Annotated in this window: 55 protein-coding genes and 1 pseudogene (2 of these 56 running past the window's edge); 27 read left to right on the top strand and 29 right to left on the bottom strand. The window is 62.4% G+C overall.

The features are described from left to right. Nucleotides 1–516 carry the 3' portion of an IS630 family transposase gene (locus BB934_RS21740; RefSeq protein WP_237050355.1) on the top strand. Its footprint begins 135 nt before the window's first position, so only the last 516 of its 651 coding nucleotides appear in the window; the start codon falls outside the window, past its left edge; the stop codon is at nucleotides 514–516. Here the strand turns inward: BB934_RS21740 and BB934_RS21735 are convergent. From BB934_RS21735 to BB934_RS21720, 4 genes are all read right to left on the bottom strand, one after another. Next, a complete protein-coding gene (locus BB934_RS21735; protein WP_099511488.1) occupies nucleotides 501–719 on the bottom strand; it encodes a hypothetical protein in 219 nt (72 codons plus the stop codon). The genes BB934_RS21740 and BB934_RS21735 overlap by 16 nt on opposite strands. Next, complete coding sequence (locus BB934_RS21730; protein WP_099511487.1) at nucleotides 719–2,425, bottom strand: tyrosine-type recombinase/integrase; 1,707 nt, start codon at nucleotides 2,423–2,425, stop codon at nucleotides 719–721. Before BB934_RS21730 ends, BB934_RS21735 begins: the two co-directional genes overlap by 1 nt. Before the next feature lie 173 nt (nucleotides 2,426–2,598). Further along, a complete protein-coding gene (locus BB934_RS47215; RefSeq protein ID WP_157934259.1) occupies nucleotides 2,599–2,778 on the bottom strand; it encodes a helix-turn-helix domain-containing protein in 180 nt (59 codons plus the stop codon). A 259-nt stretch (nucleotides 2,779–3,037) separates the two neighbouring features. Then, nucleotides 3,038–3,688 (bottom strand): hypothetical protein, encoded by a 651-nt coding sequence (locus BB934_RS21720; RefSeq protein ID WP_099511485.1) that lies wholly within the window; start codon nucleotides 3,686–3,688, stop codon nucleotides 3,038–3,040. 222 nt (nucleotides 3,689–3,910) lie between these two features. Between BB934_RS21720 and BB934_RS21710 the strand changes: the two are divergent. Both BB934_RS21710 and BB934_RS50965 read left to right on the top strand, forming a co-directional pair. Next, nucleotides 3,911–4,779: pseudogene (locus tag BB934_RS21710) on the top strand (AraC family transcriptional regulator). A gap of 23 nt (nucleotides 4,780–4,802) precedes the next feature. Then, nucleotides 4,803–4,952: a helix-turn-helix domain-containing protein gene (locus BB934_RS50965; protein ID WP_099513114.1), complete on the top strand. Its 150-nt coding sequence runs from the start codon at nucleotides 4,803–4,805 to the stop codon at nucleotides 4,950–4,952. Between the two features lie 33 nt (nucleotides 4,953–4,985). On the opposite strand, the gene BB934_RS48415 is transcribed toward BB934_RS50965, so the two are convergent. Then, nucleotides 4,986–5,249 carry a hypothetical protein gene (locus BB934_RS48415; RefSeq protein WP_162299181.1) on the bottom strand — a complete coding sequence of 88 codons (264 nt, stop codon included), beginning with the start codon at nucleotides 5,247–5,249 and terminating at the stop codon, nucleotides 4,986–4,988. A gap of 372 nt (nucleotides 5,250–5,621) precedes the next feature. Next, nucleotides 5,622–6,977: an IS701 family transposase gene (locus BB934_RS21700; protein ID WP_099512825.1), complete on the bottom strand. Its 1,356-nt coding sequence runs from the start codon at nucleotides 6,975–6,977 to the stop codon at nucleotides 5,622–5,624. A gap of 45 nt (nucleotides 6,978–7,022) precedes the next feature. Here BB934_RS21700 and BB934_RS21695 point away from each other — a divergent pair, with 45 nt between their 5' ends. Both BB934_RS21695 and BB934_RS21690 read left to right on the top strand, forming a co-directional pair. Further along, on the top strand, nucleotides 7,023–7,682 hold the full coding sequence (locus BB934_RS21695; RefSeq protein ID WP_099510067.1) for a DUF7986 domain-containing protein: 660 nt from the start codon (nucleotides 7,023–7,025) through the stop codon (nucleotides 7,680–7,682). A gap of 86 nt (nucleotides 7,683–7,768) precedes the next feature. Further along, nucleotides 7,769–9,565 carry a Calx-beta domain-containing protein gene (locus tag BB934_RS21690; RefSeq protein ID WP_099511482.1) on the top strand — a complete coding sequence of 599 codons (1,797 nt, stop codon included), beginning with the start codon at nucleotides 7,769–7,771 and terminating at the stop codon, nucleotides 9,563–9,565. 53 nt (nucleotides 9,566–9,618) lie between these two features. Here the strand turns inward: BB934_RS21690 and istB are convergent, their stop codons facing one another. After that, nucleotides 9,619–10,380, bottom strand: coding sequence for an IS21-like element helper ATPase IstB (gene istB / locus BB934_RS21685; protein WP_099509450.1), 762 nt, complete (start codon nucleotides 10,378–10,380; stop codon nucleotides 9,619–9,621). An 18-nt stretch (nucleotides 10,381–10,398) separates the two neighbouring features. After that, nucleotides 10,399–11,937, bottom strand: a complete 1,539-nt coding sequence (gene istA / locus BB934_RS21680) for an IS21 family transposase (protein ID WP_099509451.1) — start codon at nucleotides 11,935–11,937, stop codon at nucleotides 10,399–10,401. A 149-nt stretch (nucleotides 11,938–12,086) separates the two neighbouring features. Between istA and BB934_RS21675 the strand changes: the two genes are divergently transcribed. From BB934_RS21675 to BB934_RS21660, 4 genes are all read left to right on the top strand, one after another. After that, nucleotides 12,087–14,447 (top strand): Ig-like domain-containing protein, encoded by a 2,361-nt coding sequence (locus BB934_RS21675; RefSeq protein ID WP_099511481.1) that lies wholly within the window; start codon nucleotides 12,087–12,089, stop codon nucleotides 14,445–14,447. Between the two features lie 714 nt (nucleotides 14,448–15,161). Then, on the top strand, nucleotides 15,162–16,154 hold the full coding sequence (locus tag BB934_RS21670; protein ID WP_099513112.1) for a sialic acid TRAP transporter substrate-binding protein SiaP: 993 nt from the start codon (nucleotides 15,162–15,164) through the stop codon (nucleotides 16,152–16,154). Between the two features lie 118 nt (nucleotides 16,155–16,272). Then, a complete protein-coding gene (locus BB934_RS21665) occupies nucleotides 16,273–16,770 on the top strand; it encodes a TRAP transporter small permease (RefSeq protein WP_099511480.1) in 498 nt (165 codons plus the stop codon). Next, complete coding sequence (locus tag BB934_RS21660; RefSeq protein ID WP_099511479.1) at nucleotides 16,767–18,053, top strand: TRAP transporter large permease; 1,287 nt, start codon at nucleotides 16,767–16,769, stop codon at nucleotides 18,051–18,053. The genes BB934_RS21665 and BB934_RS21660 overlap by 4 nt, the downstream gene beginning before the upstream one ends. Before the next feature lie 81 nt (nucleotides 18,054–18,134). Here the strand turns inward: BB934_RS21660 and BB934_RS21655 are convergent, their stop codons facing one another. The 9 genes from BB934_RS21655 to BB934_RS21615 all read right to left on the bottom strand — a co-directional run bounded on the left by BB934_RS21655 (nucleotide 18,135) and on the right by BB934_RS21615 (nucleotide 26,480). Beyond that, a complete protein-coding gene (locus BB934_RS21655; RefSeq protein ID WP_099511478.1) occupies nucleotides 18,135–19,145 on the bottom strand; it encodes a Gfo/Idh/MocA family protein in 1,011 nt (336 codons plus the stop codon). Continuing rightward, on the bottom strand, nucleotides 19,142–20,032 hold the full coding sequence (locus BB934_RS21650; protein WP_099511477.1) for a sugar phosphate isomerase/epimerase family protein: 891 nt from the start codon (nucleotides 20,030–20,032) through the stop codon (nucleotides 19,142–19,144). The genes BB934_RS21655 and BB934_RS21650 overlap by 4 nt, the downstream gene beginning before the upstream one ends. After that, complete coding sequence (locus BB934_RS21645; RefSeq protein WP_099511476.1) at nucleotides 20,029–20,865, bottom strand: carbohydrate ABC transporter permease; 837 nt, start codon at nucleotides 20,863–20,865, stop codon at nucleotides 20,029–20,031. Before BB934_RS21645 ends, BB934_RS21650 begins: the two co-directional genes overlap by 4 nt. Then, nucleotides 20,862–21,755, bottom strand: coding sequence for a carbohydrate ABC transporter permease (locus tag BB934_RS21640; protein ID WP_099511475.1), 894 nt, complete (start codon nucleotides 21,753–21,755; stop codon nucleotides 20,862–20,864). The genes BB934_RS21645 and BB934_RS21640 overlap by 4 nt, the downstream gene beginning before the upstream one ends. Before the next feature lie 72 nt (nucleotides 21,756–21,827). Further along, nucleotides 21,828–23,048 carry an ABC transporter substrate-binding protein gene (locus BB934_RS21635; RefSeq protein ID WP_099511474.1) on the bottom strand — a complete coding sequence of 407 codons (1,221 nt, stop codon included), beginning with the start codon at nucleotides 23,046–23,048 and terminating at the stop codon, nucleotides 21,828–21,830. After that, the gene (locus BB934_RS21630; RefSeq protein WP_157934257.1) at nucleotides 23,027–23,971 is read right to left on the bottom strand and encodes an alpha/beta hydrolase; all 945 of its coding nucleotides are present in this window, start codon (nucleotides 23,969–23,971) and stop codon (nucleotides 23,027–23,029) included. Before BB934_RS21630 ends, BB934_RS21635 begins: the two co-directional genes overlap by 22 nt. Nucleotides 23,972–24,003: 32 nt before the next feature. Next, on the bottom strand, nucleotides 24,004–24,639 hold the full coding sequence (locus tag BB934_RS21625) for a GntR family transcriptional regulator (RefSeq protein WP_099511472.1): 636 nt from the start codon (nucleotides 24,637–24,639) through the stop codon (nucleotides 24,004–24,006). A gap of 163 nt (nucleotides 24,640–24,802) precedes the next feature. Further along, on the bottom strand, nucleotides 24,803–25,510 hold the full coding sequence (locus tag BB934_RS21620; RefSeq protein WP_099511471.1) for a class I SAM-dependent methyltransferase: 708 nt from the start codon (nucleotides 25,508–25,510) through the stop codon (nucleotides 24,803–24,805). A gap of 112 nt (nucleotides 25,511–25,622) precedes the next feature. Continuing rightward, on the bottom strand, nucleotides 25,623–26,480 hold the full coding sequence (locus BB934_RS21615; RefSeq protein WP_099511470.1) for a LysR family transcriptional regulator: 858 nt from the start codon (nucleotides 26,478–26,480) through the stop codon (nucleotides 25,623–25,625). A gap of 311 nt (nucleotides 26,481–26,791) precedes the next feature. On the opposite strand from BB934_RS21615, the gene BB934_RS21610 reads away from it, so the two are divergent. Beyond that, complete coding sequence (locus BB934_RS21610; protein WP_237050043.1) at nucleotides 26,792–28,114, top strand: amidohydrolase family protein; 1,323 nt, start codon at nucleotides 26,792–26,794, stop codon at nucleotides 28,112–28,114. Between the two features lie 46 nt (nucleotides 28,115–28,160). After that, nucleotides 28,161–28,835, top strand: a complete 675-nt coding sequence (locus BB934_RS21605) for an ankyrin repeat domain-containing protein (RefSeq protein WP_099511468.1) — start codon at nucleotides 28,161–28,163, stop codon at nucleotides 28,833–28,835. Between the two features lie 129 nt (nucleotides 28,836–28,964). On the opposite strand, the gene BB934_RS21600 is transcribed toward BB934_RS21605, so the two are convergent. Continuing rightward, nucleotides 28,965–30,302, bottom strand: coding sequence for a peptidoglycan-binding protein (locus BB934_RS21600; protein ID WP_099511467.1), 1,338 nt, complete (start codon nucleotides 30,300–30,302; stop codon nucleotides 28,965–28,967). 81 nt (nucleotides 30,303–30,383) lie between these two features. On the opposite strand from BB934_RS21600, the gene BB934_RS21595 reads away from it, so the two are divergent. From BB934_RS21595 to BB934_RS21585, 3 genes are all read left to right on the top strand, one after another. After that, on the top strand, nucleotides 30,384–31,256 hold the full coding sequence (locus BB934_RS21595; RefSeq protein ID WP_099511466.1) for a c-type heme family protein: 873 nt from the start codon (nucleotides 30,384–30,386) through the stop codon (nucleotides 31,254–31,256). Nucleotides 31,257–31,318: 62 nt separating this feature from the next. Then, complete coding sequence (locus tag BB934_RS21590) at nucleotides 31,319–32,743, top strand: serine/threonine-protein kinase (RefSeq protein WP_099511465.1); 1,425 nt, start codon at nucleotides 31,319–31,321, stop codon at nucleotides 32,741–32,743. 25 nt (nucleotides 32,744–32,768) lie between these two features. Beyond that, nucleotides 32,769–33,788, top strand: coding sequence for an adenylate/guanylate cyclase domain-containing protein (locus BB934_RS21585; RefSeq protein WP_099511464.1), 1,020 nt, complete (start codon nucleotides 32,769–32,771; stop codon nucleotides 33,786–33,788). Between the two features lie 2 nt (nucleotides 33,789–33,790). On the opposite strand, the gene BB934_RS21580 is transcribed toward BB934_RS21585, so the two are convergent. Continuing rightward, complete coding sequence (locus BB934_RS21580; RefSeq protein ID WP_099511463.1) at nucleotides 33,791–34,504, bottom strand: Crp/Fnr family transcriptional regulator; 714 nt, start codon at nucleotides 34,502–34,504, stop codon at nucleotides 33,791–33,793. A 219-nt stretch (nucleotides 34,505–34,723) separates the two neighbouring features. On the opposite strand from BB934_RS21580, the gene BB934_RS21575 reads away from it, so the two are divergent. From BB934_RS21575 to BB934_RS21550, 6 genes are all read left to right on the top strand, one after another. Next, complete coding sequence (locus BB934_RS21575) at nucleotides 34,724–35,218, top strand: hypothetical protein (protein ID WP_157934256.1); 495 nt, start codon at nucleotides 34,724–34,726, stop codon at nucleotides 35,216–35,218. A 370-nt stretch (nucleotides 35,219–35,588) separates the two neighbouring features. Further along, nucleotides 35,589–35,915 (top strand): hypothetical protein, encoded by a 327-nt coding sequence (locus tag BB934_RS21570; RefSeq protein WP_099508874.1) that lies wholly within the window; start codon nucleotides 35,589–35,591, stop codon nucleotides 35,913–35,915. Nucleotides 35,916–36,211: 296 nt separating this feature from the next. Further along, the gene (locus BB934_RS21565) at nucleotides 36,212–38,050 is read left to right on the top strand and encodes a type I secretion system permease/ATPase (protein WP_237050041.1); all 1,839 of its coding nucleotides are present in this window, start codon (nucleotides 36,212–36,214) and stop codon (nucleotides 38,048–38,050) included. A gap of 209 nt (nucleotides 38,051–38,259) precedes the next feature. Further along, nucleotides 38,260–39,576, top strand: coding sequence for an HlyD family type I secretion periplasmic adaptor subunit (locus BB934_RS21560; protein ID WP_099511460.1), 1,317 nt, complete (start codon nucleotides 38,260–38,262; stop codon nucleotides 39,574–39,576). A gap of 204 nt (nucleotides 39,577–39,780) precedes the next feature. Further along, nucleotides 39,781–40,845: a patatin-like phospholipase family protein gene (locus BB934_RS21555; RefSeq protein WP_099511459.1), complete on the top strand. Its 1,065-nt coding sequence runs from the start codon at nucleotides 39,781–39,783 to the stop codon at nucleotides 40,843–40,845. 267 nt (nucleotides 40,846–41,112) lie between these two features. Further along, nucleotides 41,113–41,709 carry a transglutaminase-like cysteine peptidase gene (locus BB934_RS21550; RefSeq protein ID WP_099511458.1) on the top strand — a complete coding sequence of 199 codons (597 nt, stop codon included), beginning with the start codon at nucleotides 41,113–41,115 and terminating at the stop codon, nucleotides 41,707–41,709. A gap of 70 nt (nucleotides 41,710–41,779) precedes the next feature. On the opposite strand, the gene BB934_RS21545 is transcribed toward BB934_RS21550, so the two are convergent. The 3 genes from BB934_RS21545 to BB934_RS47210 form a co-directional block, all read right to left on the bottom strand. Then, nucleotides 41,780–42,361 carry a Crp/Fnr family transcriptional regulator gene (locus BB934_RS21545; RefSeq protein WP_418294715.1) on the bottom strand — a complete coding sequence of 194 codons (582 nt, stop codon included), beginning with the start codon at nucleotides 42,359–42,361 and terminating at the stop codon, nucleotides 41,780–41,782. A gap of 500 nt (nucleotides 42,362–42,861) precedes the next feature. Beyond that, nucleotides 42,862–42,990: a hypothetical protein gene (locus BB934_RS50250; protein ID WP_257792362.1), complete on the bottom strand. Its 129-nt coding sequence runs from the start codon at nucleotides 42,988–42,990 to the stop codon at nucleotides 42,862–42,864. Between the two features lie 80 nt (nucleotides 42,991–43,070). Then, nucleotides 43,071–43,223 (bottom strand): hypothetical protein, encoded by a 153-nt coding sequence (locus BB934_RS47210; protein ID WP_157934255.1) that lies wholly within the window; start codon nucleotides 43,221–43,223, stop codon nucleotides 43,071–43,073. Between the two features lie 115 nt (nucleotides 43,224–43,338). Here BB934_RS47210 and BB934_RS21540 point away from each other — a divergent pair, with 115 nt between their 5' ends. Beyond that, a complete protein-coding gene (locus tag BB934_RS21540; RefSeq protein ID WP_099511456.1) occupies nucleotides 43,339–43,575 on the top strand; it encodes a DUF6894 family protein in 237 nt (78 codons plus the stop codon). 963 nt (nucleotides 43,576–44,538) lie between these two features. After that, a complete protein-coding gene (locus BB934_RS47205; RefSeq protein WP_157934254.1) occupies nucleotides 44,539–44,805 on the top strand; it encodes a hypothetical protein in 267 nt (88 codons plus the stop codon). 253 nt (nucleotides 44,806–45,058) lie between these two features. Here BB934_RS47205 and BB934_RS21530 read toward each other — a convergent pair whose 3' ends face one another. Continuing rightward, complete coding sequence (locus BB934_RS21530; RefSeq protein ID WP_157934253.1) at nucleotides 45,059–45,238, bottom strand: hypothetical protein; 180 nt, start codon at nucleotides 45,236–45,238, stop codon at nucleotides 45,059–45,061. A 220-nt stretch (nucleotides 45,239–45,458) separates the two neighbouring features. On the opposite strand from BB934_RS21530, the gene BB934_RS47200 reads away from it, so the two are divergent. Beyond that, nucleotides 45,459–45,608: a hypothetical protein gene (locus tag BB934_RS47200; RefSeq protein ID WP_157934252.1), complete on the top strand. Its 150-nt coding sequence runs from the start codon at nucleotides 45,459–45,461 to the stop codon at nucleotides 45,606–45,608. Nucleotides 45,609–46,023: 415 nt separating this feature from the next. Here BB934_RS47200 and BB934_RS47195 read toward each other — a convergent pair whose 3' ends face one another. After that, a complete protein-coding gene (locus BB934_RS47195) occupies nucleotides 46,024–46,179 on the bottom strand; it encodes a hypothetical protein (protein WP_157934251.1) in 156 nt (51 codons plus the stop codon). Nucleotides 46,180–46,758: 579 nt separating this feature from the next. Then, entirely contained in the window at nucleotides 46,759–47,175 is a 417-nt protein-coding gene (locus tag BB934_RS21525; RefSeq protein ID WP_099511453.1) for a hypothetical protein, read from the bottom strand. A 538-nt stretch (nucleotides 47,176–47,713) separates the two neighbouring features. Between BB934_RS21525 and BB934_RS21520 the strand changes: the two genes are divergently transcribed. The 3 genes from BB934_RS21520 to BB934_RS21510 all read left to right on the top strand — a co-directional run bounded on the left by BB934_RS21520 (nucleotide 47,714) and on the right by BB934_RS21510 (nucleotide 51,403). Further along, nucleotides 47,714–49,108 (top strand): hypothetical protein, encoded by a 1,395-nt coding sequence (locus BB934_RS21520; RefSeq protein WP_099511452.1) that lies wholly within the window; start codon nucleotides 47,714–47,716, stop codon nucleotides 49,106–49,108. 141 nt (nucleotides 49,109–49,249) lie between these two features. Continuing rightward, nucleotides 49,250–50,203: an aldo/keto reductase gene (locus BB934_RS21515; protein ID WP_099513110.1), complete on the top strand. Its 954-nt coding sequence runs from the start codon at nucleotides 49,250–49,252 to the stop codon at nucleotides 50,201–50,203. A 108-nt stretch (nucleotides 50,204–50,311) separates the two neighbouring features. Next, on the top strand, nucleotides 50,312–51,403 hold the full coding sequence (locus tag BB934_RS21510) for an alkene reductase (RefSeq protein WP_099513107.1): 1,092 nt from the start codon (nucleotides 50,312–50,314) through the stop codon (nucleotides 51,401–51,403). 499 nt (nucleotides 51,404–51,902) lie between these two features. Here BB934_RS21510 and BB934_RS21505 read toward each other — a convergent pair whose 3' ends face one another. Further along, entirely contained in the window at nucleotides 51,903–52,466 is a 564-nt protein-coding gene (locus BB934_RS21505; protein ID WP_099511451.1) for a hypothetical protein, read from the bottom strand. Beyond that, nucleotides 52,453–52,659, bottom strand: coding sequence for a hypothetical protein (locus tag BB934_RS21500; RefSeq protein ID WP_099511450.1), 207 nt, complete (start codon nucleotides 52,657–52,659; stop codon nucleotides 52,453–52,455). The genes BB934_RS21505 and BB934_RS21500 overlap by 14 nt, the downstream gene beginning before the upstream one ends. A gap of 95 nt (nucleotides 52,660–52,754) precedes the next feature. On the opposite strand from BB934_RS21500, the gene xth reads away from it, so the two are divergent. Continuing rightward, entirely contained in the window at nucleotides 52,755–53,540 is a 786-nt protein-coding gene (xth, locus tag BB934_RS21495; protein ID WP_099513105.1) for an exodeoxyribonuclease III, read from the top strand. A 212-nt stretch (nucleotides 53,541–53,752) separates the two neighbouring features. Here xth and BB934_RS21490 read toward each other — a convergent pair whose 3' ends face one another. Both BB934_RS21490 and ilvD read right to left on the bottom strand, forming a co-directional pair. Next, nucleotides 53,753–54,595, bottom strand: a complete 843-nt coding sequence (locus BB934_RS21490; protein ID WP_099511449.1) for a tetratricopeptide repeat protein — start codon at nucleotides 54,593–54,595, stop codon at nucleotides 53,753–53,755. Next, nucleotides 54,582–55,766, bottom strand: partial view of a dihydroxy-acid dehydratase gene (gene ilvD, locus BB934_RS21485; RefSeq protein WP_099511448.1) — the 3' portion only. Its footprint extends 546 nt past the window's final position; the window shows 1,185 of its 1,731 coding nt (coding positions 547–1,731); its start codon lies beyond the right edge, outside the window — the gene reads right to left on this strand; the stop codon is at nucleotides 54,582–54,584. The genes BB934_RS21490 and ilvD overlap by 14 nt, the downstream gene beginning before the upstream one ends.

Here is a 55,766-nt window from a genome sequence, read left to right as displayed (position 1 = left end):
GTGTTCCTCGATGAGAGCGGAGTGACCACCAAGATGGCCCGCACTCATGCGCGAGCGCCACGTGGGCAACGCGCCTATGGGTCAATCCCGCTCGGCTCGTGGCAGCGGCTGACGGTCTTGGGCGCACTCGCCTGTGAGGGCCTGGTCGCTACGATGAGCATCGAGGCCTCGACCTCGACCTCCGTGCTTTTGGCCTATCTCGAGCAAATCCTGGTACCGGCCCTCAAACGCACCAAGCCGGATGCCATTCTGGTGTTGGACAACCTGCGCCCGCATCGGGCCACAGAAGTGCGAGACCTGCTCGCGCAGGCCGGGATCGGGCTTTTGTACCTGCCGCGCTATTCCCCGGAGTTCAACCCGATCGAGCCCGCCTGGGCCAAGATGAAAGAGCGGCTCAAGGCGAAAGCGCCTCGCACTCTTGAAGCTTTGGAAGCGGAACTCAAACCCGCCCTCGACACCATCACCGCAAAGGATGCCCGAGGCTGGATCAGGCATGCCGGCTATGCCCTACACTGATCCCAAAAGCGCTTTAGGTAACCAAGCCAGCGGCCGTAATGCTGCTCGTTGGTCTGGCGCGTGCGCGACGCCCAATGCGCCGCACCGCCGCCCTCGTCAAAAATGTCGCCGGCGGCTTGTGCTGCCGCCCAAGCCTCCTGGTCGGCCTGCGGCCATTCGGACGCCGGCAGAGCGCGGCGCATCGGATCGATGGGTCGGGCCATTAACGCTTCCCCTTCGGAGCTTTGGCCTTGGCCTCGTCGAGCAGGCGATCGACGTGACGTCCGGCGGCTTTCGACTCGGTGCCGAGATAATGGCCCATGGTGGTGTCGAGCGTGGTGTGGCCGAGAACGCGCGACACGGGAAGGTAGGCGCCGGGATCGGCCTCGACTGCGATCTTGGCAATCGCATGACGGAACAGATGCGGGTTCATCTCCAGTCCTGCCCGCCGCATGCCCCGGCGGATGGCGTCGGACATTGCGGTTTTGGACCGCGGTCCACCCTGGGGCCCGGGAAAGAGATAGGTCCCGTCCGCCTCCAGCAAGCGCGAGCGGAACGTCGCGATGTGATGCTTCAGGCGCGCCGTGATCTCGGCATTGAGTGCGAACTCCAGCGGACGGCCGGTCTTGGTGCGCTCCGCCGGCACGACGAGCACGGCCAGTCCCGAGCTGAGCCAGGTGAAGTCGGCGAGTTGCAGCGTCCGCAGCGAGGAAATGCGCAGGCCGCAGCGGATGAGCAGGTCTACCGCTACGGCGCGTTCCATGGCTTTGGCAGCGCGCAAAGGATTCTTCTCGCCGGCAGCCCGTTTGCTCTCCTGCTCCGGGAACGTCAGCAGGCGGGCCACATTGCGTGGATCATCGAACTGGCCGAGACGCTTGCGATTGCGTTCCGTCATCTGACGCCGGTTGCCGGGATCGAGCTTGCGGCAGATCTTCTCCAGAGTGGCTAGGGTTGCCTCGTCCATCCGGCAGTAGTGCTTCGCGATCAGGCGCATGGAGCGGGCGAGGTTGTGCACACGCTGAGTCTTCTTCCCCGAGCGCTCGAGGAAGAAGCGAAGGGCGGCCTTGAACGCTTCCGGCTGGAACAGAGTCGACAAGGACGCGATCGCTTCGGCCGGCAGATGGCCGGTATGGACGAGCGCCGAGGCAAACTGGCGGAAGTTGTAAACCCGGCTCTCGATGGTCGCCGGGCGCAGCGCGCGAGCTGGGGCCTCCTCGTCGAGCGGATCGGGATTCGCCATCCGCTCTCGCCAGCGTCCCACGTCTTCCTGGAAGGAAGTGGGAAAGGCACTCAGGGGCAGCGTATACGGCTCCTGCTTGAACGGCGAAGACAAGGGCACCTGGGGCCAGCCGGGCACGGTTCGGGCTGAGCGATTCCAATTGGAGATGGTGTTCTTGATGATGCTCTTCGGGCCCTTGATCGCCTCTTCCGCTTCGAGCGCCTCGAAAAGACCGATCAGCGCTTGCGTCGTGACCTCTTTCGGCGCGATGCCCATGACCGAGCTGTAGGTAGCGAGGCGGTAGAGTGCCTGGCGCTGATATGGGGGCTCGATCCGATCGAGCAGCGCCTGCCAGGACGGCGCAATGGGAATGCGCTGGGACAGCGGCAAGGGGGGAGCGGCATAGCGCTCCAGGGCCTGAACGACCAGGGAGCGGATGTTGGCGAAGGTCTTCTCGGACAGATTCGCCTGCGCCGGGCTCTTGGACACAAACAGCTCGCGCACGCGGCGCGGGCTCGCTTCGAGCTTCTCCAACGGCATCACGAACACCTGCTCTACGCGGTTCAGTGCCGAGATGAGGTCGCGGCGCTGGGTGTTGGTCAGGCCGGTATCGGCTTCGGCGAGGCGCTTCACATCCGCCAGAGTGGCCTGGTTCTCGGAGCGAAAAGCTGCCCGGCTGCGGACAAGGAATCGGGGGTCGACATATTGCATCGGGATCGTCTCGCGTGGTCAGCCCTGGCCTCGGGAGGACAGGAGCGGACAGGAGGGGCAATTCGGGAAATAGCAGCTTTCTGGTCCTACGGCGTTCAGACGGGAACGATCTCCCGACAGCCTGTAAGCCATTGGCACTGCTGGACTATGGTGGTCAGACATGCTCAGCGCGATTAGCCGCGGTGGAGCTTCTCGTAGGTGATCGCATCCTCCGGTGAAATGCGGATCTGGTGACCGATGCGGTGCACCTTGAGTTCGCCACGGGCGATGATGCGGCGCACGGACTTCAGGCTGACCTGCCAGCGGGCAGCGAGATCCTGCAAAGTGAGAAGGGGCTCAGACGTCGGCTTCACGGGTATCCTCCGGTTCGGGGTGATCGGGCTCGGAGGCAGGCGCAGTTTGGGCGATTGCGAACGCTTCAAGGGCTGCGTGCCGGGCCAGCAACCGAGCGAACGCGACCAGCGAAGCCGGCGAATCTGCCGGCTCCTCATGCCTGGGAGTTGCTGGTTCACGCTTCGCCGTCTTGCCCACTGGTGACCTCCAATGGGCAGCATGATGATGACGGAAGTGCTTTTGTTCGAACTCCCTAACTCACCGGTATTTGCGCGCCCCTCACGGAAGTAGCGGCGGGTCGAAGTACTTGAGGTCGCGGATCGGGAGCTTCTCCTCGACCACCTTGTCGATCAGCCGCCCCTCGAACACGACCCCCTCGGGGGCATAAAGGCGAAGGGCCTCCTTGACGAAGCCGGTAAAACCACGCTCGGCGAGAAAGGAGATTTTGTCCACCGTGTGGATGGGCCTGATACCAAGCACCTCCTGATAGGTCAGCATCAGCGCCGATACCAGCTCGCGCAGCTCCTGCGTCGGGGTCGGACCTCCCTTATGGTCTCGAGCGGACCGGCTGTGCTGCTGGGAAACTTCTGCGGCTTTGCGGCTCAAATACGCCATGCGCTGCAGATACAGAATGTGCGGTCGCATATCGAGGTCGCCGGAATCCTGATTGACCTCTGACATGGCGACGATCATCAGGAGGCCCTGGTTCCCGAGCTTCTCGGCAGCCTTTGTCGCTTTCTCAAAACCTCTTGCGAGTGCATTCAGCTCACGAGTGACCGCCGAGGGACGAAGTCTCGTGGGGCGCTCCAGGTACAGCTTGATCAGGCGTTTGGCGTCGTTGACCAGTTCGGTCAGAGACTCATCGGAGGGACCATGCTCACTCTTGTGCAGGTCTTTCTTGAGCCACTCCACAAGCCTTTCGTCCGACATCCTGTTCATCCTCCTCTCGGCTCATGTGTGGGCATGCCCGGGCTGAAGAGTATACAGGTCGGTCCAAAATGCGACGAGGTCGTCCCGAAAGGGATTGCGCAGCTACAGCGAACGCGAGGACAAGTTTTCCGGCGGTTCTGACGAAAGTCCTTTTAGCCAGCACCCCAAGTTGTGTTGGGAACAAGTTCTTGTTAGTCTAAGCTAAATTCCACGAGCGGCTGGATGAAGCGAACCTCAATTAAACGGCTCGCCGGTCTACCAACCGTTCAGGCCGGATTAACCCGCCTAGCCTTTGCACGACTTCAACGGGCTGGCGTCAAGCTCGAGCCGCTTATGTCCCGGACAGGGGTTACGAGGACGCAGATCGCGGATGTGGAGCAGCGTATCAGCGCTCAGGCGCAGGTTGCCTTCCTCGAGGCTGCGTCTGAGGCGCTCGCGGATGATTTTCTCGGACTTACGCTCGCGAGGGAGGTCGACTTTAAGGATCTAGGATTGCTGTACTACGTCTTGGCATCCTCGGAGACTCTGGGGACGCTCTGAGGCGTGTCGAGCGCTACAGCCTCATTGCAAACAAGGCCGTCGTCTTCGAATATCGGGAGGCGCGCACGCTCATTCAGCGTCTGCGCTATTCAGGTGTTGCCCGGCACACCGATCGGCGTCAGATCGAGTTCTGCATTCTCGGGGTAGTGCGCATGTGTCGCCTGCTCACGGGAAGAAACTTCGCCCCGACGCGCGTCTCGATGGTCCATGTGCGATCAAAGGGTATGGCTGACTACGACCGCTTTCTTGGTACCGAAGTCGAGTTTGGCAGCGACGTCGACGAGATCGTTTTCCCGGAGGGCTCGGCGGAGATGCCCTTGGTAGAGGCCGATCATCGGCTCAACAAGATACTGAGCAGGGTTTGCGAGGACACATTAAACGCGCGAGGGAGCAATGTCAGCGCGCTGCGGGTGAGGGTTGAGAATGCGGTAACGCCGCTTCTTCCGCATGGCACCGCCCGCGCCGAGGTGGTCGCGAGACAACTTGGAATAAGCGAACGCACACTAGCCCGGCGGCTCGGGAGTAGGGCACGACATTCAACGAGGTTCTAAAACAGCTCCGGTCGAGCCTTGCCATCCGCTATCTCGAGGAGGAGACCATACCAATCTCAAAGATCGCGTGGCTTCTCGGCTTCGAGGAGCCAAGTTCGTTTAGTCACGCCTGCCGTCGCTGGACGGGGAAGTCGCCTCGCGAACTGAGATCCGCCGATCTGGTCGTCACGTGATATAGGCTGCTTCGGTAACGGCGCCTACGCCAATCATGACACGAACGAGATATTGTCCCGGCGCAAAACGACCAATGCAGCCTGAGGGGCTACTTGGCCTTGCCACAATTGCTTCCACCGGCCGGGGCATCCATTGGAGCCGTCGCCGTTGTTGGAGTTGCCCGGGTTGGATGAGTCGTTGCCCTTGCCGCCGTCAGCCTTGCCGCTGCCCTTTTCCACGGGGGTTGCCATCTGCATTGCCGCCGACACTACCGCTGGAGTTGGAGCTGGCACCCGCGCCAAAGTCGCCAGTTCCACCTTCCTAGTCCCGAACCTGCGTGCGATGGACACAGACACAACGCATTAGCCCATGGTACATCCATCGCAGTTTATCAGTGGTTGTGCTTTGGTGAGGACAACATGACCTCTCGTCATCGACCAATCGTCTTCCGACTTAATCCGACCATGAACTGCCCCGGCATCGCGTTGGAGGTCACCATCGAGATGCGCGCATTATGGGGCTGTCAATGTCTGTTGGGGTGAATGAGTTTGTGTCTAGGACATGTTACATAGAAACAACAATCGCCGGAAAAAAGATCATTGTCGAGAATTGCCTGCATTGACCAACAAATTGGCTGCTTAAAGCAATTCACACCTTTCACTACGTGATCTAAGCTCGACTTTGGCCATTTATGCTGGATAGCAGAGTGTCGCCGTCAATCGCTTCAGAACATCGATTTGGCCTTTTGTCATGTTGGCGGGCCGGCGTGACGCATCAGAAACTGCGGCGGCCCAGAGCGAGCGTCGGACGGCCGCCAGAGCATCGCTGAAGGTGATGGTGCGCTTATTGTACCAAGCGGCACACTGCGGGCGAGCCAAGCGCCGAATGGCGGGGTCAGCGGTCCAGAGACTGACCAGCGAGAACAGCCCCAGCAGGGCTGGTGTCGTGCGGGCGATCGCCTTGTCCGACCATTGGCGTTGCGTCTCCATCCCCAGGTGTCTGCGAGCCTCGGCAAAGGTCACCTCGGTGCTCCAGCGCCGCACGAACCAGCGCACGATCTCAAGAGGATCGGCTTGCAGGTCCGTACACAGAAACGCCTGTGGCTTGAGGAGGCCGGCCACGTCCCGCACCAGAACATAGCGGATCGGCACGTGCTTGCCGGGATGGTGCCAGATCGCCGTGCCCGAGATGAACTCAATCAGGCGTTCGCCACCGCCGTACCAGCCGTCGACCCAAACCTGCCGCCACGCCGTCTTGGGATTGGCCAGGCGTTCGGCCAGGCTCGGAAGACGTTGACCAACAACGCGAGGGCGTCCTCGGGTTCCGGGCCGACGGCGCGGAGCCGGCGTGAACAGGCGCGCATCCAGGCGCAGGCGCGTGATCATGCACAGGCGATGCCGAACCGCGTTCAGCAGCTCAATCGCCGCGTAGCTCTGATCAGCCACTGCCACGAGGCGCCGGTCCGGCAGCCAGCGGGCGACCTGGAGAAGGGCTTGTCGGGCCCAGTCCGTGAGCGCCTTGTGACGCTGGCGATGCTCACGCGAGAAGCGCTCGGAGGGCGCCAGCACCGTCAGGAAGGGCAAGGCCCACACGCGACCGGCCCACGGGATGGGAGCGAGCATCATGATGGACAGCCAGCGCAATCCCGAGGCTTTGACGAAGTGGCCATGGGAGGAGCGGACCGGATCCCGGTAGATGCCACGGGCCCTGATCCGGGCACCCCAGCGACGCTCAAGGGTGTCATCCAGGCCAATCACCACTGGCCCGGTCGGCACAAAAGCTGCCACCAGCAGGCCGAGCAGACGGCGCGCCACCTCGCGGCTGGACCACTGGTTGCGGTTGAGCACACGGTGATAGTTCGTGAAGCTGCGGGTGCGGGCGAGGCCAACAACGGTGAGCATGGCCGTGACGGTGCGACGGCCCGGGGTGAGAAGAGCCCCCAGGACGAGCACAAGGGCATGGCGGAAGGTTGGTCCGGTCAGGCCGGACCGGAACGGAGCCAGCCAGGTGGACAGGAGGTCAGGAACATGGGGCTGGACGGGCATGGCCACGATCTCCCACAATCAGGCTCAAGAGCCTGGGAGGTCGCCATGGCCGAAATGGGTCGGACCGAGATCCTGACGCGCTATCGTCATCTCCGCGCGATCAGCACCCACCATCACAACGAGGCTCTTCGCTGCGTACCGGATTCGGCCCTGATGGAGCAGGCGCGCCGGCTGGGGCTCACGGCTGGCAAGATGCTGGTGGCCGAGAGCCTGGACGAGGTGACGTTGGCCTACGACCTGGCTCTCTACACCGCCCCGCCGGGCCGCTCGCGCGGGATGGACCGCTATACCCGCAACGCTGTCGTGGTGCCCGGCTCGGATGAGGACGTGATGCTGCAGGCTCTGCTGCGGGCCCGCTTCTCGGTCTGGCGGGTTGAGCGTCGCCACGAGACGGCCGGCTTGGTGGTGCTGGATCTCATGCGCCAGGAAGAGGTTTGGCTGGTCGATGAGCATCTGGAGCAGACGGCTCATCCTGGCACATCGCTGGCGATGCGGCTGAGTACTCCGGAGGCCTTTGCGATGACGTGTGGGGTTGTCGTGCCGGTGGATGTGGAGATGATGGAGGAGGTGTTCGACACCATGCTGGAGCGCGTGCATGGCGATGCCGACGCAATTGCCAATGATCGCCGGTTTGCTACCGCAATCTATCGGATTGCCGTAATGGACGCGCTCATGAGCCTTGTGAGATTTGCCGATCCGGACTGACCCGCAGGTGGCCTACTGGCCCGCGAAATTGGCCAAAGTCGAGCTAAGAACTCGAGCAACTAAGAAGCAGTGAATTGGGGGCTAAAATGACATTGGTCACAGGCACATCAGGTAACGATGTTCTCAAGGGTGGTGCGGGCAACGATACCATCAACGGCGGTGACGGCTCTGACGACATCTATGACGGAGCGGGTGACGACGTTGTCGACGGCGGCGCCGGCAATGACTTCATTATGTCCTCCAGCTATAGCGCGAGCAATCCTGGTTCAGGAGCGGATATCTTCCGCGGCGGCGCAGGCAGCGACAACATCGATGTAGCGCGCAACAGCGCGGTCGAGACACTGGTTCAGATCGAGACCGGCTCGGCCGAGGCGATCGAGGGGGTCCCTGGCGAGAACTATGTCCAATACTCCGGCGGTGCAAAGGACAGCGTGCGAGTGACAGGTGGCGACGACCGGGACGTGGTAGAGCTGAACGGCTCGCTCAAGTCGGCCGTGCTCAACCTGGGTGCCGGGAATGACACCGTCCGGATCTCCACCGAAGCCAACTATAACTACGACCCGGTCACAGGCACTGAGACCGAAACAGTTCCGCAGATCTCCATCACGACCGGTGCCGGCCGTGACACGATCGAGTTCGCGTCCTACGCGTCTGCAACCCTTGAGGTGACCGACTTCACGGCTGGTGCGGGCGGCGATACGCTGCAGTTCGGCAGCTTCCTCAACAGCCGGCTGCAGAACTGGGATGGCAGCACGAACCCGTTTGCGACCGGACACCTGCGGCTGGTGCAGGTGGGTGCCAACACGGTGCTCGAATACGTCAGCGATGGCATTGGCGCGACCCCTGTCTGGGCGACATTGGCCACCTTCCGCAACACCTCGACGACCAGCTTCACCGCTGACAACTTCGAACCAAGCTACGCACCGGACGGCTCCCATCCGGGGGCAGAGCCCATATCCATCGTGACGATCATGGGGCCCTCCGGACTGGTAGAAGAAGGCACTTTCCTTGAGTTTACGCTAACCCGCAGCGGCGATCTCGCCGACGCGCTGACAGTAGCTCTTTCAATCAATGCGCAGATGTCTGGTGCGACATCTGGAATTGACTTCTCTGCACCTCAAACTGTGACGTTTGCAGCGGGTTCAGCAACTGCCGTTATCAAAATTGCGGCAAATCTCGATGATCAGTTTGAGAGAAATGAGAGTTTTACTCTCTCCGTTGCAAGCGGACCTGGATATACAATCGGATTTCCGTCTGCCGCAGTCGGGACGATCACTGAGCCGACTAACTCGGTGACTGGAGGTGTGCTCACCACCGGCATTGATGTTCTCTCTCCGTCGGATGAAGACACCATTGTTAACGCAACGGCTGGGACCCTGAATGCCAGGCCTCAGATGGCCCCAGATGTACCTGCTGACTCTCTTGATGGCGGCGCGGGGTATGATGTTCTCAAGCTGAGTGGGGCCGGACAGTTCGACCTGAACGGGCTGGGACAGTTCGCAGGCTTTGAAGAGGTCCAGCTGACGAATGCCTCGCAGAGCCCGGCCCAGCTTTACCTGCGCGATGGACAGAACCTGAAGGTCGTGCTGAACGACGGCACCACTGTCCCCCCGGAGTTCCCGACCACGGTGGGCTTCACCGTCTATCTGTCGACCGGAGCCGAGACCGTCTCCGGCAGCAACGGCAGCGACATCTTTTCTGTACAGCAGAACCCGGCCAAGCTGGGTACCGGTGACGTGCTCGACGGTGGAGCCGGTTCTGATGCTCTCCAGCTTTTCTCCAGCACAATCTGGGATCCGGTCAAGCAGACCTATTCCGATAGTGTCTACGACTTGAGAGTGCGCATCTCGCGGATCGTGAGCGCTCATTTCGTGGGATCGTGAGCAGGCATTTCACGCGATCATGAGCGGTCGCGTCGACCGATGGGGTGATGGAGTCAGGAGATTTGGTCGCCGTCAAGAGGGCGGGCTCTGGCGTTCTGCTTTCTCATGCTTTCTCCGGCGAGTTGAAGGCGGTGGGCATTGTGAACAAGACGATCCAAGATTGCGTCTCCAAGAGTGGGATCCCCAATCAGGTCATGCCATGCGTCCACGGGAACCTGGCTCGTGACGATGGTCGATGAGCGGCCGTGACGATCGTCGAGGATTTCCAGGAGATCGCGCCGCTCGGACCCGGTGAGCACTGACAAGCCCCAATCATCGAGGATCAGCACCTGTACGCGACCGAGGGCCTTGAGCAGGCGGCCATAGCGCCCGTCGCCGCGCGCGAGCGCCAATGCCTCGAACAGGCGCGGCACGCGGTGGTAGAGCACCGAGCGGTTATCCCGGCAGGCCTTGTGGCCGAGCGCGCAGGCGATCCAGCTCTTGCCGAGGCCGGCCGCCCCTGTAATCAGCACATTCTCATGCCGGTCGATCCAGTCGCCAACAACCAGCCGGGCAAAGACCGCGCGATCGATGCCGCGCGGGGTTCGCCAATCGACGTCCTCGACGCAGGCGTTCTGGCGCAGCGCCGCGAACTTGAGCCGCGCGGTGAGACGCTTGGTGTCGCGCTCGGCCGCTTCGCGGTCGACCAACAGCCCGATGCGCTCCTCAAAGGACAGAGCGTCGAGATCGGGCAATCGTCGCTGCTCCTCGAAGGCTTTGGCCATGCCGGTCAGGCCAAGCGCGATCAGGCGCTCATGGGTGGGATGGGTCAGCATCGGTTGGGTCTCCTGGGTTCAGTGGAAGTAACCCTGGCCGCGGATGTTGCCGTGGCGCAGGGGTTCGTGGTCGGGCGTCTCGTCAACGACGGCGCGGTCGAGGCCATTCTTGAGAATCGACCGGATCGAGGCGACGGAGCGTGCCTTGATGAGGAGGCCGCGCCGGCAGGCGGCCTCGACGCGGGTGTCGCCATAGCTCCTGGCCAGCGACAGGATGCCGAGGCAGGTGCGGAAGCCCTGCTCGGGATGTGGACGGTCGGCGATCACCGCCTCGAAGAAAGCCGCGACGGAGGGCCCAATCCGTTCACCGGCGGCGATCAGGCCTCGTGGGGTCCACTGGCCGTGGCGGCGATGGGCGCTCGGCATATGCTCGGCAACGGTGGTGTGGCCGCGCCGGTTCGGCGCCCGGGCATGGCTGGCGACCCGCTGGCCCTTGTGGAAGATCTCGACCGTCGCACCGGCAAGGCGCACATCGACGAGTTCCCGGATCAGGCGGTAGGGCACGGAGTACCAGTGGCCGTCGACCTCGACATGGTAGTCCGGCGCGACGCGGCAGCGCTTCCAGCGGGCGAAGACGTAGGGCTCGTCTGGCAGCGCTCCCAGCCGGGGCCGGTCGATCTCGGCAAAGAGTTCGGCCCGGCTGGAGCCGAAGCCGCGCATCTGGCGGGCGTTGAGTTCGACGACCAGGCTGCGAATGGCGCGATTGAGCTCGGCGAGCGCGAAGAAGCGATGGTTGCGCAGCCGGGCCAGGATCCAGCGCTGGGCGATTTGGACCGCGACCTCAACTTTGGCCTTATCCTTCGGGCGTCTCGGCCGCGCCGCGAGAATGGCGGTGCCGTAATGGCCGGCCATCTCGGCATAGGTGCGGTTGAGGCCGGGATCGTAGCGGTCGGGATTGGTCACCGCCGCCTTGAGGTTGTCGCAGATCACGAACTTCGGAACCCCGCCCAGGAAGGCAAACAGGTTGGCGTGCACGGCAATCCAGTCCGGCAGGCTCTCGCTCGCGCAGGCCTCGGCATAGGTGTAGTTGGAGGCGCCCATGGCGGCGACGAACAGCTTCATGGGATGGGCTTGGCCGGTCAGCGGATCGAAGACGTCGATGGTGTCGCCGGCAAAATCGACAAACACCTTCTCGCCGCCCCTGTGGGTCTGGCGCATTGTTGGGCGAACGCGCCCCTTCCAGGCCTCGTAGGTGGTGCAGAACCAGGTGTAGCCGAAGCCATCGGGATGGGCGGCGCGATATTCCTCCCAGAGCAGCACGCGCGTCACGCCACGCCGGCGCAGCTCCTTCTCGACATAAACCCAGTCGGGGACCGGGCGCCGATCGGTCTGAGCCGAGGATGGTGCCGGAAACAGCAGGAGTTCGAGCGCGTCGTCATCGAGCCCGTCCGGCAGCGGCCAGCTCAGCCCTGCCAGACGGGCGCGGCGCAGGTAGCCATGAACGACGCCATTGCTGATCCCCAGCGTGCGCGCGATGACGCGCTCGGTCAGGCCTTGGACATGTCTTAAACGAAGTACTTCTCGGATCCGGCGCATCGACAATCTCTGGGTTGGCATCGGGCCTCCTCGTGGGTTGAACGAGGCACCCGTAGCCGGTTGAGTTGTCGGCCGAAGCTCCCGGCACCTCCGAAAAGGTGCTCACGATCCTCTGAAATCGTTGCTCACGGTGCCGCGAAATCGCTGCTCACGATCACGCGAAACACGCATTGAGAGCGGCAAGCTATAGCAGCATTGAGACACTTCGGCTGTATGGGCCTGCAGGTCAACAGCAAGGGGCGTTTATCGTTCTTGCCGACACCGCCAGCCTGGCAAGCTTCACCAGCATCTACAGCTATGGCGGCTCCACTAAGATCCGCACGGCGGAGAGCACGCTCGACCTGTCGGGTAAGTCCATCACGGGTGTGGCCATCGAGAGCAGCAACACGGCAGGCACCACCTTCACGGTGAGCGATGTCCAAACAGCTCTCCAGATCGTCGGCGGCAGCGGTCAGGATACCGTGGTTCTGCAGGGGTTGAGCCTGACCGAGGCGCAGCGCACGCAACTCTTCCAAGGCTCGATCGAGACCATCACCGACAACTCCGGCACCTACTCCAAGCCGGTTGCAGCCTCTGTAGGCAACAGCGCTGTGGGGGATGAGGACACTATGATCACCGGCCGGATTCCGGCCGGGTTCGACGCGGATGGGGATACGCTCACCTACGAACTGGTGGCGTCGATTGCCGGATTGACGTTCAATGCTGACGGAAGCTTCAGCTATGTCCCGGCTGCGAATGTCAATGGCACGACATCCTTCCAGTATCGGGTCGTTGACGCATCGGGCCTCAAGAGTGCGCCTCAGGCCTTCACCCTCACTATCAATCCGATCAACGATGCGCCGACTGTCTCGGCTGCGGTGGTTGCAACCACAAGCGAGGATACTGCCACCTTCGCAGTGAATCTGCTTAAGAGCGCCTCGGATGTGGACACGGGCGATACGCTTACCGCGTTCGATCTGGTTCTCGTGTCGGGTAATGCCTCCGGCGTCATCGCTTCCGGCAATAGCCTCGTAGTTAACCCGAATGCCTACAGCCATCTCGCACTAGGTCAGAGCGAGGTCGTCACCTACAACTACACTAGTGGTGACGGTCACGGTGGAGTAGTCCCACAGACAGTAACGATCACGGTCAGCGGCACGAACGATGCGCCGGTTGTGTCTGGTGTCGTGGCAGCTTCCGCCACCGAGGACGGTGTTTCTGTCAGCCTCGAAGCTCTGGCCAATACCACAGACGTGGATGCAGGCACCACCCTGTCGGTGGTCAACGTTCCAGTGAGCCTGCCAGCTGGTGTGAGCTATGATGCTGTAACCAAGACCTTCGTGCTGGATCCGACGCACGCTTCGTACCAGTCCCTGGCCGCGGGTCAGAGAACTACGGTGAGCGTCAGCTATGGCGTGTCGGACGGACACGTCATCACTCCGGCCTCGGTCTCCTGGAGCGTCACCGGCACCAATGATGCACCGGTTGCCACCCCTACCAGCAACAGTACCTCTGGGGCTGAGGACACGCTGATCACGGGCCGCATTCCAGCCGGCTCGGATGTCGACAGGGACAGCCTCAGCTATGAGTTGGTCGTTCCTGTGGCAGGTCTGACGCTCGATGCGGATGGCACCTTCAGCTATGTCCCAGCCGCCAACTTCAACGGGATTAGCAGCTTTGAGTACCGCGTGGTGGATCCATCGGGGGCCAAGAGCGTGCCTCAGACCTTCACGCTGACGATCAATCCCGTCAATGATGCACCGGCCGGCCTTGCGCTGGCCGGCAGCACCGTGGCTGAGAATGCTGCAACTGGCACAGTTGTTGGCTCGCTCTCCGCCTGGGATGTGGACGGGGATGGCTTCAGCTTCAGCCTAGTAGATGACGCAGGTGGCCGGTTCGATCTGTCTGCGGACGGCAGGAGCCTGGTTGTGGTCAACGGCTCTCGGCTCGACTACGAGCAGGCCTCGAGCCACCAGGTGAGCGTACGCATGACTGACAGCCATGGCGCAACCTCCGACCAAATTCTAACGATCACGCTCCAGGATGTTTGGAATGAGAGCACTGCCGGCACATCCGATAATGACGCCGTTTCTGGCGGTTCGGGTGCGGACAAGCTTTCGGGCGGTGGTGGCAATGATATCCTCAGCGCCGGAGCCGGCAAGGACGCGCTCGACGGCGGGACGGGCAACGACCGTCTGATCGGCGGGTTGGGCCTGGACACCTTAACGGGCGGCAAGGGCAAGGACGTATTCGTCTTCGCCAATAAGGACACTGGCGCGACAAAGGGAACAGCCGACACGATCACTGACTTCAAGGGCAAAGATGGCGACAGGATTGATCTGAAGGCGATTGATGCCGACGTAAAGAAGAAGGGCGACCAAGCCTTCATCTTCATCGGCAAGGAAGCCTTCACCAAGGCCGGTCAGGTGCGCTACGAGAAGACGAGCAAGGAAACTTACGTCTATCTCAATACTGACAGCGACAAGTCGGCCGAGGGGGTGATCAAGCTCAAGGGAGCGGTCGACCTGCAGAAAGGTTGGTTCGTGCTCTAACAGGCGGCAGGCAGCCATACTTCTGAAACGAATGAACTTCTTGCCGCGGGTCGTCCCGCGGCAAGTAAAGCCCTCCCGTTTGCAGCCGGGGGCGTTCCAATGTTTGGCTGAAGGCCAACTATGCTGGCAACCTTAGGCTGCATTCTATGGCCAAGTGCTAAGATACCTTGAGAAGACAATATACCAATGTCGGTGGTTTCAGGTCCCCGCAACCAAATCCATGACACTGCAAGCCCTTGTGTGCACAAGCCACGGGGGCTTGTTGCGTTTGGAGCTGATGTGGCTCCGCAAGTTGCGATCAAATCTGCCCATCCGGAGAGAGTGGCGACTCCTGTCTCGCCCCACCTCCGGAAAACACGAGACCGCTTCGACACCGTCCGCGACCGGATAGCGTGATGGCACGACCCGCTCTCGAGGGCCCTCGGCCGGCGGCCTGAAAACACTCGAGCTTGACGGCGCGCCTAGCTTGCCGATCCTCCAACCTCAAGCTAACATGTCAGTGATCAGACAGGGAGTATCTGCCATCTCCTCTCCGATAGTTCGGCTCTCCTGACATTTGCGACGCCGATGCAACAGGACGATGGCCGTCGAGAAGATGAGCAGGCCCATCGCTAGCGCCCGCAGCCGGGCGATGACACCGACGCTGCGCCGGGAATTGCCGGCGTGGTCCACATGAAGGAGCCGAAGAATCGGCCGCACTGGGAGGAAGTCAAGATGAGCACACTGACGAAACGCGCCTTCGTTCTGGGATCTGCCGTCGCTGGCGCTGTTGTATCGATGCCCAGCGTTTTGCGTGCACAGGCGACGGTATTGCGCTGGGGCGAGATGCTGCCGACCACGCACCCGCAGGTGCAGATGGTCGAACGCATTGCCAAGCAGGTGAAGGAGAAGACCTCCGGCCGCGTCGACATCCAGTCCTTTCCGGCCGGCCAGCTCGGTTCGGGCAAGGACATGATGGAGTCGGTCGCCTCCGGTGCGCTGACCATGACAACGGATGGCGCGGCGGCGCTCAGCTCCTTCCTGCCGCAGCTTTCGGTGGTTGAGGCACCCTATCTGTGGCGCGACTCCGCCCACATGACGAAGGTCGCCAAGGCGCCGGTCTTCGCGCAGATGAACGCGGAGCTCGAGAAGAAGCGCGGCATGCGTATGGCCGCCGTCACCTATTACGGCAAGCGCCACCTCACCACCGGCACCAAGGTGGTGAAGAGCGCCGCCGACGTCGCCGGCCTCAAGCTGCGCGTGCCTCCGGTCGACACGTTCCGCGCCATGGTCGAGGCCTGGGGAGCCAAGGCGACGCCGGTGAACTTCAACGAGCTCTACCTGGCGCTGAGCCAAGGCGCCGTCGACGGGCAGGAGAACCCGCTGCCGACCATTCACAGCGCCAAGCTGCAGGAGGTGCAGAAGCACCTGATCCTGACCGGCCACATCATCACTCCCCGCCTGATCATCGTGAACACCGACTTCTGGAAAAGCCTCAATGATGCCGATCGCACCATCGTCGAGGCGGCGATCGCCGACGGCGTTGTCTGGCAGGATCAGGAGCTGGCGAACCAGGAGGCGAGCCTTGTCGCGACGCTGAAGGCCGCCGGCATGAGCGTCACCGAGCCTGACATGGACTCCTTCCGCAAGCCCGTGCTCGACAGCGTGCCGAAGCAATTCGAAAGCAAGTGGGGCAAGGGCACTTGGGACGCGCTGGCGTCGCTGTAAGGTGAACGACCCTCTCCGCGCCGACCATCGCTCGGGTCAAGCCGCTTAAGTAGCGGCTTGGCTCCGCCTCGGCCGGAATGACGAGCAAGCGTCGCCGTCGCCAAAGGATCCGTGATCGATGAGCTCCTTCCTCTCCATCGCCGACAGGCTGCTGCGCTGGAGCGCCGTCGTGCTGCTGCTGACGCTGCTCGCGAGCGTTCTCATCGGTGTGATCTCACGTCAACTCAACACGCCGGTCGCCTGGAGCGACGAGCTCGCGCAGTACCTCCTCGTCTGGACGGCGTTCGTCGGCTGGATCATCGCAAGCAGGCGGCGTGCGCATATTCGCATCACCGTCTTCGCCGACAAGCTGCCCGCCCCTCTCGGTCTTGCGCTCGAATTGCTGACGCAGGGCTTGGTCGTGCTCTTCGCCGTCGTCCTGTTGCGCTATTCCTTCGGCCTGATCGACCGGACCTGGGATGTCGAATCGATCGCGCTGCCGATCACGGCTGCGGCACTCTATATCGTCATGCCGCTGGCGGCCCTCGCGCTGATCCTGCAGGCTCTCGGCGATGCCGCGATGGCTCTGGCCGGCAGGCGCGTCGCCGCTCCGGAACCGGGAGCCCAGCCCCTATGAGCACGCTGATGCTGCAGATCCTGCCGGTCTGGTTCGCTGCGCTGCTGCTCGGCGTGCCGCTCTTCGTCTCGATGGGACTGGCGGCGGTCGCCTTCGCCTATTTCGGGGCCTTCCCCCTTGGCATCGTTCCGCAGAAGATCGCGCAATCGGCCTATTCCTTCCCGCTGCTCGCGGCGCCGCTGTTCATCCTGATGGGCAACATCATGAACTCGGCCGGCATCACCGACCGCATCTTCACCTTCGCCACCGCCTGCGTAGGCTTCCTGCGCGGCGGGTTATGCCATGCCAACATCCTCGCCAGCGTGATCTTCGCCGGCATGTCCGGATCCGCGGTGGCGGACGCCGGCGGCGTCGGCACGCTCGAGATCAAGGCGATGCGGGACGAGGGCTACAAGCCCGAGACGGCTGCCGCCATCACCGCCGCCTCGGCGACGATCGGCCCGATCATCCCGCCCTCCCTTCCGATGGTGATCTACGGCGTCTCGGCTGATGTCTCGATCGGCGGACTTTTTCTCGCCGGCGTGATTCCAGGTTTCATGATGGCCGGCGCGCTGATGGCGATGGTGGTCTATGTCTCAAAGAAAAACGACCTGCCGCGCCATCCCTTCCCCGGATTCGCGCAGCTCTGGGTGGCTTACAAGGAAGCGCACTGGGCGCTCATGACCCCGGTTATCCTGTTCGGCGGCATGATGGGCGGAATCTTCACACCGACCGAGGCAGCCGCCGTCGCGACCGCCTATGCGCTGGTACTGGGCCTGTTCGTCTACCGCAGCTTCTCGCTTAACGATTTACCCGAACTCGTCGTGCAGACGGTGGAAACCACCGGCGTGGTTCTGGCGCTGGTGATGACGGCCGCCGCGCTCGGCTGGTGTCTTTCGATCTCACGCATCCCGCAGCTCGTCGGCCCCTGGCTCGTCGACCTCGCCGGGTCGCCGCTGATCTACCTCCTGATCGTCAACCTGCTGCTGCTCTTCGTCGGCTGTTTCATGGAGGCGCTGGCGGCGATGCTGATCCTGATCCCGATCCTGACGCCGGCCGCGGCGCAGTTCGGTATCGATCCGATCCAGTTCGGGCTGATCTTCGTGCTCAACCTGATGATCGGCACGATCACGCCGCCGGTGGGAGTCGTGCTCTTCGTCACCTCGAAAATCGCGAACATCAGCTTCGAAGCGATGTCACGGGCCATCCTCCCTTGGCTGCTGCCGCTGCTCGCGGTGCTGGTCGCGATCACGCTCTGGCCGCCGCTGACCACCTGGTTGCCGAACCTCGTGCTCGGCCGCTAGCGCATCGTGCGGAAAAGTGGATCCGGTTTTCCGCCCCGAACGATGCGCCAGGCAAGAGAAGAAGCATCGCCGGAAAATGCTCTAGCGCACTTCAGCGGCTGTCCCGCCGATGGCCTGCTCGAGCAATTGTATGGCTCGCGCCCCATCGGCGATCGTCGGGACTTCCATCGGCTCGCGGATAGCACGGACGAACTCGCCCAGCAGAGCATGATAGCCCTTGTGATCCTCGTTCGCCGCTGCGGTCATGTTCGGCTCCCAGACCAAGGTATCGACGCCATCCGCAAGCGTCGCGTCGCGATCGGAGACCTTGAAGGGGGGAGCGCGGTAGTAGCGGACCTCATGAACGTTCCTGACCTCGACCCGGCGATGATCGCCCATGACCTGCCACCATTCCATGGGTGTGCCGCGGGACTGATGCGTGCCGACGACGAGGGTTCCGATGGCGCCGCCGACGAAACGGAAGTCGACGTGGAGGAGGAGCTTGCCGGGTGCGAGCTCATGCCGTCGGGCGCTCACCGATTCGACGTCGCCCATCAGATAAGGAACGAGATCGAAATAGTGCACGCAATGGTGCAGATAAAAGCCGGTATAATCGGGGTCCTTGGCGAAATAGGTAGGCGCCGTCATGTACTGCCCGAGGAAGCTGGCCCGTTCGCCGAACTCGGGAGACGAGAGGATGTTCGACGCGATCCGGTTTGACGTCGAATAGCGCTTCATGAAGCCGACCACCACCGGCACGCCCTGGCGCTTCGACGCTTCGGCGAGTTGATGAGCCTGAAGCGCAGTCGGAGCGGGCGGCTTTTCCATGAAGACCGGAAGGCGCCGCTCTATGGCGGCCGTTCCAATCTCGAAATGTCCCTGCGGGCCTATCGCCAATCCGAGGGCGTCAATGTCATTCCGGTTCAGGACCTCGCGCCAGTCGCAGGTCGTCCTCTCGGGAGGAACGCCGAAGCGCACCGCCGTCCGGGCGAGCCGATCCGCATCCGTGTCGCAGAGGGCGGCTAAGGTCACATCATGCCGCATGAGCTGCGGCAGCAGCATCTCGTTGGCGTGGGTCCCGCACCCGATCCAGGCCATTCTCACCGATGTCATCCGATCCTCCCTGCGAAAGCGAGGGCAGCCTTGAGGTAGGCAATGCTCGCCGCCAGTTCCGGATCCTCATCACGCGTGGGAGGCCGCCACTGGGCCAAGGTGACCCCTGCCCTCTCATCGTCGCGGCGAAAGGGTTCCAGAACGATGGGGCCTTCATAGGCGATGTCGTGAAGCGCCCGGGCGATGCCGGGCCAGTCGATATGCCCGGACCCGACGAACCCGCGGTTGTTCTCGTTGGCCTGGAAGTGAACGAGCCGCCGGCCGGTCTTGCGGATCGCGCCGGGGAGGTCGAACTCCTCCATGTTCATGTGAAAGGTGTCTAGCATCACGCCGAGCCCCGGCGAACCGACGCGGTCGACGATCTCGATCGCGTGGCCGGCAGTGTTGGCGATGTCCGTCTCGAACCGGTTCAGCGCTTCGAGACCGAGGACGACGCCTGAATCCACGGCCCTCGCGGCAGCCTTCTCCAGACCGGAGACCACGGCGTCGATCCGGCGTCGGCGCTCATCGGAGTCCACCGGAGACGGCGCGCGGCCTGCGAAGACGAGAGGCGCACCGTAGAGCGGACCTCCGACGATGCGGGCTCCAAGTTTGGATGCGATGTCGACGCAGCTCTCCAGATAGGCGATGCCCGCCCGGTGAGCCTCGGGGCTCTCGCTGGCAAGATCCCGGGTCAGGTTCACGCGGGCGGCAAGAACGATGGCGAGACCCGCTTCGTCGGCGGCGCGCCGGGTCTCCGCGAGGTCCAGTTCGCCAGGCTCCGGCACGAGCAGCTCCACCACGTCCGCGCCCGCAGCCTTCATGCGGGCAAATGTTGCAAAGTGCTCGCGCGTGAAGGGGCGCGCGTAGAACATGGAGATGACCCCGATCGGATTCTTGATTGTCATGATTTCACCGCACCGGCCGTGAGACCGCTCACGAGCCTTCGTTGCACAAGGAGGAAGAGGATGGTCACGGGGAGCGCGATCAGAGTTCCGCCCGCCGTCAGCAGGCCCCACTGGATGGTGAACTCGCCGATGAACAGCTGCAGCGCGACCGTGACGGTGCGCACGGCCTGTCCGGACAGCATCATGGCGAACAGATACTCGTTCCACGAGGTGATGAAAATATAGATGCCCGCCGTGACCACGCCCGGCATGACGAGGGGCAGCACGATCAGGCGGATCGCCTGCTGGCGTGACGCCCCGTCGATCATCGCCGCTTCGTCGAGGTCCCGCGGGATCGCGTTGAAATAGCTCGTCAGCATCCAGATCGCGAAGGGAATCGCGAAGGTGGAATGGCCGAGGATCACACCCAGGAACGTGTCGAGGAGGCCCAGGTTCTTCATCAGGATGAAGAGTGGGATGATCAGCAGGACGACCGGGAACATGTTGATGACAAGGAAGCCGGTCATCAACACGCGCCGTGCGCGAAATCGGAAGCGCGAGAACGCATAGGCCGCCGGGATGGACACGCCAAGCCCGAGGGCTGCGGCGCCGGTCGCGATGACGAAGCTGTTGAGGAGGTTTCCGGCGAAGGTCGTTCGGCCGATGAGTTCACGATAATGATCGAGGGTAGCGTTCTCCGGGAGATAGCGGACCGGCCAGAGCGAAAGCTCCGCCTGGGGCTTGATGGATGTCAGAACCATCCAGGCATAAGGTGCGAGAGCGAAGGCCAGGATGGCGAGCACTGGAAGCTCGACCTCCAGGAACCGTCGCGTGGCGGATCGACGGTCCGTCATCGGTCGAGTTCCCGCGAGGCGCGCCGGACGTAGAGCCAGACGACGGTGAGCAGGAGGAGCGTGAGAATCAGCGCGAGCGCGGCGGCGTAGCCGAACTCCATGCTGCTATAGGCGCGCACGAAGGCGTAGAGCGGGAGGGTATGCGTGGCATAGCCCGGACCGCCGCCCGTCATGACCAGAATGACGTCGAGGGAGTTCGCCACCCAGATGGTCCGCAGCAGCAGCGCTGTCGCGATCACGTCGGCAATGCTCGGGAGCGTGATGTGCCGCAGCATCTGGCTCCGATTGGCGCCGTCGATCTCGGCGGCTTCGTAGAGTTCCGCGGGAATTGTCTGCAGCCCTGCCAGAATCGTGATGGCGAAGAACGGAAAGCCCTGCCAGACCAGGGCCGCCATGATGGCCGCGAGCGCGAGGTCGGGACGCGCGAGCCACGCGACCGGTGCGTCGATGATTCCGATGCGGACGAGAATATCGTTCAGGACGCCGACATTGAAGTCGTACATCCATGTCCACATCAATCCGATGATGACGCTGGGCAGGGCCCAGGGCACGACGACCAGAGCCCGTGCGGCGCCGCGCCACCAGAAGCTCTGGTTGAGCAGGAGAGCGGTGACGAGGCCCAAGAAAAACTGCAGGCCGACCACCCCGACGATCCAGATGGCCGAGTGCCAGAGGGAGATCCAGAAGACTTCATCCTGCAGGATGGCCTTGAAATTCCCGAGACCGACGAAGGTGGCGGCATCGGGTTCGTAGAGCAGGTAATCCTGCAGGCTGAGCCAGATCGTCTGGGCCGCCGGCACGACGACGACCGCAGCCGTGATCGCCAGCGCGGGTGCCAGAAACCAGGCCGGTGTCCACCGGGAGAATCGATGATGGGCTGCCGTGGTCAAGAATGCCTTCCGGATTGGGGCGGTGGCGTGCCACCGCCCGATTGCGACCGCATCTGGGGATCCCGATGACGTTCAGCCGTTGAAGTGCTGTTCGATGGCCTTCATCATGTCGTCGGGCGAAATTTCCCCATTCAAGGCTCTCTGCATGTTGGTGGGCCAGACGCGGGCGATGAAGTCCGGCGTCTTGGGATGATCCGGCAGCGACCGGGCAATCGGCAGCGAGGCAGAACTCGCATCGACGAAGCGCTTGGGATGCCCCGTCCACTGCGCGGCGCCCGAGGTGGTGATGGGCAATTGTCCCGTGAGCTTGTTCAGCTCGTTATTGTTCTCCGCCGTGGATAGGAAGGAGATCCAGCGGAAGGTCGCCTCCTTGGCCTTGCTGGCGGCAAAGACTGCATTCGATTCATCCCCGAAATAGGTCCAGCCCTGTCCGTCCGCGGCGCGGGGAACCGGAACGGCTGAGACCTTGTCGCCGAGAGCTCCGACGACCTCGTTGGCGGACCCCACATGGTGCATGATCATCGCCGTCCGGCCCGCCTTGAAGGCATCGACGATCTGGCGGAAGCTGTCAGTGGGGGCGGAAGCCGGCGTCACCTTCGCGTCCCGCGCCAAGCCGACATACCACCGGTTGGCCGCGAGCGCCTTCTCGCCGATCATGCCGCCCTTCTCGAAGCTCGCTCCGCCGCCGAGGACGAACGGGCCCCAATTGTCGAAGCCGCCGGCTCCGCCGCGCATGCCGAAACCAGCCATGTCGCCCTTCGTCAGCGCCTTGGCGGCGGCGAGAAACTCATCGAAGGTCTTCGGCGGTTGGAGATTGGCTTGCTGGAAGAGGTCCTGGCGGTAATAGAGGTAGATCACGACGTATTGCAGAGGCAGGTAATACTGCTTGCCGTCGGCGCCTTTGTTGATCTTCCACACATTGTCCGAAATGTCGCTGCGACCGGCCCATCCGCCGATCATCGCATCGAGCGGCTCGAGAGCCTTCATGGCCGCGAGGCGCGCGGCCCAGGACAGGCGCACCATGGCGGCGTCAGGCCCGTTGCCTGCCACGAGAGCGGCGAACAGGCGGGTCTGGTAGTCGTTTCCGCCGCCCCACGGAATCGCCTCGGCCTGGATCTTGATGCCGGGATTCTCCTGCTCGAACTTCGCCACCAGGGCTGCGGGCGAGTTCTGCGGATTATCGAAATGGTACCACCAGCGCACGGCGGTCGGCGTCTGTGCGATGGCTGGCCGTGCCAGCGGTGCCGCCAGAGCGGCGGCAGCGGAAAGCATCAGGAATTCGCGGCGCTCCATGATTGTGTTCCTCCCAGGTTTTTTTCATTGCATTGCGAGACGATGAAGTCGGCTCCCGCCCGGATCATTGTACGGGCGGCATCGAGTTCCCGGGTCATGCGCAGACAGCCGTGGACCACGCCGGGAACGTGATCGCAGCGGAAGGAAACGCCGGAGGCGGCAAGCTTTTGGGCAAGCTGAAGCGTATCGTCGCGGAGCGGATCGAGGCCGGCCGCCGACAGGTAGAGCGGCGGCAATCCGCTCAAATCGGACCTCACCGGCGCAGCGAGAGAGGTTGTGTCGGCGCCTTCTCGGCCGAGGAAATTGGTCCAGTACCAGCGCATGTTCACGCTGGTGAGCAGATAGGCGCCGTCCCCGAATTCCGCATGGCTCGCCGTCGTGAAATCCGGCGCATAGCAGCCATAGAAGAGAGCGGCGGATGCCAGTTGCGGGAGCCTCCGATCGCGGCGCGCCAGCAGCGCCGCGAGAGCGAGGTTCGCCCCTGCGGAATCGCCTGCGATCGCCATATCGTGCGCGGAAATCTGGGTGCCGAGGCCTCCGGTCTCGACGAACGCGATGGCCGTCAGGACGTCGTCGAGGGGCGCCGGAAAAGGATGCTCCGGCGCCAGGCGATAGTCGATCCCGAGCACGGGACGCTGCGCAGCCTCAGCGAGATTTCGCATCGTGCCATCATGGGTATCGATGGATCCGAAGGTCCAGCCGCCGCCATGGATATAGAGGATCGGCGACACGATGGGCCCTTCCACGGGGAGGTAGAGGCGCGCTCTCATCTCATGCCCGTCCGCATCGACGGTCAGGTTCCGCATCCTCATCTCAGGTGCGCCGTCACTCCAGGGAATAGTGGCCGCGTCCGACTGCCGACGTGCTTCCGCGATGGGCATCGTCTTGAAGTCGGTCTGCGGGCCCACCCGAAGCCGATTCAAAATGGCCTCCATTTGCGGTTCCACGAATGGGGTCATGAATCCTCCGTGACGATCGTATCGATATGCACGCCGATGGCATGGGCCAGTCCCTTCGCGTCCCCCGCTTCGAGGCGTTCAAGGAGCACGTTGTGCCTGCGGGCCGTCTCGAGAAGCGGTCTTTTGTGACTCGGTGCCCAAAGCTTCGACCGATGGGTGTGGATCGTGCAACGGGTGAGGATCTGCTCGAGCGCCTCGAGACCGGAGAGTTTGAACAGGGTCACGTGAAAGGCCATGTCGAACTCGATCAGCGCGAAGGCGTCGTCCTGATGGGCCGCCTCCTCCATCTGGGAGATGAGGCGGCGAAGCTCCGCAAGCACCTCGTCCGTGACGTGCCGGGTCGATTTCAGCGCCCCACGCACCTCGATGCGGCGTCGGATCGCGAGAGTTTCCTCGGCTTCCTCTTGGTCGAGGCGCGTGACCGTGGTGCCCCGGTGGCCGGCCCTCGTCACAAGGCCGTCCTCTTGGAGCCGAAGGAGAGCCTCCCGGATCGTTCCTTGGCTGCAGCCGATCTCGCGAGCCAACCCGAGCTCGGTCAGAGAACTGCCCGGCTTCAGTTCATTCATCATGATGCGACGCTTGACGGTCTCATAGACGAGTTCGCGCGGTCGCTTGATCGGAACGATATTCATAGCGCACCTGATCGATTATCAATATCGATAATGAGCTTTGTTTTCGTGGTCAATTGCTTTGTGAATCCCAGTGGTCGCTTCCAGGAGTCGAGGTAAGAGGCGAGGAAGGCCCTATCCGGCACCAGATGCCGACCCCGACTTCCAGCGCTTGAGAAGCTGTCGTTCAAGCCATGGCATACATCCTGAAGAGGTCGGCGGGAGCGACGAAGAGTTCGCGCACGTCGCGGAAGCCCGCTGCCTCGGCCAGACGATGCCAGTCGGAGCAGGTTTCGGGATAATCCGCGGCCCGAACGTGGTCTCGCATCATGGTCCAGTCCGCGTCGCTGTAGGCCGTCCAAGCGGGACGCTGGAGGTCCCACCGGGCCAGCCACTGGTCGCGACTCTCTCCGTCGCGTCTCGTGTTCTCGTAGAACATAAGTAGCCCGCCGGGCACCAGGATGCGTCGCACGTCCCTCAGCACGGCCCTCTTGGCCAGCTGGCGGCTGTGGTGGAGCGACAGCCCGATCCAGACCACGTCGGCCGGTGCGGTGCGATGGTGAAGGGCATTCGCATAATCACCGACTTCGAGGCTCACCCTACAGGGCAGGTTCCCGAGATTGATCTGCGCCTCCACGAGTGCCTCCGGAGCCAGATCGATACCGTGGTAAAAGGCAACGCGCGTTCCCCTCAGCGCCACCGCAACACAGGCGGCATCGCCGCAACCTACGTCGAGGAATCGGAATGGGCCCTCAAGCTCGGCGAGAGTGTCGTGCAGGTGAGCGTAGACCTCCCGGTGGCAGAGAAAGTTCTCCTCCACCATGATGTGGTAGACGCGCCAATGCTGCTGGAAGAGGGAGATGGTGGTGCCGTCAGGGATCGAAGAGGACGTCATAGGGAGACCTCGCTCTGAAAAGAGGCAGCCCACAGCCTGCCGCCAATGTGCCACGGATTGCCTCGTTCGTCATTGCCGGACTGTGCAGGCTCCAATAGAGCAGCGAAAACGCTCAGGACGGTCCAGGACGGCTGCTGCGTTCGGAAAGGGCTGCACCGATCTGTTCGACCAGTTCCGCGATGAGCCCGGTATTCTCCCAGGCATAGATAGACACCATGATCGCGGCTTCGTCGCTGAATGGCGCGTAAGGCCTGACGTGGCGCCCGAGCGCAGCAGCGTTAGGAAGAAGCGTTATGCCGAGCCCACCCTCGACGGCGACGAGCACATTGTTGAAGCTGCTGCCTGAGAAGGCGATGTACCAGCGGCGGCGCTCACGCTCGATGCGTTCGAACATGGTTTCGCGGTAGAGGCCACCGGGAGGAAAGGTCACAAGTGGGACAGGGTCCGGCCAAGCGTTCAACGCATCCTTGCTCTCGAACCAGCCTATGGACTCGGGGAAGCTTGCCCGGCAGTCGTTGCTGGGCGCGGGCTCTTTGACGACGACGATGTCGAACTCGCCGCCGCGGTAGCGCCGGGTCAGGTCGCGGCTCAGCCCGGCGCTCACGTCCAGACGGATCTCCTGGTGGCGTTTGGAGAATTCGCCGAAGAGCCGCGCCATGGAGCGGCTGAAGATATCTTCTGGCAGCCCGATATGAATGGGCGCCGTTCCGGCCGGATTGCCGAGTGCGGCCGTCGCCTCCTGCTGAAGGGTCACGATGCGGCGCGCATATCCCAGAAGGCGCTCTCCTGCGGCGGAGGGTCGAATAGGACGCGTGTCCCGATCCACCAAGGTCTGCCCGACTGCATCTTCGAGCCGGGCGAGCTGCTGGCTCAAGGTCGATTGCGTCATATGCAGACGCTCGGCCGCCTTGGTGAAGCCTCCCGCTTCGACGATTGCAATGAAAGCTCGCAGAAGGCGTGGGTCGAGCATCTGGCCTCTCTTTGGCGCATAACACCGCTCATTCATAAAGCCAATAATCATCATCTGAACATTTAATTTCCAGATGAAGCAAGCCGGCGCTATCCTTCACATATCGCAGCAAGGAATTTTGTCAGCCAGAGCGGATCTCCTCGAGGAAGGAGCGACGGCTAGCAGTTCTGCAACGCTTAGCCGGACGCTAGCTCAATGCCGCCGATCACATCTCAACGACACCTGGAGAGGAGCGACCCGTGGACAGCGCAAATCAACAAAGCCGCAGAGCCTTTCTTCGCCGTTCCGGTGGGCTGGTGACAGCATCCACCGTGCTGGGCCTGAGCGGCGTGCAGGCCGGGGCCGCCGAGACTGCTGCCAAGGCAGACCGGTCCGACCGGCAGATCACGACCCTTGCCGACAGCCATTACTATCTGAGCGATGTGCGCATCGAAGAAGGCTTCGAGCGCGAGGGCGATGTGGTTGTCGGCACGCGGACGGGGATCCGCACGCTGGAGATCCAGAACGGTCGCATCAAGGCGCTGCACGGGGCGAATGCGGCGCTGGACGCAGCCCTGCCGCGCTACCGGGCGCAGGGCAAGCTGCTCCTGCCCGCGTTCCGCGACATGCATATCCACCTGGACAAGACGTTCTACGGCGGACCTTGGCAAGCGCCGCTCCCGCGCCAAGGCAAGACCATCATGGACATGATCGCGCGCGAGGAGGTTCTCCTTCCGAAGCTGCTGCCGACCTCGCAGATGCGTGCGGAGAAGCTGATTGCCCTGCTCCTCTCGCAAGGCAGCACGGTGGCGCGTAGCCATTGCAACATCGATCCGGTCAGCGGGCTGAAAAGCCTGGAGCACCTGCAGCTTGCATTGGCGAAGCATCGCGACAGCTTCGAATGCGAAATCGTCGCCTTCCCACAGCACGGCCTGCTGCATTCCAAGGTGGATGGGCTGATGCGTGAAGCCATGAGCATGGGCGTGCATTATGTCGGCGGCCTGGATCCCACCAATGTCGACGGCGCAATGGAGGCTTCGCTGGATGCGATGTTCCAGATCGCTCTCGACCACGACAAGGGCATCGACATCCATATCCACGAGACCAACCCTGCCGGCGTGGCCGCCCTCAATTATATGATCGAGACCGTCGAGAAGACGCCGGCGCTGCGCGACCGGCTGACGCTCAGCCACGCCTTCGCCATTTCCACGCTGAAGCCCGAGGACCTGGGCGAGATGGCGGAGCGCATGGCCGCGCAAGGCGTAACCGTGGTCTCGACGGTGCCGATCGGACAGAGGACGATGCCGCTGCCGCAGCTGCGCGCAAAGGGAGTCAAGATCATGACCGGCACCGACAGCGTGATCGACCATTGGTCGCCGTTCGGCACCGGCGACATGCTGGAGAAGGCCAATTTATGCGCGCAGCTCTATGGCGGCAGCGACGAGTTCCGTCTGTCGCGCGCCCTCGCGATTGCCACCGGCGATCTGCTGCCGCTGAGTGACGACGGTAAAGTGGCTTGGCCGAAGCCGGGTGATGCGGCCGAATTCGTTCTGGTCGACGCCAGTTGTTCGGCGGAGGCCGTTGCTCGGCGTTCGCCGCGGCAGGCGACGTTCCACAAAGGGCGTTTGGCTTACGGCGCCGTCGAGCGTACATGAGACGTTTCGAGCGCGGCGCTTAACACTCCTGCGCGGAGTTCCGATCATGCGAGGAAGTCTCGTCTCTCTCGTTGTTGCACTGGTCGTGACGGCTCATCCGACGATGAGTGTCGGACAGCGTGCAAGTGGGAAGGATCTGTTGAGGGCCGTCATGACCAAGGACGTCGATGCCGCGCGGATACGGGACCTTCTGTCGGAGGGAGCCGATATCGATGCGAGAGACGAGGCTGGGCGCACCGCATTGCTCATCGCGACCCACGACAACAGGATCGCGGTTGCGAGGGCATTGATCGAGGCCGGAGCCGACGTCAACGCGAAGGACCGGATCGACGACAGCCCCTATCTCTACGCCGGAGCGCACGGCCATCTCGAAATCCTGAAGATGACGCTCGCGCACGGCGCGGACGTCAAGAGCACCAACCGCTATGGCGGCACCGCCCTCATCCCGGCATCGGAGCGTGGCCATGTGGACACCGTCCGGACCTTGATCGAGGCGGGCGTCGACGTCGATCACGTCAACAATCTTGGTTGGACGGCTTTGCTCGAGGCCATCATCCTGGGCGACGGTGGCGAACGCCATCAGCGGATCGTCGGTTTTTTGGTAAAGGCAGGCGCCGACGTCAATCTGGCGGATCGGGATGGCGTGAAGCCGCTGCAGCACGCACGCAGCCGCGGCTACAGGGAGATCGAAGCGATCCTTGCCTCGGCTGGCGCCAGATGAGCCAAATCCCATGGCAAGACCATCTGGAACGTTCGCGAGACATTGGATGGCCTGCTCGAGCAGGCCATCCAATGTCATGCCTCGCGGAGACCGCAGCTTGCGCTTATCCAAGATTTCCGATCAGCCTGATCATTCCGCCTCGTTTGGCAGGAGTGTATCGAATTGCTCGGCCGTCAGGTATCCTGTGATCGCCGCGCTGCGGCTTCTCTGGTAGCCCATGATCGCTTCCCGCGTCAGCGGACCCATGATGGCATCGATCGGACCTGTGTAGAGGCCCAGTTCCCGAAGCCGTTGCTGGATCAGGCGGCGCTGCTTCTGCCCGAGCTGTGCGTCCTCTATCATCGCAACCGCTGGCGCGTGCCGCAGCCCTTCGGCCTGGGCTGCCGCAATTTGTGCCTGAGCTTCGACACGCTTGGCTTCCTGCTTCGCCTTCTCAGCATCCGCCTGAGCCCGTTCGACATCGGCTTGGGCCTTCTTGGCGTCGGCCTGCGCTTTCAGGACCTCGGCCTGTGCCCGTTCCGCCCTGAGCTGTTCATCGCGGGCGCGACTTTCCGCTTGTTCACGCGCACGACGCTCCGCTTCGAGCTTGCCCTGGATCTCGTCCGTCCTCGGGACAGCGGGTGCCGGTGGTGGCGAGATCGCGGCAACCGGTGGCGCTACGGGTGCGGGAGCGGGCTTTGCGAGGCTGATCTCGTCGACATGCCCGAACACAGCCCCCAGATTGCCGTTCGCTGCAACCTTGACCGCTTCGTTGAGCGATGGGCTTGGCTGCTGGAGCAGCTTGGTCAACGCCTCCGCAGCCTGCTCGCCCGCAGCGTCGATGCGCGAGACTGGAATGCGAGCCGAACTGGAAAATATGGTGACAGCGTTCTTCGGGGCCTCGCTGGTGAACTGAGGCCTGGCATCCAATCCCTCGATGGCGGTCTCGAAGGTCGGCGACGTCATGAAGAAGAACACTCCGCCGGTCTGCGCCCGCCCGACGATCTGCGCGATGTTGGTGGTCGAGAGCGCGCGCGAAAGCAGATCGGTCGCTCGCCCGATCTCGGTATTGGTTGTCAGGAAAAAAGTCTGACCGCCCCATGCCACGCCATGTCCGATCAAGACGACGAACGCCAGATCGGCGCCCTCCGTCTTCGCAGCGAAATCGCGCAGATTGGCTCTCGCCGTGGCATTGCTCGGGTTCGGACTGACGATCACGTCGAAGCCGCGCGCTTTGAGAGCATCTGCAATCTCGGCTCCCCGCTTCGTACCGATGCTGGATTTCGGAAGTTTCTGATAATCTTCCGCTGTTAGGACTAAAGCGACCCTTCCAGCGGCATGAGCAGAAGTAAAGCTCAGCAGCAGGGAAAGTACAAAGACGACAACAAGACTTAAACTCAATATCGGATGCGTCGGATTAAACTCTCCCAATGTGCTTTTGCGCACATAGGATCGGCCTGCAAATCCACCTGCTTGACCGAAATGCATGGCACGTCTCCAAGACTTGCACTATTATGAAATCCGGTAGTTGTTACGCACACTAACCTCTCGAGCCGTTGGAGATATCCAGTGGGACTACGGCTGAAATTCAATATCATTCTCGCCGTCTGCTATCTGCTCGGACTCAGCCTATCGATTTATCCATTTTATCAAATTTCCAGGCGGGAAGCCATGGAACAGCTGCAATCGCAGATCGATGTTCTGCGAGCGCAGGCGCTTTCCATACGCCGCTATACCTCGGAAGAGATTCAGCCTCTGCTGGCTGAACACTCGAGCATCCAGTTCCTGCCGCAAACGGTTCCGTCGTTCTCGGCTCAAACGGCATTCCGCAATTTCCGAGGATTTTACCCGCAGTTCTTTTACAAGGAAGCCGCGCTCAATCCGACCAACCCTGCCGATCTCGCGCGCGACTGGGAGCGGGAGCTCATCGAGAAGCTGCGGGCGAACCCTGAACTGACCAAGGATGTCAGCTTTCAGACGATCGACAACCGTTCTCACTACACGGCGACTTATCCGTTGGTGATCAGGGACGAGTCCTGCCTGACTTGCCACTCGACGCCGGACAGAGCGCCTACATCGATGGTTGCTCTTTACGGCAACAAGAATGGCTTCGGCTGGAAACTTAACGAGACGATCGGGGCACAGATCATATCCGTGCCCACGGACATTGCCGAAGGATCGATCTGGCGAAACCTAGGATTATTTGTCGGCACGTCGAGCATCATCTTTCTGGTTCTCCTGATACTGCTCAATATCTTGCTCAATCGATACGTGATCAGCCCGGTGACGCGGATGGCGAAAACAGCAGAAGCCGTCAGCATGGGCGATGCGTCCGTGGCCGAGTTCGAATATCCGGGCTCGGACGAGATCGCATCCCTGTCACGTTCCTTCAACCGGATGCGCAGGAGCTTGGATAGCGCATTGAAGATGCTCGAAAAGTGACCAACGCGATTGATCCCTGGCCCAACAGAACCAGATTATCGCTCGTCAGGGAATTTTCTCCGATGACCGCAGACAAGGATCTGAGGACGGGCAATAGCCAAGGTGGATCGACTGGCGCCAAGCCCAGCAGGGTCGGCAAGTATCGTCTTGACCAAGTCATCGGCCGCGGTGCAATCGGTGTCGTGTACAAAGGCTACGACGAGCAGATCGACCGGCCATTGGCGATCAAGACGCTTCGACCCGAAATTTTGGAGAACCTGAGCGAAAACGACGAGCTTCTCCGTCGGTTTGCCACCGAAGCGCGCTCCGCAGCACGGTGCCTGCATCCCAACATCGTCACAGTCTTCGACTTCGTGGAGCACGACGGCGCGCCCTACATCATCATGGAATATGTCAATGCCGGCACGCTGGAGAATGTGATCCGGCGGGGCACGTTGCTGCCTATCCGGCAGGTCGGTGAGATCATGGCCCAGCTGCTGTTCGCACTCGGCTATGCGCACTCCAAGGGCGTCATCCACCGCGACGTCAAGCCTGCCAACATCCTCTGCCCTTCGGCAGCCTCCATCAAAGTCTCCGATTTCGGTGTGGCCCATGTGGAGGCACTCGACCTGACGAAGCCCGGCGGCATTCCGATCGGCACGCCAAACTACATGGCACCGGAGCGATTTCTCGGGCGTCCCGCCGATATCCGCGCGGATCTTTTCTCTGCAGGAGTCATCCTCTTTCAAATGCTGACCGGCGCGAAGCCCTTCGTTGCGACCGATCTGCCCGAACTCATGCGCAAGCTCATGAACGATCAGCCGGCATCGATCAGGACCTACCGGCCTGAACTTTGGCCGGAAATCGATGCCGTCGTGCAGCGTGCTCTGGCTCGCAACCCCGAAGATCGCTTCCAGACAGCGGACGAATTCGTCGTTGCCCTCAACATATCGATCGAGATGCGTCCGAGCGCCGACGTTCCGCCGCTCGATCTGACCGAACTCTCCCATATGCCGGGAAAAGAGCAGCCGGCACCCACAAAGGAACACCTCAACCAAACGATGGCCGAAGTGCTCACCCCCGGCACGATCGATGCGTTGGGGCGGTCTCTCGCCCACTCTCTCGGGCCGATAGGCCACCTTCTGGTGAAGCAGGCCTCTCATGAGACGATGGACGTCGATACGTTCCTGGAGTTTCTTGTAGGGAAGATCAGAACCGAGGCCGAGGCGACCACCTTCCGGAAGACGGCTCAGCAGATGCTGCGCGACGACAAAGGCTTCAAGATCGCGCAGATGGAAGCTGTCATCTCCCAAACAGAAATTCGAGCCGTGACCGAGGTGCTTCTGCCTCTGATCGGTCCGGTCGCCCCCATGCTGGTCGCCCGCCAGGCCGAGAAGTCCGTCGGCCGGGACGATTTCTACCGTCGTCTTTCGGACTTCATTCCCAATGAACGGGACCGCGCGAGCTTTCTCAAGATTCGTGGTAAACTCAGTGAGACCAAACAGTAGCACATAGGTCTCCGATGAAAGCGTGATGGACAATCTGGCACCCGATGTACCGCACCCTTCCGGCAAGCGAGTCCGACGCCTACGAGCAGTCTTCGCAGCCGACATGGCGAATTTCGGCGGTTTGGTTTCTGTCGACGAGACCAACACCCTCGATGCGTTGTGGGCGACCCGGCGTATCGCCCGGGAAGAGCTTGCGGCCCACGGCGGATGGCTTTTCGGGATGCCTGGAGATGGCCTCTTCGCGCTCTTCGAAAGCGCCGTCGATGCGGTTCGTTGTGCACTCGAGACCCAAGCCCGCCTCGCCACCATGACGAAGTTCGACGCGGTCCGCCTGCGGATCGGCATCCATCTCGGCGACGTCCTGTTCCAGGACGATCTTCCTTTCGGCGAAACCCTGGTCATTGCGGCGCGTCTCGAAAGCCTCGCGGACCCCGGGGGCATCCTCGTATCGGCAGCGGTCATGGAAGCCGTGGCGCCCCGCATTTCGGCGACCTTCGGCGAGCGCGGCGTGTTCGATCTCAAGCACAGTCCACGGCGGATCACGACATTCAGCGTGGAGATGTCGCCCGCTATGGCCGACATGAACGCGACGGCCAGCCTGATCGAGCCCCTCGACCGGACCGTGGTCTCCGTGCCTTCGGCAGAGAAGCCGGCGAGGGTGGAAGTGAGAGACGCTCCACCATTTCCTCCCCCCGCCTTCCCCGAGCCTCAAGCGATTTCCCTGCCAAAAGCAGCCCCCCTCGTCGTCCCTGCCCGCTCCGTGGATACAGCTTCGCTGCCTGACGATGTCGCGGTGCCGGAGAACTCCCCTGCCCGTTCGGCTCCTGTGGACTCCGCTCCTCTCCAGGCTTGTCTTGCCGAGCTCGCCCACGCCCTGACGACCTATCTCGGCCCTGTCGCCGGATTGCTCGTCAAACGGTATGCCGCAAATCTGACGGATCTCACGGAACTTACTGAGAACCTCGCTCGCGAGATTCCGGCAAAGGACGAGCGCCTGCAATTCCTCGCACGCGCCCAGCAGATCGTGGCGCGCCGGCGCCACTGAGCCTATTCGCCGAATTCCGCTATTTCGTCGATCCGTTCGAGATCGTGAACGATCAGCCCGCCGCGATCCTGGGTCAGAAGGCGCTCTTCGGCCCACCGGTTCAGAACCTTGTTCAATCCCTCCCGCGACATCGCCGTCCATTGAGCCATCTCGCTTTGGGTCAACTTGAGAACGACTTCGATCCCCTTCGGCGTAGCTTTGCCATGGTCTCTGGCAAGATGGCCGAGTATCCGCGCGAGACGCTGGGGTGCCTGGCGCAGGGTGGCGTCCTCCATCCGGGCACTGGTCCACCTGAGGCGCTTGCACAGCAGATCGATCACGTTGCGCACCAGCTGCGGGTCCCGGTCCAGGGCTTCGTAGAAGGTTCGGCGGGCGATGCTCGTCAGGCGCGTCTTCAACATGGCGGAGGAGCCTGCAGTCCGCACGTCACCGTCCAGCATGCCGATCTCGCCGAAAACGGCGCCGGTCGTCAGCACGTTGAGTGTGACCTCGGCTCCCGCGGCCGAGACCGTCCAGATTCGAACCCGCCCGTCGGCAATCACATAAAGCGCGTCGGACGTGTCGCCGACGTTGAACAGCAACTCGCCCTTCTCCAGCATCCGGGTCTGAGCCTTTCGGGCGATCAGCTCAACGGTCGAAGGATCGATAGCCTTGAAGATGTCGAGCGTTTCGAGCCTGACCGCCTTATCCGTGCCGGCCGTCGTATTCTCAGCCATGGTCGAGTTCCCACAAAGGTGGAGCGGCCGCCAAGCATACCGGCCGACGAGACCGGGTGCAAAGATAGCTTGCCGACGAGCGCCCGAAGAAAGTACGGCCAAGTGTGATGCAGTTCACTGTCTGGCACCGGCACGGGTGGTACACCCGGGACACCGCGCCCCGATTTCAGCTGGGCGATCAGCGTGATCGACCGATTGGGCCGCAATCGAGGAGAGCCGATGTCCCATTGTCATCACACTCGGAACCAGTTCGACGAACCTCACGAGCGCATGCGTGGGGGCTGGAGCGACAATCATGAAGGCGGGGGTCGACGCGATGCGCCAGACCCCTACTTCGGCAGCCGCCATGACGATTACGGGTATAACCACGGAGACGCTCCCGCCCCGCCCATGCAGCATGAGGGCGCGAACCTTGGCTGGGGTGACGCCGCCTGGGATGATGCCGGCGGGTTCGAATCGGTGCTTTGGGGTCATTTGGCCAACAACTTCGGCCCTGCTGGAGGTTCTCCGCCCGTCATCGTCTTCGCGATCGATGATCTCAACGTCGAGTTCAACACCCTGATCCAGATCACGCAGATTCAGAACACCCTGGCTCTCCTGAACGCCTCCAACGGCGGTACCATCGATGTCGGAGGCGATGTTACTGCGATCGGCCTCCAGTCGGCATCGACCGAAAATTTTGCCGGATTCATGAATCTTCCAGACTTTGCCTGAACGAAGTGAGGAGACGGCAACCGTCTTCCCGCAAGATTCGAGGGCCCCATCTTGGGGCCCTTGTTCATTTCGAGACATCAAATCCGCAACGCACCGCCCGCGATTTCCTCTAGGTGCCGGCACCCTTTTCCATCCGCCCCACCCTGCTCTTCTATCGACTCCGGGTCAGAATAGTCATCGCTCGAAGGCGTGAACCACCCTGAGCGACTTGGAGGGATCAAAGAAAATTTCGCTCTTTCTCAAAAAGATCTTTCGGTGTGAAGCAGTTCACAGTGTCCGTTTGGGAAGTGGTGCAAAGTCCATTCATCGCCAACGGAGAACGTATCTCAGGCGGTACGAAGCGCAACACTTGATAGAGATAGGATAGCTCATGGACCTCAACGTGAATGCCAGCCCGATCACCCAGGTTGCAACCACCACCGCCGTCGGCGGCCCCGGCGTTCTCGGCAGCGGCGGCGACGCCATCGCCGTGACGAACCAGGATGCTGACAGCACGAACATCCAGATGAGCGACCACGACTACTTCCCGTGGGGCGGCCCGGCTTATGACTTCGGCCCCGACCTCAACGTGAATGCCAGCCCGATCACGCAGGTGGCGACGACCACGGCGCTCGGCGGCCCCGGCTTCCTCGGCGAAGGCGGCGACGCCCTTGCCTTCACCAACCAGGACGCCGACATCTTCAACGTCCAGGGCTAAGACACACCTTCCCACGAGCGCCATCGGCTCACAGCCGGTGGCGCTCTTTTTATTTGGCATCGCGGCGTCCCATCCCAATCCGGTCGATTGAGCAATCCACGCGATATGGTCGTGCCGATGCCCGGAATGCCGCCCTTCGTCTTGGCGCGGAATAGAGTTCCAATCTGAAATGCCTGTGAAGCACGTCACAGCGCTTGGCGCGAAGTTCAACCATCATCGCCAATAGACCCCTCGCTCGGCACAATTTCAGTTCGCGTTGATGACTCGTAACAAGGACGCCCACAATGAAGAATGGAATGAGGAACAGCGCCGAAGTCCAACTCCGCACCGTTCTGAGCGCGCTCAAGAGGCCGCTGATCGGGATCAGCGCCATCAGCTGCCTCGGCAACGTCCTGATGCTCACCAGCCCGATGTTCATGATGCTGGTCTACAACAAGGTCCTGTCGAGCAAGAGCATTCCGACACTGGCCGCCCTCACCTTCCTCGCCCTGCTGCTCTATGCCTTCTATGGCGTATTGGAAGGACTGCGCGGCAAGCTGATGGCGCGTGTGGGCATCACCTTCGACCACCGGCTGGCGCCGACCCTGTTCGAGGCGACATTGAAGCTGCCGCTCCATTTCGGACCGCACGCCCGCAACCATGACCCGCTTCAGGATCTCGCGATCATTCGCAACTACCTCATGGGCCCTGGCCCGGTCGCACTTCTCGACCTTCCCTGGATGCCGATCTACTTCGCAATCCTGTTCCTGGTGAACCCGATCCTGTTTCTTGCAGCCGCGGGTGGCGCTCTGCTTCTCGTGATCCTGAGCCTGGTCAACGAATTCGTCACCAAAGGCACGGTCAAGACTGCAACCCAGGCACATTCGGCAACGATGACCCTTCTCCTGGACGCCAGGCGCAATTCCGAAGCCGCGGCGGCCATGAGCATGGGAGACGATCTCTGCAAGCGCTGGGGCAGCGGCTACGTGAACGCGATCTCCCATGCGCGCGATCTTGCAGATCACGCCAGCGTCTTCAGCGCGATTTCCAAGACGATTCGCCAGGTCCTGCAATCGGCGATGCTTGCGCTCGGAGCCTTTCTGGTCATCGACGGACTGATGTCGCCGGGTGCCATGATCGCGAGCTCGGTCATCCTCGCCCGTGCGCTCACGCCGATCGATCTGGTCATCGGCAACTGGCGCGGCACGTCGGCCGCCTGGCAGGCCCTCCGCCGCCTGCGTGCCCTCTCCGCCAAGCTTCCGAAGGCTGCACAGCAGCAGCACGGCATGCCGCGCCCGAACCACGCCCTGTCGGTCCGGGATGTCGCGATCGTGCCGCCGGGCGGAGCAGTCGCAACCGTCGCCGGCGTGTCGTTCGAAATCGAAGCGGGCGATGCCCTTGGGATCATCGGCCCGAGCGGCTGCGGCAAGTCCACGCTCGTCCGCGCCCTGGTCGGCGCCTGGCCGACGGCCCGCGGCGAGGTGCGCTTCGACAATGCCCTGATCGGCCAGTACTCGCCGGAAGCACTCGCCAATGCGATCGGCCATCTTCCCCAGAGCATCGAGCTGTTCGACGGAACGATTGCCGAGAACATCGCGCGCTTTCGCAAGGACGCGACGGCCGAACAGGTGATCGAAGCTGCAAAGATGGCGGGCGTGCACGACATGATTCTCACCTTCCCCCTGGGATACGATACGCCGGTCGGCGAGGGTGGAACCACGTTGTCGGGCGGCCAGCGCCAGCGCGTCGGCCTTGCCCGCGCTCTGTTCGGAAATCCTTTCCTGGTGGTGCTCGACGAGCCCAATTCCAACCTTGACCCGCTCGGCGAGCAGTCCCTGAATGACGCCATCCAGCAGATGCGCCAGGCAGGCAAGATCGTCGTCATCGTCGCCCATCGGCCGAGCGCCATCTTCGCCGCCAACAAGATCCTGTCGGTCCGCAGCGGCCGCGCCGAGATGTTCGGCCCGAAGGAGCAGGTTCTTGCCGCCCTGTTCCCCCGCATCGGACAACCGCACAAGGTGCCCCAGGCCACGAACACGCAATCGGCTCCCCAATTGTCACCCGTCCCAGCCGGCACGGCCGCGTCCGAAGGCAACGCGACGGTCACCAGCCTGGATGCAACCCGGGCCCAGCGAGCGAACGGCGTCGTGAGCTAGCGCGTCGTGAGCTGGTGCATCGTGCCGAACCAACCGATGCGCCAGCACAAAGAACGAGCATCTGTGAACCGGGTCACAGCGCCGGAGGGCATGGCGTGCCAGCCTGAATGCAGGAACGAGCACCGGGCTTTCCGGCCCCGTGCGAGAACCGAAAGCCTGTTTGACCGGTCGCCCTGCAGGCGACGGCAACCCATACAGCGGAGCGCGCCATGACCGAGTTCGAAGCTGATCTCGTCGCCAATTCCTCCTCCATGCGCCGGCTGATGCGCTGGTTCATGTTCAGCTCGTTCACTGTATTCTTCGGCATCGGCGGCTGGGCAGTCGCCGCCAAGGTCGACAGCGCGGTCGTCACTTCGGGCACTTTCGCGGTGCAGTCGAGCGCTCAGGCCGTTCAGCATCTCGAGGGCGGTGTCATCGGAGCGATCCTCGTCAAGGACGGGGAGCTTGTACAGGAAGGACAAGTCCTGGTCCGGCTCGATGCCGCCAAGGTTACGGCCGATGCGAGCATATTCGAACGCAAGCTCATCGACCTGACCGCCCAGAAGGCCCGCCTCGAGGCCGAGAACCTGGACCGCACGGCAATCGCGCGACCTGAAATCACGATGCCCTCGAGGCAGGCGGAAAGCGCTTTGAGAGCAGCTTTTGCCGCTGAAGAGAACTTTATGAACGAGCGGCGCTTCACGCGGATGAGCCAGCTGTCTCAGCAGCAGGAGCGCAAGCATCAGGTTGAGCGACAGATCGATGGATTTGGCGAGAGATACAGGGCGCTCAAGGAAGAACTTGTCCAGGTGACAGCGGAGCTTGCCGACCAGCGCATGCTCGACAGCAAAGGTCTGATCAGGCGCCCCGTTCTGCGCCAGACGGAACGTGAGGTGAGCCGCCTGAAAGGCGAGATGGGCGACCTCGAAGCCCGCATTGCAGGCGCCCGCTCCCAGCTCACGGAAATCCAGTTCAAGATTGCCGAGCTTACTCAAAACGCACGATCCGAGGTCCTGAGACAGCTGCAGGCCGTCACGGCCGGCCTTGCCGAGACCGAGGAGCAGCTCTCGGCCGCCCGGGACCGCCTCCAGCGGCTTGACATCCGGGCGCCGCGGACGGGGCTGATCCACGAACTCATGGTGCATACGATCGGCGGCATCGTCAGCCCCGGCCAGAAGCTGATGTCGATCATCCCGAGCGCGGAACCTCTGATCGTGAATGCGAAGATCCGGCCCGACGAGGTGAATCAGGTCCATCTCGACCAATCGGCGACCATTCGCATCAGCTCGTTCAAGCTTCCGACGCCGTTGGAACTGGAAGGCTCGGTCACCAACGTTTCACCGGACCAGGTTGTCAGCGGGCAATCCGGACAGGCCTACTTCACTGTCAGAATTGCGATCGCTCCGGGAGAGCGGCGCAAGCTGGATGGAAAGGAGCTGACACCGGGGCTTCCGGCCGACGTGCTGATCCGCGGCGACTCCCGGCGCATCATCACCTATCTGATGCAGCCTCTCGCCGACAAGATTGCCGTCACGTTCCGCGAGTAATCGAGAAACGCCCCGCTCCTCTCAAACCTTGGGGCCACGCAGGATCCTGCGTGGCCCCAACGCGTATGGGGCACGATCGTGCTGAATTCTTCGGCCAGAGCGAACGGGTGTCCTACCCAGTTCGCACCCTCGTCACGGAGGATCCAAGCCATATAAGATCTCTTGGATAAGGACACTGGGCGATCCCGACGCCAAGAGGCGACCATGAACAGGGCCGACCGCAGCTTTTCCCGCAAAAGCCGTTCCGCGCGGGGACAGGAGGTCAAATCGGTCAATCTGGCGCTCCAGGGCGGAGGAGCGCACGGGGCCTTTGCGTGGGGCGTGCTCGACCGCCTGTTGGAGGAAGACGCCATCGCCTTCGACGGGATCAGCGCCACGAGCGCGGGGGCCGTGAACGCGGTCGTTTGCGCATACGGGCTGATCGAGGGGGGACGGGCCGGAGCCCGCAGGGCGTTGCAGGAGTTCTGGCAACAGATCTCATGCGCCGCTCGCCTGAGCCCCCTTCAACCCTCCTTCCTCGATCGCCTCACGGGCAATCGCAGCCTGGATACCTCGCCCGCCTTTCTTTTCTTTCATATGCTGACGCAGGTGGCCTCGCCGTATGAACTCAATCCGTTCAATTACAATCCGCTCCTCGACGTGCTCGAACGGGTGGTCGACTTCGAGCTCTTGCGGCGTAATCCCCAGGTCAAACTGTTTCTGTCGGCCACCAATGTCCGCTCGGGCAAGATCCGTGTCTTCGAGAACCACGAGATGAGCGCCGAGGTCGTCCTCGCGTCGACCTGCCTGCCGTTCATTTTTCAGGCCGTCCAAATCGACGATGAGCATTATTGGGACGGAGGGTACATGGGAAACCCGGCCCTCTTCCCGCTGATCTACCGCTGTGAAACGTCCGATATCGTGGTGGTTCACATCAATCCCATCGGCCGCCCCAATGTCCCGACAACGGCCGCCGAGATTCTCAACCGGATCAACGAAATCAGCTTCAACTCCTCCCTGATGAGAGAAGTGCGCGCGGTCGAATTCCTGAACAGGCTCGTGAATGAGGGACGCGTCCTTACTCCCGACATTAGGCAGGTGAGACTGCATGCGATTGAGGCCGAGGAAGTCATGCAGCATCTCGGTGCAGCCTCGAAGCTGAATGCCGACTGGGAATTCCTCACCGAGTTGCACGCGATCGGCCGCGAGAAAGCAGACGCGTGGCTGCGGGGCGACTTCGCGAAAGTCGGGACCGCATCGTCCATCGATATCAGCGACAAATACCTATAGGCGCGGTACGGCATCGGGCCATCGATCCGGCGCCAGCGCATCGTGCGGACCCAGAGGGCCGCGTCCAACGATGCACCTTTCAAAGAGTGGAGCATCGGATTGAGCCCCAAAAGTGGTGCCACTCTTGGGTCCGATGCTCTGGCGGAAGTTTGTGACCGCGTGCACAGAAGGAAGATACGAAAAAGGTCAGTCTGATCCCATTAGCGGATCGGCCAAACGGGATGCTCCCTTTCAGCCTGATCACATCATCTCCCGAGGGAGGCTGAAATGGGAAGGCGGCTTTGGATCGTTCTGGCCTCGCTCTTGGCGGCGATGAGTTCCGCGAATGCCGGCCCAAATCTCTTTCGGGATAACGAAGCTCCGCCTCTCGCTGGCTGGGTCGAGTTCTGCAACCAAACCCCGGACGAGTGCGTCGTCGATGAGAGCCAGCCGGAAGTTTTCCCGTTGACCGAAGAGCTTGCCGTTCTTCTCACCTCCGTGAACCTCACCGTGAACCGCGCCTTGATCCCCGTGACCGATCATAACCATTGGGGCCTCCTCGATCTGTGGGGCTATCCGACCGACGGAATGGGCGACTGCGAGGATTACCAGCTCCTCAAGCGCAAGATGCTACGCGAAGCCGGCCTTCCTCACCGGGCCCTGAGAATGACCGTCGTCATCGATGAGAATGGCGAGGGTCACGCGGTTCTGACCGTCCGCACGGATCGCGGGGATCTCATCCTCGACAACAAGACGGATGAGGTTCTGGAGTGGTTCAAGACGGGATACCGATACATCAAGCGGGAAAGCGCCGAGGCGACCGGTTGGGTCTACCTCACTCTCGAACCTGCCGGCACAGTTCTCACGTCTTCGAACGACAAATGAGCATTCGTCTGTCGGCGCCGGAGACCATTGCTCCCTGATCCTCTGCCGCGGCGATCTCGTTCAGGCGAACTCAGCCGGATTCCCGATCGCGCTCGACGGCCTCCTGCTGCAGGCGCCGTGAATCAATGATCTTCACACGGGCCCGCCCGAGCTCCACAACCCCGCCCTTCCGCCATTTCTGCAGCTGCCGATTGACCGTTTCCCGTCCCGCTCCGACGAGGACGCTGAGGTCTTCCTGGGTGATATCGATCTCATCCCCGAAATCCTCCGCAAGCTTTAACAAGCGTCGCGCCAACCGGGACTTGAGCGACAGGAGGGACGCCTCTTCCAACCGCTCGCTCGAGAAGCGGAGGCGCTCGCAAAGCAGTTCGATGATCCTTGTCGTGATCTCCGGCCGACGCTTGAGGAGTTCCTGAAAGTCGCTCCGCCTGATCATGAAGAGCTCGACTTGACCCGAAGCGATTGCATCCGCGCTTCTAGGGTGCCCGTCCAACAGCGCGATCTCGCCGAAAATGTCACCGGCTCCGAGGATGTTGAGCGTGAATTGCCGGCCTGTATCGGTCGTCGTCGTGATGACGATCTGCCCGCGCCGGACGCCATAAAGAGCATCGCCAGGATCGCCCTTGAGAAACAATGTTTCTCCGTCAAGCATCTTCCGGGACGTACATAAGCTCGCGATCTGTGCGATCGCCTCGGATCCGAGCGCGGAGAAAAATGAACTCACGGAGAGAGCCGAGAAAAACGGCGAATCTCTTTGGATCTGTTCTCCACCGAGACGCACCGTTGCGCCTCCCTCGAATGGTCTTGCGAATGGAACGCGCAACCCAAGCCGAAAGCCAAGCAATTATATATGAATTAGGGATTCTCTCAACCGGCGAGGACACCGTTCAGGCTCTGGAGCCGACGGTGGGGCGGAAACGATGCGAAAGATCCGCATGGCATTCGGGGCGGAGGAATAAAGGCCCATTCCCGCGGCGTTCGACGGATCGGCTGAACCGTCTTTCTGTCCATGCCCTGTCGAGTCTATTCGGAAGCTTGACAGAGCGGCCTCAGTCCGAGTCTGGAAATCTGACCGCTACGGCTTGGTCGCCGTCAGCTCTTGCAAAACCCAGCGTCGCGCGCGCCGCATGGCGGAGAGTTTCGAACGCTTCATCACGACCTCCCTGCGAACTGACGGGGACGAATGACGATCGCAGGCTCTGCCATGAGAACGGCAGGTCGGACCGGAACGGAGACGATGACGGGCTGGTCGGTCAGTCGATCCAAGACGATGAGAACCATGACTACCTCCTGAGTTCCTTCCTAAGATCGCCGAAACCGGCCTTTACTTCTGTGACCACGATCACAGAGGCGGGATCGGCTTAAGCCGCGAGTGAAACCTGCATGCGGGTGAGCCTGGTCACATCGAGCACTTCCTTGCCGGACAATACGACCGGTCGCGGACCGCGGCCGTTCACGGCAATCGCGTCGGCCACGAAAAGGAGAGCGAGGATGCATAGGATGCGACGGGACATGATCGGGCTCCATTGAGACCGACCATGCCACCGGACACTCCTGGGAACCGTGATCACGGTCACAGAAGCCGGGATGGACACGTGCGAGAGTGGATTTATCGAGATGGAGGCTCAAATGTTCTATCTGTACTTCCACTGCGCAGGCCCTGGCGAAATCCTCATCGATCGTGATGGATCGGAGGTTCTCGACCTGATCGAAGCGCGGGACCGGGCTCTCTCCTTGGCGCGGATCCTCGTCGAGGGAGCCTATGGCACACGCGATTTCACGGATTGGCACGTCTATGTCAGCGATGAGGACGACGAGGAGATGCTGCTGATCCCGTTCGCCGACGTCATGCCGACCATTCATTGACGGAGGGTTGGGGGGACAGGTTACATCCAGTCCTCCAAGGCCGAGGCTGGTCACGACGCTTTTCCGTGCCCAAGCCCGAAGCAATCGCCTTCCAGCGCCGTCCGGCCCTGAGATCCGCAACGGCCCAGCTTTTCATAAATACCATATCGAGCCTCGCATTGAGCACCTGCGTTTCAGCTGAGCGCGACCGTTCCCGACAGAAGCGCTGCTCCCATGGGCAACGATTCCATCATTTCGATTGAACCTGCATTTCAGGAAAAGGTCTGGATAGGCTTCACAGCCTCGGAAAGCGCGTCCGGCGAGCGCGCCAGTCGGCCTGCTCCGCTAGGTGACGCCATCTGCGCGCTACTGAGCGAAGTTCCACGCGCATTTCCGCTCTCATGTATGGATCGTCCGCGAGACGATCCGCCTTGGCGGCCTTCTCGTGGTGGTGCCGATTGAGATTCATACTCTTTTCCACCATTCCCCGAATGGCCCGGCGTCCGGGCCACATTCTTTCAAAGCATGTGTGCGGTCACGCTCTGACGCGACTCTTCGGCTTGTCCGGAATCGATATGGTTACGTTCTGACCGGTTCGTGGATCGAGAATTGTGAGTGTCATCACGAGCTCCTTCAATTGAGCTAATTATGGCTCCTGGCGTGCCTTCCTTCCGTGACGAGGGTCACACAATTCGTTGTGTGATTCAGCACACAGTCCGTCAGCGGGGACTGGGCTACTTTTGAAGAGTTCCTCCCCTGTCAACTCAGCGCCCCGGCTCAGCCTGGGCGCTTTTTCTTTAGCTCCTTTCACGCGCTGGGATCTCCGAGGTGGAGTCTCTGAACGTCGCGAGGATGTCTGGAATTAGCGTGCCACTCGGCGGCATCGAGTCGTTCGTTCCAACCCCTGTGATGGGCCTCACATTGGCAGGTCTGCCCTCCGTGTAGGGTTGGAAGGTGCAATGGCCTTTTCAGAGGAGTTGGAAAATGACGAAGACTTATCGCGTTCGATTGGGGGCAGTGCTGTCCCTTCTGCTTTTGGGTGGAATTGGCGTCACGACCGCCGAGGCGTGCGACCCTCGGGTCACGACACGTCCCGGCGATCTCTGGGACAGGCCAAGCCGTGTTGTGGTGCGGGATCATCGCCGGCCGGTGGATTCCTATTCCGGAGGGGTGGTCGTCAGCACCACGCCCCGTGGTCCGATCGTGCGCGACCATCGCCCGCCTCCGATCGTACGGGACCATCGCCGGTAACGGCGCGTTCGGGGGGCCATCAGCGCGCCAAGCTTTAGGCCCCCGGTCGAATCGGCGATAAGCTTGCCCAACCATGATAGCCCGGCGGTCAGAAACATGACTGCCGGGTTTCTCATTCCGAAGAACATTCTTCGATGAATCAGCTCCCGAATTTGATCGGTTCGGTGAGAGGCAGGACTGCGCTTATGTAGGACCGGCGCACGGCCTCGTGCTGCGGGACGCCATGGAATTGATATCCCTTAATGGAGATAAATTATCGCTGCGCCAGCGGGACGCGCCGTCGGGCGAGTTCCTGTTCCTCCGCCTCGAAATATCGCTGGAGCCAAATATAGGCGTCACGGACCAGGGCCTTTCGCTTCGAGGGATCTGTAACCTTGCGCGACAGCGCCATCGTGTTCATGTAGCGGGCCCAGTATCGTGTGCACTTGTACATGGCATCCACTCCTGCGTGCCAGAAACCTCGATACACCTTCATGCCTAAAATCCGGACCGACATCTGTAACCGGCATCACAGTGCCGGATCGACAGGCCGGCGCAGCGGAAACCCCGACCCAAGCCTCGCTCCCGGAGTCGCCCCCCAACTGTGACGACAGGCACAGTTCCAGCCGGGATTTCGGGATAATCAGCTCTTGTCCTGAAAACGGGAGCACATCATGAAGCGCAATCAAAAGTCATTCGTGTCTATCCGTAAAAGCGACTGCAAGTCGGTCTTCAACTCGATCTATCTCCGCGAAACCGTGTTCCGCAAAGTCGTGACGGCGGCCGATGTCAAAGCTGGACTTCTGCCGAGAAAGAACGGTTGAGACACTGCTGTCGCTCACGCTCAAGATCGGGGCCTGAACCATCAGGTCCTTCAGACAGGAGCCGACTGCATCAATTGATGAAGTCAGCTGGACTCTTTCCACTGACGTAGAATCGCCTCTCTTCTTTGGCTTACCGCATTTTTGACGGCGAACCGGATCCGCCTCGCCGGAAAAATGCTTTAGAGGCCGCGCACGAACGATCCCAAGAATGTCGATCGCGATAGATCACATCCGACCCATGAATGGGTGCCCGGTTTGAATGGGGAATGCAGGAAGCCTTGGAAGTCATAGTTCCTGCTGAGAGAAATCGAACGATTTTGCTTATTCACGATAGCGACCGGAACCTCGTTCCGCACGGGTTCCACATCGTCCTATTCAAGCTACCGACCTGCGGATCGGATCATCTTGCCGTCGATCAGCCCACGCGCCGCCAATAGGCTTCGATCGGGATCAAAATCTCCCGACGATCTTCGGTCGAGAACCGGGGATAATCGTCGCCTTTTGTCCAGCCGCCGTTGCCGCCTGGAACGAAGTGCAGATACGCAAACACGATATGCGAAATGGCCCACATGCCGACCTCCTGCAATTCAGCGATGGTAACCGGAATGAGCGGCGTGCTCTGAGATGAAAGTCACACAGGGCTGAGCAATGCTTTCCGAATTGCGGTTCAAGTCTCGATGACAGGACGTCCGGGCGACTTGGCTCGCGGCGGTTCGATTGCCGCCATTCTCGTGGCATGACCATAGCGCTCGTGTGACCTGGCTCACTGCGACGGACAATGGAGTCGCTAGGATAAATTTATCCTCGTGGTCCTCCCTCACCTCAGCGCCCCGTTTCCATACGGGGCGCTCTTTCTTTTCGCCTTATCCCTCGGCATCAAACCTCGCCGGTGCGGCTGTCTTCTCGGATGATGTCTCACAGCTCGGTACATCATAGGGCATGAGCCACGTCAAAAACGATATAACGGGAATGCGTCGATCAGCTCAATCGCCTCAGCAGCTCGATTGCACAGATCGGGAGGGCAGCTCATCGCGATAAAGCTTGGCAAGACCTTGGAGCCATCCCAAACGAAAAAGCTCCCGATGCCATTTGCAGCGAGAGCTTGTCGGGGATGGCGGGGGGCGAATGAAGCCGCAGGATCGTGCTGCTTTCAGGCAACCTGACCGACCGGGTCCAACTCCGCTTTCATGGAGAAGCGCTCCAGCTGAACCGCATAGGCTGCCTCCAATCCTTTGAGTCGCATCTCGGGCTCCGGACCGATCCGTTCAGCTGCCGTCGAGAGGCGTGCGGAGAAGCGGTCGGAGGCGGAAAGCAGGAGGCGAAGCGATCGTGCCGATGGCGGAATGCCGGTCGAGGCATCCTGCACCAGCACCGCCGCGGAGGCATAGAGATCGTCGACGGCGGCCTCGATGCCCGGATCGCGCTTGAGCAGGCTCATGGTGTTGATGAGGAGCACGCGCAGATCGTGCAGGTCGTCTCCCCTGCCCGCCTGAGCGATGAGGTTCACGACTTTTTTGACCGCTTCGATTCTCTCGTTGATCTTTTGCGCAATAGTGCTGTCGGTCATAAACCTCCCCCTGTCGGCCGTGCGAGACATCCGCTTGGATTCGCATGATCGAGGATGCGCTTTCATGGTTAATCAATTCTTACGGATTGCTGGAAGACACTGCTGAAAGCGTTATTTTTCAAGGGACCTGTCATCGCTGAGGAAACTTCCCCTGCGACACATCTCCCGCATTGAGATTTGCCGCGAAGCCGACTACATGTCCGCATCGTCACTGATTTGAATCCTTCGTCATGCCCCTGCCGCTCGACCTTAAGCGACCGCAATTGTCCGTCTTGCGAAGCCTGCGCTTCGCGAGGGGGGCTTGCGTCATGCATGACCATGAGCTGCGACCCGAGCCGGGGCCCACCAATGAGGCTCCGGCGGCGAGTTCCGTCAGAACCGGCACCGTCCATCGGATGCCTACCTGTTTCATGCCGGCCTAAGGGTCACCCGTCGCCGGCAGGGACCGGCGATTTTCCTCTCCATTTGCATTCGCTTCTTCGTCTGCAATGCAGGTTCGCCGGATCCCAGCCTCGCTGAGAAAAGGAGAAGCCCTGCGATGAACAGGGTCTGGACTGAAGAAGAACTCGAGATTCTGCGCCGTGACCGGGAAGCCAAAGTTCCGGTTCCCGTGACGGCCGCGAAACTGGGACGCCCCGTACCGGCCACCTATGCCAGGGCGCGGCTGATCGGCACTCTCGTCCAGCCGCACCAGTCCTGGGATCAAACCAGCGTCGCGCGCCTGCGCGAGCTTGTCTCGGCCGATCCGCCGATGACGGACAAGCGCATCGCGGCGGAACTCGGAAGAACCGTCACCCAGATCCGCTGGAAGATGCAGGATCTCGGGCTGATCGGCGTACGCGATCTCTCCAAGCTGGCAAAGATCACGGCTGCGGAGACCGCCCGCCCGAAGGCGATGAAACCGCAATCAGACAAGCCGGCTCCGGCAAGGCCCACGCCCCGGATGCAGCCGACGCAGCCGCCTGCGGCAAGCCGCGCTGCGCCTGCAGTCCCGGCGGCCCGCGCGGTGCAGCCAATCGCGCCGCAGAGGCTCGAGCCTCAGGCGACGCTCGCCGACGCACTCAAAGCTCTGGAATCCCTCCTTGCCGAGCGGCTGAAGAACGCCGTCGCCGAGTCGGAAGCCGGAATGATCCGCGCCGCCCGCGCGGCCATCGCCGAGAAGGCGCGCATCGATCAGCGTCTCGTCGTCCGCGTCAAGCGCGCGGCCGAGGCCGCCGCGCGATGCGGGGCGGAAGCCAGGGCCGCGGAGGTGGAAGCCAAGCGCCGGGAGGCCGAGGCGAAGAAAGCCGAAGCCGAGGCCGCCCGCAAAGCCGCCGAGGCTGCGCGCCAGGCACGGGAAGAGAAAGCCCGCGAGGAAAAGGCGCGGATCGCCGTTGCCAGGCCGGTCGAAAAGCCCAAGGCAGCGGAGCCGCGCATCGCTGCGGAGAAACCCAAACCCGTCGAGAAAAAGGCTGTGCTGCCCGCGGTTCAGGGCATCTCGCAGATCGCGACCCTGCGCCCTGCGCCTCAGCCGGCGCCCCGTTCAACGCCGAAGATCGTCGTCACCGAGGCACCTGCGGCCGCGCGTCCCGTCGAGCCGGAATCAGCTTCCGGTCAGACCTCGGGCCGCGGCGGTTGGAAATCGGTTCGGCGGGATCCGGCCCGCATCCTCGCGCAGGCAAAGGCGAAGGCCAAGCCCGCGAACCGTGCGGATGCGATCGATCTCGCGCAGGCAGCTCAGAGCGCCATCGAGCGCTTCATTGCGGAGCGCGGCGTGACACGCAACGAGAGCGGCGGCATCCAGGCGGTGATCTCCCGCCTTCAGGCGCGCGGCTACATCGTCGTGGGCGACGAGACGGGCTGGACCATCGACCAGCGCCATCGCGTCGACAGCGAATCCGAACTGTTCGCCTTCGCGGAGGCCCGCGGCATCACCTTGAGCGCGGCGGCATGAATGGCGGAAGCGGCGTCCGGCCCATGCGTATCGGTCGGACGTCGCAGGCATGACCAACATCATTGGAAACATGAGTCCACTTTTCCGTCCGATGCACTAGTTTCCCTGTCCGCCAATGAGACCGCGAACAAGGACATGATGATGGAAAAACGCAGGCTTGGCCGCTCCGACTTGATGGTTTCGCCGCTCTGCCTCGGCGGCAATGTCTTCGGCTGGACCGCCGATGAGGCAACCTCCTTCAAGGTGCTCGACGCCTATGTGGATGCGGGCCTCAACTTCATCGACACGGCGGATGTCTATTCCACCTGGGTGCCCGGCCATGTAGGAGGCGAGTCGGAAACGATCATCGGCAAATGGATGAAGGCCCGCGGCAATCGCGACAAGCTCGTGATCGCCACCAAGGTCGGCTCCGAGATGGCGCCGGATCGGAAGGGCTTGTCGAAAAGCTACATTCGCTCGGCCGTCGAGGCGTCCCTGCAGCGCCTGCAGACCGACCATATCGATCTCTATCAATCCCACCGGGACGATCTCGAGACGCCGCAGCAGGAGACGCTCGGCGCCTATGAAGAGCTGATCCGCGACGGCAAGGTGCGGGCGATCGGCGCATCGAACTTCACGGCCGCGCGCCTGAAGGAAGCGCTGGAGATCAGCGCCGAACTCGGCCTGCCGCGCTACGAAAGCCTGCAGCCGAAATACAATCTGCACGACCGCGCCGAATACGAGGCGGAACTGGAGCCGCACTGCCGGCAGGAGGATATCGGGGTCATTCCCTATTACGGCCTCGCCAGCGGCTTCCTGACCGGCAAGTACCGGTCTGAAGCGGATTTCGGCAAGAGCGTGCGCGGCGGGCGCATGACGGCCTATCTCGACGACAGGGGCCGGCGGATCCTGGCCGCTCTCGATGCGGTCGCCGCTCGCAAGGGCGCCATTCCGGCCCAGGTCGCCCTGGCCTGGCTCATGGCGCGCCCGGGATTGACCGCGCCGATTGCCAGCGCCACGAAGGTGGAACAGGTGCAGGAGATCGTGAAGGCGACGAGCCTCCAACTCGATCCGGCCGATATCGCTGAGCTCGACAAGGCCAGCGCCTACGCCTGAGGCATCGAAATTTTGCATGGCTGCCCTCCGTTGCATCGGACGGGGGGCTTATTATCTCGTATCGACCTGTGCTTTATTCGATTTCACAGGACAGAACGAGGTTTTATGATGAGCGCCGATGCCAGTGCATTGTTCCAGCCCTTCACCCTGGGCGACCTGACCCTGCCGAACCGTCTGGTCATGGCTCCCCTCACCCGCAACCGGGCGGCTGAAGGCGATGTGGCTCGGGACATCACCGCCACCTATTACGCCCAGCGCGCCAGCGCCGGCCTCCTGATCTCGGAAGGATCGCAGATCTCCCACCAGGGACAGGGCTATCTGCGTACGCCCGGCATCTACACGCCGGAGCAGGTGGCGCATTGGCGCAAGGTGACAGACGCGGTCCATAAGGCCGGCGGACGCATCTTCATCCAGCTCTGGCATGTGGGCCGCGTGTCCCATACCTCGCTGCAGCCCGGCGGCGGCGCACCCGTAGGCCCCTCGCCGCTTCGCGCCCAGACCAAGACCTTCCTCGAAGAGGGCTTTGCCGAGGTGTCGGAGCCCCGCGCGCTCGAGCTCTCCGAAATCCCCGGCATCCTGCGCGACTACGAGCATGCGGCCCGCAACGCCAAGGAAGCCGGCTTCGACGGCGTCGAGATCCATGCGGCCAACGGCTACCTGCTCGACCAGTTCATGAAGGACGGCTCGAACCACCGCAAAGACGCCTATGGCGGCTCCGTCGAGAACCGGGCCCGACTGACCATCGAGGCGGCCGAGGCCGTGCTCAAGGTATGGGACAAGGGACGGGTCGGCATCCGCCTGTCGCCGGCGAAAGTGAACGACGCTGCCGATTCCGATCCGCAGGCTCTGTTCAGCTACGTGGTCGAGAAGCTCGACGCTCTAGGCCTCGGCTATATCCACATGATCGAGGGCGCGACACAGGGCGACCGGAATGCGGTGAACGTCGATTACGACGGCCTGCGCCGCTCCTTCAAGGGCGCCTATATCGCCAATAACGGCTATAGCCGCGATATGGCGGCCGAGGCTGTGGCAAGCGGGCGTGCGGATCTGGTTGCCTTCGGACGCTTCTTCCTCGCCAATCCGGACCTTGTCGAGCGCTTCCGCCTCAACGCACCGCTCAACGAGCCGGACCGCGCGACCTTCTATGGCGGCGGCACCGAAGGCTATACGGATTATCCGGGCCTCGAAAAGGCCGCTTAGTCCTCAGCAGCCCTGACAGATCCCCCGCCGGACCCTTTTGTCGGCCTCTTCGAGCAGTTTCTCCTCGCGAGAGCTGGGATTTACGGTCGAGCGCTCTCCCCGTTGCAGGCGACTATCGCCTGCAACCGTCCCCGTGGCGGCGGGTCCGGTGCTGCCCTCTGTGCCAGGTGGAGGAATGGTGCCGCCTGTGGTCGAGTTCCCGGCTGGTGTATTCCCTGTCGAGCCACCGACACGGCTGGCCTTGTTACCGGGATCGCTGCTTCCTCGCATACCTTGCGCGGGCGGGCGAAGGGTCGAACCGCTTGGGGAGGTGGATGGCGCCGCCGATGAGGACGAGCCGCCGCTGGTGCCGCCCGAGCCCCCTCCGGAACCGCCTGAGGATCCCTGCGCCCATGCCGCGCCGGCAATGAGGCAGCCTGCGAGCAGCGCAGTCGAGATTGTGAGGTGACGCATAGGCTCCTCCCTTCGGATCGCTGTCGAACGTCAACGTCAAGCAAACTCAAGAGTTTCGGTGACCGTTCCGCCAAATTGTCAGGCTCACGGGTCCGGCAGGATCGAGGATCCGGCGATCGTCCGCCCTCAGGCCCCGCTCCGACAGCACGGCTTCGGCGCTCACACCTTCCCGGCAGCCCGAGAAGACGGTCACGCCGTTCGGAACGAGGGTGCCCTCCGCCCGGGTGAGATGAAAGGCGTCGTAGCCGATGGCGAGGAAGAGGTCGAAGACGCGTCTCCCGCCGGGCACGGCGACGCGCCCACCGTCCGGCAGCACGGTGCAGATGGCCTGGTCCCACGGCAGCGCCTCGGGGTTCCACCACCAGCTATCCGCGCGACGCTCGAGCCCGGATGCGGACGAGGACAGGATCATCCGCAGGCGGCCCTTCGGGTTCGGATTGGCCTCGTGCCCCAAGCGTCCCAGCACCGTCACGGCCGACCTGTTGAGCTCGGCCTGGAAATAGGCCCAGTCGGCATCGTTGCGAAGAATATCCGGCGTCCGGCCGGCTTCGTCCGCAATGCAATCGTTGTCCGAGACGATGGCATAGCCGTGTATCTCAACTGTGGGCATGAACCGGCCTCTTCTTCGAGGAATCAACAATGGTGGCCCTCATGCGCCGCCAGAGCACCAGGGCGTAGAGGGCCGCGGCAAGGAAGGCGCCGTTCGTCGCCGCGTTCAGCGGCTCCGCCCGGAACCCGGGCCCGAGGCGCTCGCAATAATTGTCGATGGGCGTGAGCCAGGATTCGGGCCAGGATTCGGGCATCTCGGGCAACCGTGGGGATGATGGCGAGTTCCGGCTTGCCAGCCGAGGACGAAAATCCGATGAAGCACATGGGACGGACAAGCAAGAGTGACGCGATGCGGATAGCCACGTGGAATGTGAACTCCATCAAGCAGAGGCTGGACCACCTCGCGACCTTCGTGAGGAGCGCCGATCCGGACGTGGTCTGCCTGCAGGAGCTGAAATGCGTGGACGAGGCCTTTCCGCGCGCCGATGTGGAAGCCCTCGGCTACAACGTCGTGACGCATGGCCAGAAGGCCTATAACGGCGTCGCCATCCTGTCCAAGCGCCCGCTCGAGGATGTGCGCCGCGGCCTGCCCGGCGACGAGGGCGACGAGCAGGCCCGCTACCTGGAAGGCGTCGTCTCGACCGCGACGGGCGCCGTGCGGGTCGCCTCGATCTACCTGCCGAACGGCAACCCCATCGGCACCCCGAAATTCGACTACAAGCTCGCCTGGATGGACCGCCTGCGCGCCCATGCGCGCGGCCTGCTCCTGCTGGAGGAGCCGCTTATCCTTTGCGGCGACTACAACGTCATCCCCGAGCCCAAGGACGCCATGGACCCGTCCGCCTGGACGAACGACGCCCTCTTCCAGCCGGAGAGCCGGAGCAGATTCCGGGAATTGCTCAACCTCGGCTTCATCGACGCGGTGCGCGCCTGCAACGACCAGCCGGGCCTCTACTCGTTCTGGGACTACCAGGCCGGCGCCTTCCAGCGAAACAACGGCATCCGCATCGACCACCTGCTGCTCTCGCCCCAGGCGCAGGACAGGCTGCGGACGACCTCGATCCGCAAAGAGGTGCGCGGCTGGGACAAGCCGTCCGACCACGTGCCGGTGATCGTCGATCTGGATATTGATTGATAGCGAAAACAACTCTCCACCCTCATCCTGAGGAGGTCGCGGAGCGACCGTCTCGAAGGAGGATCCAGTGCTCTCTGGAAGCTCCTTCGAGACGCAGACTATGTCTGCTCCTCAGGATGAGGTGGTGTTTGATTCAAAGACGTAGATGGCAGGGACTGATCCCCGGATCTAGTCCGGGGACGGCCATGACGATTGAGCGCTCTACGCCCGCCTTACCGACGCGACTGGATGTACTGCTCCAGCAGGGCGAGCGCGAGCTTGCGGTCGCTCTCGTCGGCCGCCGTGAAGGCATCGTCGTAGAGCGACACGATCCAGCGGTCCTTGGAAGCATCGGTCGAGGCCTCGCGCGCAAGCGTCAGCCACATGAGGCCCTTGGCGCGCTGGCGCGGAACGCCCTGCCCGGTCATGAGCAGGTGGCCGAGGAGCGCCTGAGAAGCGGTGTGCCCCTTTTCCGCCGCCAGGTTGAACCAGCGGGCAGCGTGGCGCGAATCCTTCTTGACGCCGGTGCCTTCGAGGTAGAGGCGGGCGAGGTTGTACTGCGCGTTCGAGTCGCTGAAATAGCTCGCCGCGTAGCTGAACATCTCCACGGCGCGCTCCGGATTGGCCATGACATAAGTGTCCTTGATGCCATCCAGGAAATAGCCGCCGAGCGCGACGAAGGCGCTGGAAACGACGGCGGCGTTCGGCGAATCCGGGCTCTCGTCCGCGTGCTGGTCGGCCAGCCGGGAAAAATACTCGAACGCCTTCAGGTCGTCGTGCGCGACCCCGTCGCCGTCGGCATACATGCGCCCGAGCTTCCACAGGGCGAGCTGATGCCCCTGGCCCGCCGCATATTCCAGCGCCTGCACGGCGCCGAGCTTGTCGCCGGCATTGTAGTTGCGCATGCCGCTGCGCAGCGCATCGCGCACCGAGCCGTATTTGGTGGCCGGCGCAAGCGCCGGCGACAGGGCCGGGTTCAGCGGTTGCGGGCGCGGCGCGGCATCGAGCGCATAGGCCGCGCCGGCGCCGAGGGAAGCCACCCACAATGTGGCTGCGAGAAGTTTAAACGTCCGCATAGGTTTCTTTTTCTGCAGCTCCGCCGGGATGGGTGATCGCCCCGTCCCGTGCCGGACCTACTGTTTGCGCGTATTTCCAGAGATAGCCCGAGGTGGCACTCGTCTCTCGTGGCTTCCATTCGGACCGGCGCTTCGCCAGTTCCTCGCCCGAGAGTTCCACGTCGATGCTGCCCTTGATCGCATCGATCGCGATGATGTCGCCGTCCTTGAGAAGTCCGATAGGGCCGCCCACGGCCGCTTCCGGCCCCACATGGCCGATGCAGAAGCCGCGGGTCGCGCCCGAGAAGCGGCCGTCGGTGATGAGCGCGACCTTGTCGCCCATGCCCTGGCCGTAGAGAGCCGCCGTGGTCGAGAGCATCTCGCGCATGCCGGGGCCGCCGCGTGGGCCCTCATAGCGGATCACGAGAACCTCGCCCTCCTTGTATTGCCGCGTAGAGACCGCCTCGAAGCAGGCCTCCTCGCCGTCGAAGCAGCGGGCAGGGCCGCGGAAGACCTGCTTGTCGGCCGCCATGCCGGCGACCTTCACGATGGCGCCTTCCGGCGCGAGGTTGCCCTTGAGGCCCACGACGCCGCCGGTGGGCGTGATCGGCTTGTTCGCCGGATAGACCACGTCCTGGTCGTCGTTCCATTTCACGGAAGCGAGGTTCTCGGCCATGGTACGGCCGGTCACGGTCATGCAGTCGCCGTGCATGTAGCCGTGGTCGAGCAGCGTCTTCATGAGCAGCGGAATGCCGCCGACCTCGAACAGGTCCTTGGCGACGTAGCGCCCGCCCGGCTTCAGGTCCGCAATGTATGGCGTGCGCTTGAAAATCTCGGCAACGTCGAACAGGTCGAACTTGATGCCCGCCTCATGCGCGATGGCCGGAAGATGCAGAGCCGCATTGGTCGAGCCGCCGGAGGCAGCCACCACGGTCGCCGCGTTCTCGAGCGACCTGAGGGTCACGATATCGCGCGGCCGGATGTTCTTGGCGATCAGGTCCATGATCTGCTCGCCAGCAGCGGCGCAGAACCGGTCGCGGATCTCGTAGGGCGCCGGAGCGCCCGCCGAATACGGCAGGGCAAGGCCCATGGCCTCGGAGACGGTCGCCATGGTGTTGGCGGTGAACTGCGCGCCGCAGGCGCCGGCCGACGGGCAGGCCACCTGCTCGAGCTCGGTCAGGTCCTCGTCCGA

Source organism: Microvirga ossetica (assembly GCF_002741015.1).
Taxonomy (GTDB): Bacteria; Pseudomonadota; Alphaproteobacteria; order Rhizobiales; family Beijerinckiaceae; genus Microvirga; species Microvirga ossetica.
This window is presented reverse-complemented; position numbering and strand designations above follow the sequence as displayed.

Excerpts from the sequence above, each read along its gene's own strand:
- BB934_RS21605 (WP_099511468.1), top strand. The coding sequence starts at position 28,161 with ATGCGAGGAAGTCTCGTCTCTCTCGTTGTTGCACTGGTCGTGACGGCT.
- BB934_RS21530 (WP_157934253.1), bottom strand. The coding sequence starts at position 45,238 with ATGTACAAGTGCACACGATACTGGGCCCGCTACATGAACACGATGGCG.
- BB934_RS21645 (WP_099511476.1), bottom strand. The coding sequence starts at position 20,865 with ATGACGGACCGTCGATCCGCCACGCGACGGTTCCTGGAGGTCGAGCTT.
- BB934_RS21625 (WP_099511472.1), bottom strand. The coding sequence starts at position 24,639 with ATGAATATCGTTCCGATCAAGCGACCGCGCGAACTCGTCTATGAGACC.
- BB934_RS21565 (WP_237050041.1), top strand. The coding sequence starts at position 36,212 with ATGAGGAACAGCGCCGAAGTCCAACTCCGCACCGTTCTGAGCGCGCTC.
- BB934_RS21520 (WP_099511452.1), top strand. The coding sequence starts at position 47,714 with ATGAACAGGGTCTGGACTGAAGAAGAACTCGAGATTCTGCGCCGTGAC.
- BB934_RS21730 (WP_099511487.1), bottom strand. The coding sequence starts at position 2,425 with ATGCAATATGTCGACCCCCGATTCCTTGTCCGCAGCCGGGCAGCTTTT.
- BB934_RS21700 (WP_099512825.1), bottom strand. The coding sequence starts at position 6,977 with ATGCCCGTCCAGCCCCATGTTCCTGACCTCCTGTCCACCTGGCTGGCT.
- BB934_RS21635 (WP_099511474.1), bottom strand. The coding sequence starts at position 23,048 with ATGGAGCGCCGCGAATTCCTGATGCTTTCCGCTGCCGCCGCTCTGGCG.
- BB934_RS50250 (WP_257792362.1), bottom strand. The coding sequence starts at position 42,990 with ATGGTTCTCATCGTCTTGGATCGACTGACCGACCAGCCCGTCATCGTC.
- BB934_RS21590 (WP_099511465.1), top strand. The coding sequence starts at position 31,319 with ATGACCGCAGACAAGGATCTGAGGACGGGCAATAGCCAAGGTGGATCG.
- BB934_RS21600 (WP_099511467.1), bottom strand. The coding sequence starts at position 30,302 with ATGCATTTCGGTCAAGCAGGTGGATTTGCAGGCCGATCCTATGTGCGC.
- BB934_RS21510 (WP_099513107.1), top strand. The coding sequence starts at position 50,312 with ATGAGCGCCGATGCCAGTGCATTGTTCCAGCCCTTCACCCTGGGCGAC.
- BB934_RS21735 (WP_099511488.1), bottom strand. The coding sequence starts at position 719 with ATGGCCCGACCCATCGATCCGATGCGCCGCGCTCTGCCGGCGTCCGAA.
- BB934_RS21575 (WP_157934256.1), top strand. The coding sequence starts at position 34,724 with ATGTCCCATTGTCATCACACTCGGAACCAGTTCGACGAACCTCACGAG.
- BB934_RS21515 (WP_099513110.1), top strand. The coding sequence starts at position 49,250 with ATGGAAAAACGCAGGCTTGGCCGCTCCGACTTGATGGTTTCGCCGCTC.
- BB934_RS21580 (WP_099511463.1), bottom strand. The coding sequence starts at position 34,504 with ATGGCTGAGAATACGACGGCCGGCACGGATAAGGCGGTCAGGCTCGAA.
- BB934_RS21665 (WP_099511480.1), top strand. The coding sequence starts at position 16,273 with ATGAGCTCCTTCCTCTCCATCGCCGACAGGCTGCTGCGCTGGAGCGCC.
- BB934_RS21650 (WP_099511477.1), bottom strand. The coding sequence starts at position 20,032 with ATGACAATCAAGAATCCGATCGGGGTCATCTCCATGTTCTACGCGCGC.
- xth (WP_099513105.1), top strand. The coding sequence starts at position 52,755 with ATGCGGATAGCCACGTGGAATGTGAACTCCATCAAGCAGAGGCTGGAC.
- BB934_RS21500 (WP_099511450.1), bottom strand. The coding sequence starts at position 52,659 with ATGCCCGAATCCTGGCCCGAATCCTGGCTCACGCCCATCGACAATTAT.
- BB934_RS47200 (WP_157934252.1), top strand. The coding sequence starts at position 45,459 with ATGAAGCGCAATCAAAAGTCATTCGTGTCTATCCGTAAAAGCGACTGC.
- BB934_RS21670 (WP_099513112.1), top strand. The coding sequence starts at position 15,162 with ATGAGCACACTGACGAAACGCGCCTTCGTTCTGGGATCTGCCGTCGCT.
- BB934_RS21720 (WP_099511485.1), bottom strand. The coding sequence starts at position 3,688 with ATGTCGGACGAAAGGCTTGTGGAGTGGCTCAAGAAAGACCTGCACAAG.
- BB934_RS21655 (WP_099511478.1), bottom strand. The coding sequence starts at position 19,145 with ATGACATCGGTGAGAATGGCCTGGATCGGGTGCGGGACCCACGCCAAC.
- BB934_RS21505 (WP_099511451.1), bottom strand. The coding sequence starts at position 52,466 with ATGCCCACAGTTGAGATACACGGCTATGCCATCGTCTCGGACAACGAT.
- BB934_RS21695 (WP_099510067.1), top strand. The coding sequence starts at position 7,023 with ATGGCCGAAATGGGTCGGACCGAGATCCTGACGCGCTATCGTCATCTC.
- BB934_RS21570 (WP_099508874.1), top strand. The coding sequence starts at position 35,589 with ATGGACCTCAACGTGAATGCCAGCCCGATCACCCAGGTTGCAACCACC.
- BB934_RS47205 (WP_157934254.1), top strand. The coding sequence starts at position 44,539 with ATGACGAAGACTTATCGCGTTCGATTGGGGGCAGTGCTGTCCCTTCTG.
- BB934_RS21555 (WP_099511459.1), top strand. The coding sequence starts at position 39,781 with ATGAACAGGGCCGACCGCAGCTTTTCCCGCAAAAGCCGTTCCGCGCGG.
- istB (WP_099509450.1), bottom strand. The coding sequence starts at position 10,380 with ATGCTGACCCATCCCACCCATGAGCGCCTGATCGCGCTTGGCCTGACC.
- BB934_RS21690 (WP_099511482.1), top strand. The coding sequence starts at position 7,769 with ATGACATTGGTCACAGGCACATCAGGTAACGATGTTCTCAAGGGTGGT.
- BB934_RS21660 (WP_099511479.1), top strand. The coding sequence starts at position 16,767 with ATGAGCACGCTGATGCTGCAGATCCTGCCGGTCTGGTTCGCTGCGCTG.
- BB934_RS21525 (WP_099511453.1), bottom strand. The coding sequence starts at position 47,175 with ATGACCGACAGCACTATTGCGCAAAAGATCAACGAGAGAATCGAAGCG.
- BB934_RS47210 (WP_157934255.1), bottom strand. The coding sequence starts at position 43,223 with ATGTCCCGTCGCATCCTATGCATCCTCGCTCTCCTTTTCGTGGCCGAC.
- BB934_RS21490 (WP_099511449.1), bottom strand. The coding sequence starts at position 54,595 with ATGCGGACGTTTAAACTTCTCGCAGCCACATTGTGGGTGGCTTCCCTC.
- BB934_RS47195 (WP_157934251.1), bottom strand. The coding sequence starts at position 46,179 with ATGTGGGCCATTTCGCATATCGTGTTTGCGTATCTGCACTTCGTTCCA.
- BB934_RS21545 (WP_418294715.1), bottom strand. The coding sequence starts at position 42,361 with ATGCTTGACGGAGAAACATTGTTTCTCAAGGGCGATCCTGGCGATGCT.
- BB934_RS21540 (WP_099511456.1), top strand. The coding sequence starts at position 43,339 with ATGTTCTATCTGTACTTCCACTGCGCAGGCCCTGGCGAAATCCTCATC.
- BB934_RS21560 (WP_099511460.1), top strand. The coding sequence starts at position 38,260 with ATGACCGAGTTCGAAGCTGATCTCGTCGCCAATTCCTCCTCCATGCGC.
- BB934_RS21550 (WP_099511458.1), top strand. The coding sequence starts at position 41,113 with ATGGGAAGGCGGCTTTGGATCGTTCTGGCCTCGCTCTTGGCGGCGATG.
- BB934_RS21615 (WP_099511470.1), bottom strand. The coding sequence starts at position 26,480 with ATGCTCGACCCACGCCTTCTGCGAGCTTTCATTGCAATCGTCGAAGCG.
- istA (WP_099509451.1), bottom strand. The coding sequence starts at position 11,937 with ATGCCAACCCAGAGATTGTCGATGCGCCGGATCCGAGAAGTACTTCGT.
- BB934_RS21585 (WP_099511464.1), top strand. The coding sequence starts at position 32,769 with ATGGACAATCTGGCACCCGATGTACCGCACCCTTCCGGCAAGCGAGTC.
- BB934_RS21620 (WP_099511471.1), bottom strand. The coding sequence starts at position 25,510 with ATGACGTCCTCTTCGATCCCTGACGGCACCACCATCTCCCTCTTCCAG.